Annotated in this window: 57 protein-coding genes (2 of these 57 running past the window's edge); 27 read left to right on the top strand and 30 right to left on the bottom strand. The window is 52.9% G+C overall.

All coding sequences use genetic code 11. The features are described from left to right. Positions 1-1,120, top strand: the 3' portion of a protein-coding gene (locus tag AKG35_RS10240; RefSeq protein ID WP_011131286.1) for a glycosyltransferase family 4 protein. Its footprint begins 149 nt before the window's first position; 1,120 of the gene's 1,269 nt are visible here — the last part of the coding sequence; the start codon falls outside the window, past its left edge; it ends in the stop codon at positions 1,118-1,120. On the opposite strand, the gene AKG35_RS13065 is transcribed toward AKG35_RS10240, so the two are convergent. From AKG35_RS13065 to AKG35_RS10230, 3 genes are all read right to left on the bottom strand, one after another. Next, complete coding sequence (locus tag AKG35_RS13065; RefSeq protein WP_157859879.1) at positions 1,117-1,335, bottom strand: hypothetical protein; 219 nt, start codon at positions 1,333-1,335, stop codon at positions 1,117-1,119. The two genes, AKG35_RS10240 and AKG35_RS13065, sit on opposite strands and share 4 nt — an antisense overlap. 425 nt (positions 1,336-1,760) lie before the next feature. After that, complete coding sequence (locus AKG35_RS10235; RefSeq protein WP_041384696.1) at positions 1,761-3,530, bottom strand: hypothetical protein; 1,770 nt, start codon at positions 3,528-3,530, stop codon at positions 1,761-1,763. Between the two features lie 35 nt (positions 3,531-3,565). Then, complete coding sequence (locus tag AKG35_RS10230) at positions 3,566-4,522, bottom strand: hypothetical protein (RefSeq protein ID WP_157859878.1); 957 nt, start codon at positions 4,520-4,522, stop codon at positions 3,566-3,568. A gap of 21 nt (positions 4,523-4,543) precedes the next feature. On the opposite strand from AKG35_RS10230, the gene AKG35_RS13060 reads away from it, so the two are divergent. From AKG35_RS13060 to AKG35_RS10210, 5 genes are all read left to right on the top strand, one after another. Beyond that, entirely contained in the window at positions 4,544-4,843 is a 300-nt protein-coding gene (locus tag AKG35_RS13060) for a hypothetical protein (protein ID WP_157859877.1), read from the top strand. Between the two features lie 18 nt (positions 4,844-4,861). Beyond that, the gene (locus AKG35_RS10225) at positions 4,862-7,270 is read left to right on the top strand and encodes a UvrD-helicase domain-containing protein (protein WP_011131283.1); all 2,409 of its coding nucleotides are present in this window, start codon (positions 4,862-4,864) and stop codon (positions 7,268-7,270) included. A gap of 201 nt (positions 7,271-7,471) precedes the next feature. Beyond that, positions 7,472-8,071: a sulfotransferase gene (locus AKG35_RS10220; protein WP_011131282.1), complete on the top strand. Its 600-nt coding sequence runs from the start codon at positions 7,472-7,474 to the stop codon at positions 8,069-8,071. A gap of 676 nt (positions 8,072-8,747) precedes the next feature. After that, the gene (locus AKG35_RS10215; protein ID WP_011131281.1) at positions 8,748-9,461 is read left to right on the top strand and encodes a glycosyltransferase; all 714 of its coding nucleotides are present in this window, start codon (positions 8,748-8,750) and stop codon (positions 9,459-9,461) included. Positions 9,462-9,466: 5 nt separating this feature from the next. Then, positions 9,467-10,282: a 3-deoxy-manno-octulosonate cytidylyltransferase family protein gene (locus AKG35_RS10210; protein ID WP_011131280.1), complete on the top strand. Its 816-nt coding sequence runs from the start codon at positions 9,467-9,469 to the stop codon at positions 10,280-10,282. A gap of 114 nt (positions 10,283-10,396) precedes the next feature. Here AKG35_RS10210 and AKG35_RS10205 read toward each other — a convergent pair whose 3' ends face one another. The 3 genes from AKG35_RS10205 to AKG35_RS10195 all read right to left on the bottom strand — a co-directional run bounded on the left by AKG35_RS10205 (position 10,397) and on the right by AKG35_RS10195 (position 12,787). Next, the gene (locus tag AKG35_RS10205) at positions 10,397-11,002 is read right to left on the bottom strand and encodes a sulfotransferase family protein (protein WP_011131279.1); all 606 of its coding nucleotides are present in this window, start codon (positions 11,000-11,002) and stop codon (positions 10,397-10,399) included. Between the two features lie 148 nt (positions 11,003-11,150). After that, on the bottom strand, positions 11,151-11,747 hold the full coding sequence (locus AKG35_RS10200; protein ID WP_011131278.1) for a KdsC family phosphatase: 597 nt from the start codon (positions 11,745-11,747) through the stop codon (positions 11,151-11,153). Beyond that, complete coding sequence (locus AKG35_RS10195) at positions 11,744-12,787, bottom strand: KpsF/GutQ family sugar-phosphate isomerase (protein WP_011131277.1); 1,044 nt, start codon at positions 12,785-12,787, stop codon at positions 11,744-11,746. Before AKG35_RS10195 ends, AKG35_RS10200 begins: the two co-directional genes overlap by 4 nt. Here AKG35_RS10195 and AKG35_RS10190 point away from each other — a divergent pair. After that, a complete protein-coding gene (locus tag AKG35_RS10190) occupies positions 12,786-14,045 on the top strand; it encodes a CCA tRNA nucleotidyltransferase (RefSeq protein WP_011131276.1) in 1,260 nt (419 codons plus the stop codon). The two genes, AKG35_RS10195 and AKG35_RS10190, sit on opposite strands and share 2 nt — an antisense overlap. 217 nt (positions 14,046-14,262) lie before the next feature. On the opposite strand, the gene selD is transcribed toward AKG35_RS10190, so the two are convergent. The 3 genes from selD to galE form a co-directional block, all read right to left on the bottom strand. Beyond that, positions 14,263-16,455, bottom strand: a complete 2,193-nt coding sequence (selD, locus tag AKG35_RS10185; protein WP_011131275.1) for a selenide, water dikinase SelD — start codon at positions 16,453-16,455, stop codon at positions 14,263-14,265. Positions 16,456-16,529: 74 nt separating this feature from the next. After that, a complete protein-coding gene (locus tag AKG35_RS10180; RefSeq protein ID WP_011131274.1) occupies positions 16,530-17,861 on the bottom strand; it encodes a sugar transferase in 1,332 nt (443 codons plus the stop codon). Positions 17,862-17,923: 62 nt separating this feature from the next. Further along, the gene (gene galE / locus AKG35_RS10175) at positions 17,924-18,970 is read right to left on the bottom strand and encodes a UDP-glucose 4-epimerase GalE (RefSeq protein ID WP_011131273.1); all 1,047 of its coding nucleotides are present in this window, start codon (positions 18,968-18,970) and stop codon (positions 17,924-17,926) included. 392 nt (positions 18,971-19,362) lie between these two features. Here galE and AKG35_RS13055 point away from each other — a divergent pair, with 392 nt between their 5' ends. Continuing rightward, entirely contained in the window at positions 19,363-19,539 is a 177-nt protein-coding gene (locus AKG35_RS13055; RefSeq protein ID WP_157859876.1) for a hypothetical protein, read from the top strand. Positions 19,540-19,605: 66 nt separating this feature from the next. Here AKG35_RS13055 and AKG35_RS13050 read toward each other — a convergent pair whose 3' ends face one another. Next, a complete protein-coding gene (locus tag AKG35_RS13050) occupies positions 19,606-19,800 on the bottom strand; it encodes a hypothetical protein (protein WP_157859875.1) in 195 nt (64 codons plus the stop codon). Positions 19,801-19,874: 74 nt separating this feature from the next. Here AKG35_RS13050 and hisS point away from each other — a divergent pair, with 74 nt between their 5' ends. From hisS to AKG35_RS10160, 3 genes are all read left to right on the top strand, one after another. Next, complete coding sequence (gene hisS, locus AKG35_RS10170) at positions 19,875-21,185, top strand: histidine--tRNA ligase (RefSeq protein ID WP_011131271.1); 1,311 nt, start codon at positions 19,875-19,877, stop codon at positions 21,183-21,185. Positions 21,186-21,288: 103 nt separating this feature from the next. Continuing rightward, positions 21,289-22,737 carry a nucleotide sugar dehydrogenase gene (locus AKG35_RS10165; RefSeq protein WP_011131270.1) on the top strand — a complete coding sequence of 483 codons (1,449 nt, stop codon included), beginning with the start codon at positions 21,289-21,291 and terminating at the stop codon, positions 22,735-22,737. Next, on the top strand, positions 22,734-23,756 hold the full coding sequence (locus AKG35_RS10160; protein WP_011131269.1) for an NAD-dependent epimerase: 1,023 nt from the start codon (positions 22,734-22,736) through the stop codon (positions 23,754-23,756). The genes AKG35_RS10165 and AKG35_RS10160 overlap by 4 nt, the downstream gene beginning before the upstream one ends. A 32-nt stretch (positions 23,757-23,788) precedes the next feature. Here the strand turns inward: AKG35_RS10160 and AKG35_RS10155 are convergent, their stop codons facing one another. Both AKG35_RS10155 and mtnA read right to left on the bottom strand, forming a co-directional pair. Then, positions 23,789-25,936, bottom strand: a complete 2,148-nt coding sequence (locus tag AKG35_RS10155) for a bifunctional aldolase/short-chain dehydrogenase (RefSeq protein WP_011131268.1) — start codon at positions 25,934-25,936, stop codon at positions 23,789-23,791. A gap of 728 nt (positions 25,937-26,664) precedes the next feature. After that, a complete protein-coding gene (gene mtnA / locus AKG35_RS10150) occupies positions 26,665-27,777 on the bottom strand; it encodes an S-methyl-5-thioribose-1-phosphate isomerase (RefSeq protein ID WP_011131267.1) in 1,113 nt (370 codons plus the stop codon). A 702-nt stretch (positions 27,778-28,479) separates the two neighbouring features. On the opposite strand from mtnA, the gene mtnP reads away from it, so the two are divergent. Further along, positions 28,480-29,394 (top strand): S-methyl-5'-thioadenosine phosphorylase, encoded by a 915-nt coding sequence (gene mtnP, locus AKG35_RS10145; protein ID WP_011131266.1) that lies wholly within the window; start codon positions 28,480-28,482, stop codon positions 29,392-29,394. Between the two features lie 90 nt (positions 29,395-29,484). On the opposite strand, the gene AKG35_RS12490 is transcribed toward mtnP, so the two are convergent. From AKG35_RS12490 to AKG35_RS10130, 6 genes are all read right to left on the bottom strand, one after another. Continuing rightward, a complete protein-coding gene (locus AKG35_RS12490; protein ID WP_011131265.1) occupies positions 29,485-29,682 on the bottom strand; it encodes a photosystem II reaction center protein J in 198 nt (65 codons plus the stop codon). Between the two features lie 12 nt (positions 29,683-29,694). Then, on the bottom strand, positions 29,695-29,814 hold the full coding sequence (locus AKG35_RS12485) for a photosystem II reaction center protein L (RefSeq protein ID WP_011131264.1): 120 nt from the start codon (positions 29,812-29,814) through the stop codon (positions 29,695-29,697). A 15-nt stretch (positions 29,815-29,829) separates the two neighbouring features. After that, on the bottom strand, positions 29,830-29,979 hold the full coding sequence (gene psbF, locus AKG35_RS12480; RefSeq protein ID WP_011131263.1) for a cytochrome b559 subunit beta: 150 nt from the start codon (positions 29,977-29,979) through the stop codon (positions 29,830-29,832). A gap of 3 nt (positions 29,980-29,982) precedes the next feature. Beyond that, positions 29,983-30,231 carry a cytochrome b559 subunit alpha gene (gene psbE / locus AKG35_RS10140; protein WP_011131262.1) on the bottom strand — a complete coding sequence of 83 codons (249 nt, stop codon included), beginning with the start codon at positions 30,229-30,231 and terminating at the stop codon, positions 29,983-29,985. 106 nt (positions 30,232-30,337) lie between these two features. Continuing rightward, the gene (locus AKG35_RS10135; RefSeq protein ID WP_011131261.1) at positions 30,338-31,345 is read right to left on the bottom strand and encodes a photosynthesis system II assembly factor Ycf48; all 1,008 of its coding nucleotides are present in this window, start codon (positions 31,343-31,345) and stop codon (positions 30,338-30,340) included. 12 nt (positions 31,346-31,357) lie between these two features. Then, a complete protein-coding gene (locus tag AKG35_RS10130) occupies positions 31,358-31,786 on the bottom strand; it encodes a rubredoxin (protein ID WP_011131260.1) in 429 nt (142 codons plus the stop codon). Between the two features lie 83 nt (positions 31,787-31,869). Here AKG35_RS10130 and AKG35_RS10125 point away from each other — a divergent pair, with 83 nt between their 5' ends. From AKG35_RS10125 to AKG35_RS10115, 3 genes are read left to right on the top strand one after another with little or no spacing between them, the layout of a single operon-like run. Next, on the top strand, positions 31,870-32,232 hold the full coding sequence (locus tag AKG35_RS10125; RefSeq protein WP_011131259.1) for an NAD(P)H-quinone oxidoreductase subunit 3: 363 nt from the start codon (positions 31,870-31,872) through the stop codon (positions 32,230-32,232). A gap of 4 nt (positions 32,233-32,236) precedes the next feature. Beyond that, on the top strand, positions 32,237-32,989 hold the full coding sequence (locus AKG35_RS10120) for an NADH dehydrogenase subunit K (RefSeq protein WP_011131258.1): 753 nt from the start codon (positions 32,237-32,239) through the stop codon (positions 32,987-32,989). Further along, a complete protein-coding gene (locus AKG35_RS10115) occupies positions 32,986-33,543 on the top strand; it encodes an NAD(P)H-quinone oxidoreductase subunit J (RefSeq protein ID WP_011131257.1) in 558 nt (185 codons plus the stop codon). Before AKG35_RS10120 ends, AKG35_RS10115 begins: the two co-directional genes overlap by 4 nt. Here the strand turns inward: AKG35_RS10115 and AKG35_RS10110 are convergent. Then, positions 33,537-34,859 (bottom strand): gluconeogenesis factor YvcK family protein, encoded by a 1,323-nt coding sequence (locus AKG35_RS10110; protein ID WP_011131256.1) that lies wholly within the window; start codon positions 34,857-34,859, stop codon positions 33,537-33,539. The genes AKG35_RS10115 and AKG35_RS10110 overlap by 7 nt on opposite strands. A gap of 239 nt (positions 34,860-35,098) precedes the next feature. Between AKG35_RS10110 and AKG35_RS10105 the strand changes: the two genes are divergently transcribed. After that, a complete protein-coding gene (locus AKG35_RS10105) occupies positions 35,099-35,842 on the top strand; it encodes an ABC transporter ATP-binding protein (RefSeq protein WP_011131255.1) in 744 nt (247 codons plus the stop codon). Then, the gene (locus AKG35_RS10100; protein ID WP_011131254.1) at positions 35,842-36,717 is read left to right on the top strand and encodes an MlaD family protein; all 876 of its coding nucleotides are present in this window, start codon (positions 35,842-35,844) and stop codon (positions 36,715-36,717) included. Before AKG35_RS10105 ends, AKG35_RS10100 begins: the two co-directional genes overlap by 1 nt. Positions 36,718-36,769: 52 nt before the next feature. Here AKG35_RS10100 and AKG35_RS10095 read toward each other — a convergent pair whose 3' ends face one another. Further along, positions 36,770-38,914 carry a putative cobaltochelatase gene (locus tag AKG35_RS10095; RefSeq protein ID WP_011131253.1) on the bottom strand — a complete coding sequence of 715 codons (2,145 nt, stop codon included), beginning with the start codon at positions 38,912-38,914 and terminating at the stop codon, positions 36,770-36,772. Between AKG35_RS10095 and folK the strand changes: the two genes are divergently transcribed. Both folK and AKG35_RS10085 read left to right on the top strand, forming a co-directional pair. Then, positions 38,850-39,545 (top strand): 2-amino-4-hydroxy-6-hydroxymethyldihydropteridine diphosphokinase, encoded by a 696-nt coding sequence (gene folK, locus AKG35_RS10090; protein WP_328284559.1) that lies wholly within the window; start codon positions 38,850-38,852, stop codon positions 39,543-39,545. The two genes, AKG35_RS10095 and folK, sit on opposite strands and share 65 nt — an antisense overlap. Positions 39,546-39,614: 69 nt before the next feature. Continuing rightward, positions 39,615-40,175, top strand: a complete 561-nt coding sequence (locus AKG35_RS10085) for an NUDIX hydrolase (RefSeq protein ID WP_041375232.1) — start codon at positions 39,615-39,617, stop codon at positions 40,173-40,175. A 102-nt stretch (positions 40,176-40,277) separates the two neighbouring features. Here AKG35_RS10085 and AKG35_RS10080 read toward each other — a convergent pair whose 3' ends face one another. After that, positions 40,278-41,504: a DegT/DnrJ/EryC1/StrS family aminotransferase gene (locus AKG35_RS10080; protein WP_011131250.1), complete on the bottom strand. Its 1,227-nt coding sequence runs from the start codon at positions 41,502-41,504 to the stop codon at positions 40,278-40,280. A gap of 54 nt (positions 41,505-41,558) precedes the next feature. Next, positions 41,559-42,179, bottom strand: coding sequence for a thioredoxin family protein (locus tag AKG35_RS10075; protein ID WP_236069592.1), 621 nt, complete (start codon positions 42,177-42,179; stop codon positions 41,559-41,561). A gap of 33 nt (positions 42,180-42,212) precedes the next feature. Here AKG35_RS10075 and AKG35_RS10070 point away from each other — a divergent pair, with 33 nt between their 5' ends. The 4 genes from AKG35_RS10070 to AKG35_RS10055 all read left to right on the top strand — a co-directional run bounded on the left by AKG35_RS10070 (position 42,213) and on the right by AKG35_RS10055 (position 45,905). Further along, complete coding sequence (locus AKG35_RS10070; RefSeq protein ID WP_052646194.1) at positions 42,213-42,776, top strand: hypothetical protein; 564 nt, start codon at positions 42,213-42,215, stop codon at positions 42,774-42,776. A gap of 99 nt (positions 42,777-42,875) precedes the next feature. Next, entirely contained in the window at positions 42,876-43,658 is a 783-nt protein-coding gene (fabI, locus tag AKG35_RS10065; RefSeq protein ID WP_011131247.1) for an enoyl-ACP reductase FabI, read from the top strand. Between the two features lie 27 nt (positions 43,659-43,685). Next, complete coding sequence (gene hisB, locus AKG35_RS10060) at positions 43,686-44,315, top strand: imidazoleglycerol-phosphate dehydratase HisB (protein WP_011131246.1); 630 nt, start codon at positions 43,686-43,688, stop codon at positions 44,313-44,315. 66 nt (positions 44,316-44,381) lie between these two features. Next, positions 44,382-45,905: a carotenoid oxygenase family protein gene (locus AKG35_RS10055; RefSeq protein WP_011131245.1), complete on the top strand. Its 1,524-nt coding sequence runs from the start codon at positions 44,382-44,384 to the stop codon at positions 45,903-45,905. An 88-nt stretch (positions 45,906-45,993) separates the two neighbouring features. Here the strand turns inward: AKG35_RS10055 and AKG35_RS10050 are convergent, their stop codons facing one another. From AKG35_RS10050 to AKG35_RS10035, 4 genes are read right to left on the bottom strand one after another with little or no spacing between them, the layout of a single operon-like run. Continuing rightward, positions 45,994-46,767: a calcium-binding protein gene (locus AKG35_RS10050; protein WP_011131244.1), complete on the bottom strand. Its 774-nt coding sequence runs from the start codon at positions 46,765-46,767 to the stop codon at positions 45,994-45,996. Between the two features lie 12 nt (positions 46,768-46,779). Further along, positions 46,780-47,097 (bottom strand): hypothetical protein, encoded by a 318-nt coding sequence (locus AKG35_RS13565; protein WP_041384691.1) that lies wholly within the window; start codon positions 47,095-47,097, stop codon positions 46,780-46,782. Between the two features lie 13 nt (positions 47,098-47,110). Continuing rightward, complete coding sequence (locus AKG35_RS10040) at positions 47,111-47,524, bottom strand: hypothetical protein (protein ID WP_011131243.1); 414 nt, start codon at positions 47,522-47,524, stop codon at positions 47,111-47,113. A 27-nt stretch (positions 47,525-47,551) separates the two neighbouring features. After that, positions 47,552-47,860, bottom strand: a complete 309-nt coding sequence (locus tag AKG35_RS10035) for a hypothetical protein (RefSeq protein ID WP_011131242.1) — start codon at positions 47,858-47,860, stop codon at positions 47,552-47,554. Positions 47,861-48,217: 357 nt separating this feature from the next. Here AKG35_RS10035 and AKG35_RS10030 point away from each other — a divergent pair, with 357 nt between their 5' ends. Next, the gene (locus AKG35_RS10030; protein WP_236069591.1) at positions 48,218-48,919 is read left to right on the top strand and encodes an SIMPL domain-containing protein; all 702 of its coding nucleotides are present in this window, start codon (positions 48,218-48,220) and stop codon (positions 48,917-48,919) included. A 52-nt stretch (positions 48,920-48,971) separates the two neighbouring features. Next, positions 48,972-50,186 (top strand): MFS transporter, encoded by a 1,215-nt coding sequence (locus tag AKG35_RS10025; RefSeq protein ID WP_011131240.1) that lies wholly within the window; start codon positions 48,972-48,974, stop codon positions 50,184-50,186. Between the two features lie 38 nt (positions 50,187-50,224). Here the strand turns inward: AKG35_RS10025 and rdgB are convergent, their stop codons facing one another. Continuing rightward, positions 50,225-50,836 carry an RdgB/HAM1 family non-canonical purine NTP pyrophosphatase gene (rdgB, locus tag AKG35_RS10020; protein WP_011131239.1) on the bottom strand — a complete coding sequence of 204 codons (612 nt, stop codon included), beginning with the start codon at positions 50,834-50,836 and terminating at the stop codon, positions 50,225-50,227. Beyond that, positions 50,833-52,296 carry a phosphoglucomutase/phosphomannomutase family protein gene (locus tag AKG35_RS10015; protein WP_011131238.1) on the bottom strand — a complete coding sequence of 488 codons (1,464 nt, stop codon included), beginning with the start codon at positions 52,294-52,296 and terminating at the stop codon, positions 50,833-50,835. The genes rdgB and AKG35_RS10015 overlap by 4 nt, the downstream gene beginning before the upstream one ends. Before the next feature lie 53 nt (positions 52,297-52,349). On the opposite strand from AKG35_RS10015, the gene AKG35_RS10010 reads away from it, so the two are divergent. Further along, on the top strand, positions 52,350-53,831 hold the full coding sequence (locus AKG35_RS10010; RefSeq protein ID WP_011131237.1) for a TM0106 family RecB-like putative nuclease: 1,482 nt from the start codon (positions 52,350-52,352) through the stop codon (positions 53,829-53,831). Positions 53,832-53,852: 21 nt separating this feature from the next. Here the strand turns inward: AKG35_RS10010 and AKG35_RS10005 are convergent, their stop codons facing one another. Next, positions 53,853-54,704, bottom strand: a complete 852-nt coding sequence (locus AKG35_RS10005) for a YgfZ/GcvT domain-containing protein (protein ID WP_011131236.1) — start codon at positions 54,702-54,704, stop codon at positions 53,853-53,855. Then, positions 54,701-55,291 carry an orotate phosphoribosyltransferase gene (pyrE, locus tag AKG35_RS10000; RefSeq protein WP_011131235.1) on the bottom strand — a complete coding sequence of 197 codons (591 nt, stop codon included), beginning with the start codon at positions 55,289-55,291 and terminating at the stop codon, positions 54,701-54,703. Before pyrE ends, AKG35_RS10005 begins: the two co-directional genes overlap by 4 nt. Here pyrE and AKG35_RS09995 point away from each other — a divergent pair. Next, positions 55,291-55,714 carry the 5' portion of a hypothetical protein gene (locus AKG35_RS09995; RefSeq protein WP_011131234.1) on the top strand. Its footprint extends 191 nt past the window's final position, so 424 of the gene's 615 nt are visible here — the first part of the coding sequence; it begins with the start codon at positions 55,291-55,293; its stop codon lies off the right edge, out of view. The genes pyrE and AKG35_RS09995 overlap by 1 nt on opposite strands.

The raw sequence follows: 55,714 nt of genomic DNA, 5'->3' as shown, positions 1-55,714 counted from the left end.
ACCCTTGTCGCATGCTGTTCCGGAGGGCTTGCGTTGGGTCGATCTTGGGCCTGCAGTTGCAGAAACCACGAGCAATCGCGCTCCCATAGCGCGCATCTGGCGGTTCTCATGCACCTGGGGTCGACGATCTCTGGCTTGGATCAGCCTCGTGATCGGATGGAAAGTCCTGAAGAGGTTGGTTCCAGGCCAGGCGCCTTTGTTTGTGCAGTGGTTGGTGTCCAGCGCTTCGGGCGTTCAGGCGACATTGTTGAGAGATCTCCTGTACGCGGGAAAGCCTGCCCGCGTGCTGTCTTTGCTCACTCGCACTAACTTGCTCTGCTGCCAGGCTATGTGGGCATTGCCCGGTCATCTTGTGGTATCGGAACGCAATGATCCGCGTCTCCAGAAGCAGTCGTTCCCATGGCTAAGGCTTCGGTCTTGGTTGTGGCAGAGAGCGGATGTCATTACAGCCAATACGATTGGGGTGCTTGAGGGGCTCCAGCACTGCCATCCAGCGATGGCTGATGACATGCGCTTGTTGCCGAATCCTTTGGTTGTGGATTCTCATCCGGGCAATCATTCGGATGAGCCAGCGTCGGGCACTTGTTTTTTGGCAGTTTGCCGCCTGGTGCCTCAGAAAGGCATTGATCTTTTGATTCAGGCCTATGCCCAACTGCCAGAACCACTTCGAGAGATGTGGCCATTGCTGATTGCTGGAGATGGTCCAGAGCGAGCCTCGCTTGAGACACTGGCTTCTTCGCTACTGCCAAGAGGTCAAGTGCGATTCATGGGGTTTCAGCGAAATCCTCAAGTTCTGTATCACAGAGATGCAGTCTTCGTGCTCTCTTCTCGTTTTGAGGGTATGCCCAACTCACTGCTTGAAGCGATGGGAAGTGGTCTTGCGGTGATCGTCAGCGATGCATCACCTGGTCCTTTGGAGGTGGTGGTACATGGCAAAAGCGGTTGGGTTGTTCCTACCGAGAAAGTCACTTTATTGGCAGAGGCCATGCAAGCCATGGCGGAGAATCCAGCTTTGCGCTGTCGGTTAGGTGACGCGGCTGCTGAGTTTATGGACGCCTATTCATGGGATACTCTCGATCCTATCTGGAGTGACATACTGTGTTTGGAAAAGCCAGGTTAGTAACGTTGCTGAATGCTTCGAATCTGCTCTTTAGCTGCTTTAGTTTTTTGCATTGAGTCAATTAAGAAAAGCCCCGAAGTTTTCCTATTTTGCTTTTGTTTGAAGTGATATGGCATTGCCATTTTTGGATTTGAAGTTGTTTTGATTGCCCCCTGGTGCAATAAAGTTTGCGAATGGGTTTTAATGCACCAAGTTTTTTCAAGTATTGAAGGCAATTAAAACTCCTTCGTTTCATTGTGAAATTGTCATGCAAGGCTTTGCTGGCTAGTATTTTTTGGTCTAGTTAGAAATGCTTTCTTTTCTAGTTTAAGCATATGAGGATGTAGCGTACTGTCAATTATCAAATCATTATTTTTGCTTTTTAGGAGACAAGTAATGGTTGTTGACGTCTTTCGAGTCGAATTGCTCAGTTACGTTGGCTTTGGCTTTTTGGCTATGTCTGGATCGTTGCATGCTGGGATATAAGTGGGGAAATAATAACGAAGAAAGCCTGTCGATTCTATTTGCTGTAGGGATTGCATGAAAAAATACAAAAGATCAAGGTGCAAGTAAATTGTTTATGAATAAGTTGTTGATGCTAAGTGCACTTTTTAAAGCCAATCTATGATTGAACATGAAGCAAGTGATTTAAATCAACCTTTTAGCGCTTTATATAAATTCTGCCGTTCTTGAGATTTTCTGCGTATTCGTAAATGGGCACAAATCCGTCAATATTGATGCCAAATTCTTTTATCCGGTGGCGACCAGTATCAAGGTCTAAGAAAAAATCACCTATTTGTGGTTGATGGAAGCCACCCTTGCCAACTCCGTCAACGATTAAATATTCTTTTGTATCTTCGTTGAGGTAAATAAGTCGATCATATTTCAATTGTTTTAAGTGACTGAATCGCCGGAACCATGATTTGGAGAAAATAACGTTCACTGGTTGGCCTGTTTCGCGTGCGGCGCGCAAGATTTCATCAGATTTTTTGTATGTTGCTGCCCATGAGCGCTGTGTCATGGTCATATCTTTGATGCGGTGATAAAAAGTGTTTGGAAACATATGCTCACCGTAAATAATTGCAACACTTAAAAATGTTCCTGCAAAACTTGTTTTGTTAGGACCAATTCTTTTCTCTAACCATGGCTTGATGCAGGATTGCCATGCAATGAGGATGTCGATGACAGCAACAAAATGCATTGGCAGTGCCATATAGTTGCTGGAGCGGTATCCAACAAAGTAATAAAGAGCGAATACATATGCAAGTGCTCCGAAATTTGCGCCGTCGACTGGATTTGGAGTCTCCTTTTTCTTGAGAATTTGAAAAGACCTAATCGCTGTATAGATGGAAAGAATGAAGAGGCGTAAATCTGGCACAAAACGTACAAATTTTAGTTCAGCGTCGTAGCGATCTCCGCCTACATATAAGCTAGGCAGGTAGCTTAAGTATGCAAAGCATATTATAAAGAATAGAGCCAGGCTCATAATTGCTAGTTCTGCTTTGTACGCTGAAATCCAACCTTTAAATGAAGTTTCGCTGGGCTTAGGCATGTTTGTTACTAGGCCTATATTGCCCAGCGCAAGCGTTACTGCTGCAGGTGAAAGAAATAAAAGTATTGCGGTGTCTTTGAAGAAAATTCCAATTAAGGCGCAGGCGATCGCGGCATTTCGTGATAGAATTTGCTTTTTAAGTTTATAATTTATGTAGGCATATAGGTGGCCAGCAAATAAAAGAGTCACAATACGCTCGCTGTAAATAAATTGAAAATAACTGTAGGCACTTGGGGCTATGAATATAAATAAAATTGCAAACATCGCGATTGCTTCGCGCCCTTGTTTATGCTTCACGGTGAGATCAGCAATTTTGGCACCAAGTATTACTGTGGCGATCATTTGTGCTACATTGAAAATCATCCAGATCTTTGGATATGGTGTTAACCAACTGAGAATTTGTAGGTCCTGGAAGGCCAAGGGGTAAAAGCGAAAATCGTTTCGAGACATAGTTTCTCGAAATAGATTCATTCGTAACGAGAAATTATCAAGCAGGTAGCCTGCCTGGATATCGTCAAACCAGCCGATGATTTCTTTATAAAACCAGCTGGCTTCGCTCACCATGAAAATGGCGCAAGCGGTGAAAATCACCGTGGCAAATGGGTGCTGAGATACTGCTTTCCATGCTCTTTGCCTCTTGAGTGGTTTGCCTCGCGACGAATGCGGATCTCTGGATGCTTTCTGACGTGTTTGATTCAGCAGCCAGGCCAGTATTGCTGCCAGAGCCAATAAGAAAAGAGCATGACTGACTATGTTGTAATTCAAGGTTATGGCTAGCCCTTCCTCTGATCGTGGATTGGGCCAGAGGTCGCGATTTGCTTCGACCCATTGGTGAGCGACAAATGCAAGGGTCAGCAGGGCAGCAAAAAAGCTTGCCATCCAGACAATTAATGGATGTTTTGACTTTGACATTTCTATTTAACAGTTGTTTCGGAATCGGTTCGGACCAGGCTCATTGAAAGTGCAAGGCCGGTCAGTGCGGCTCCTACAAAGCTTCCTAGATAAGCGGGCGTTGTCAAATTGCAGAGTAAGACTGTCAACAGGCTTCCCATCCCTGCCTCGGACCAGGAGCAGTGCAGTCGGCATGGGTGTGTGATCGACTTCCTGTCCTCCGTGCGTTGACTCAAAAGACTGCGGATTAAAAGAGTTAGTAATAGTCCTATGGCAAGTAGACCCAATAGACCATGCTGTCCGATTAATTGGATTAGGCCGCTGTCTGCAGATTGATTGTTGCAGGCATTAACCATGTTTTCCAGGTTGTATCCAATGCCATGGACGATCTTTCCATTCCCTGCAAAAATAGAATTTTGAAGCCAGCATTGCCAGAAGCTCAGTCTGAGTTTTTCGCTGGCCATTCCTACTCCTATATCAGGCTGAATTGCAGTGGCCCAAATAGCGGCGGCGATCAACCCAGCCGTGGCTGAAGTAATCCATGTTTGTATGCGTCGAGCTGAGCGATTTGGAATGTAATCCTTGATGCAAATGGCGAATGCTGCCATGGCTGCGATTAGGGGCACTCCAGCTGCCATGCGTGAGCCTGTCTGTAGGCAAAGTCCATAACCGCTGATGCACCCCAGGGTATGAATTACCTTTGCGATTGGCTGACGATCTCTCCTTAAACCGTAAAAACAGAGAATTGTGGTGAGTGCAATAACGGATGCCAATGCATTTACTCTTCCAAATCCTAGTTCGAAAATTTGATTATTGACTGCGGTAAGCCAATTGTCGCTACTTCCAGCTGGGTATCCCGAAGAAGCAATCCAGATCAATTTTGTATTGATAAATAAGGCCGAGCAGCTGATCCAGCGCAGAAGGCGTGTCCAGTCGTCAATGAGATAAGTAGCTCCGACGCTAAGAGCGGCGACGATCAAGATGTAAAAGGAAGCACCTGGATGGTCGTCAAGCCGGATGATTGTTCTTGCCTGAAAAAAAACAAGGCTCGAGATCACAATCTGAAAGAGGTTCTGTTGTCGCCAATTCCTTTGATTCCGATCATGAAATATTTGTATGCAGCATCGAAGGCCGATCCAGGCGGTCAGCAGGCCCAGCGTCCATGCGTGGTGACTTCGTTCAAGTCCGAGAAAAAGACTGGCGGCGAAAAGAGCATCAACCGGCCTTGTTTCATGTGCGAACCGGATCAGGCGGTTGCGGTGCATTCCTTCCCTGTTTTGGTAATACCGAATTTAAGGTGAGCCCAAATCGGATGTTTGATGAGTTTCCTGGCTGGCCTCAATGACGCTCAGCGAAGGGCGGTGGATCATCACGAGGGCCCGTTGTTGTTGGTGGCCGGTGCGGGCAGCGGCAAAACGCGAGCTCTGACCCATCGCATCGCCCATCTCATCGGCGAACACGGAGCCGATCCGTCTCAGATCCTTGCGGTGACTTTCACCAACAAGGCGGCCCGGGAGATGAAGGAGCGTCTTGAGCTGTTGCTGGCTCAGCGTCTTGCGCAGAGTCAGTTTGGGCAGCCCTGGAGCACCCTGCCACCTGTGGAGCAGCGTCAGCTGCGCACCCGCATCTACCGCGAGGTGACCAAGGAGCTGTGGATCGGCACCTTCCATGCCCTGTTCGCGCGAATGTTGCGTTACGACATAGACAAGTTCAAAGACAAGGAGGGACTCACCTGGACGAAGCAGTTCTCGATTTACGACGAGGCCGATGCCCAGAGTTTGGTTAAGGAGATTGTGACTCAGGAGCTACAGCTCGATCCCAAGCGCTTTGAGCCTAAGAAGGTGCGCTGGGCGATTAGTAACGCCAAAAATCAAGGCTGGTTTCCTGATCAATTGGCAGCACAGGTCGATGGTCAGCGAGGCAAGCTCACGGTTGAGACGTATCGGCGTTATCGCAAGGCATTAGCGGCGAACAACGCTCTTGATTTTGACGACCTGCTGTTGTTGCCCGTCCAGTTACTTCAGCAGAACGAGCAGATACGACGTTATTGGCACAATCGTTTTCGACATGTGTTGGTTGATGAATACCAAGACACCAATCGCACTCAGTACGAGTTGATCAAGTTGTTGGTTACCGATGGTCGTGAACCTGAAACCTTTGAGGATTGGCAGGGCCGTTCAGTTTTTGTGGTCGGCGATGCAGATCAAAGCATCTACAGCTTCCGTGCGGCTGACTTCACGATCTTAATGGGCTTTCAGGACGACTTTGGCGACAAAGCATCAGACGATTCCACTCGCACCATGGTGAAGTTGGAGGAGAATTATCGCTCTACCTCAACAATTCTGGAGGCAGCTAATGCCTTGATCGCTAACAATACAGAGCGGATTGACAAGGTATTGCGAGCTACCCGTGGCGAGGGGGAGTTGATCACCCTTACTCGCTGTGACGATGAGATCGCAGAAGCTGAAGCTGTAGTGCATCGAATGCGCATGCTGGAAGCTGCTCATCCAGAATTTCGCTGGGGAGATGTGGCAGTGTTGTACCGCACCAATGCCCAGTCAAGGGCGATTGAGGAGTCGTTGGTGCGTTGGCGTATTCCTTACATTGTCGTGGGCGGATTACGTTTTTATGACAGGCGTGAAATCAAGGATGTTTTGGCCTATTTACGCTTATTGGTCAACCCCGCCGATACGGTGAGCCTGCTCAGAGTCATCAATGTGCCCAAGCGAGGCATTGGCAAGACCACCTTGCAGAGACTTGCTGATGCTGCCAATCAACTTGGGATTCCTTTGTGGGATGTGGTGAGTGATGCCGAAGCAGTGCGCTCACTAGGAGGCAGATCGGCGAAGGGGTTGTTGCAGTTCTGTGAATTGATCAATGACTTGCAATGCTCGAGTCAAGATCAGATTCCTTCGGAGATGATTCAGCAGGTGATGGAGAAGAGTGGCTATATCAGTGAGCTGATAACTGAAGCTACCGATGAGGCAGAGGAGAGGCGACGCAATTTGCAAGAACTTGTGAATGCTGCTTTGCAATACCAGGAAGAAAATGAAGAGAGCAATCTTGAGGGCTTTTTAGCCTCCGCTGCGTTGGCCAGCGATGCTGATAGCAAGGATACGGCTGCTGATCGGGTGACGTTAATGACCTTGCATAGCAGTAAGGGACTGGAGTTTCCCTTGGTCTTTCTGGTTGGTATGGAGCAGGGGCTTTTCCCTAGCTATCGCTCCCTTGATGATCAATCCTCTTTGGAGGAAGAACGACGCCTTTGCTATGTGGGGATGACACGTGCCAAAGAACGTTTGTTTTTGTCTCATGCCAGTGAGCGAAGACTTTGGGGTGGCATGCGACAGCCTGCTGTTCCCTCACTATTTCTTGCTGAGTTGCCCGAGGGTTTGGTGCAGGGTGATCTCCCTCAAATTGGTGGTGTGGCATTACGGCGTGAGCGACGGCTTGACCGTTTGACGCGGGTTGATCGCGCTGACAATCAAAGGATCAAAGTCGGTGGTGTGAGCGGAGCCCCTAGCAATGCAGTGCGGCGGCGGCAGGCTGGGCCTGCTCCAGGCAAGGCATGGGTCGTGGGCGACCGGGTCGTTCATTCCAGCTTTGGCGAAGGGGAGATTACCCATACCTTCGGCAGTGGCGAAAAAGTGTCGATTGCTGTCAAGTTTGCTGGTATGGGGCCAAAGATTCTTGATCCACGTTTGGCCCCGATTGAGCCTTTGGATTAGGCCATGAGGACATGGCATATAAAAACTGCTCTTGATCCGAGGCCTGGGCCATAGCTGCACCACCATTCTCGATTTGGCATTGGGGAGCCACCCACGCATGATCGGACTAGGAGAGGCTCTATGCATTTTGCGGACTCCTTCACCAGGTGAAGAGCAACGTGGTCCTGCTCGTCTTAGGGCTGAATTCCGTCATCAGCGTTTGTGTACTTGTGGCAGAACCGCGTGGAGCTGTCCGGTTTGGGGGCCTTTCTCGAATGGTTACCTGCACACGACCATTTCCCCCTTGTTGAAAAGTTGCAGCAGCTGCTTGCTGAAGTTGACCATCATGTCAAGCAGCAGGGGGATGCAATTGAGTGGATGGTGAAGTCCTATCAGGACGAAATGGTGTTGCCGTTTGTTGATGATCCGGCCCTTGAAATTCGTATTCTTTATCTCACCCGAGATGTACGTAGCTGGGCCCATTCCCGCTCCAGGGATGGTCGTCTCAAGAAGCATTGGCTACCTGGCCTGAAGCCGCTGCTGCGCTGGTGTCGGGTGAATGCTCGTCAGGACCGATTGCTGCAGGCCAGCGGTCGCCCGGTGTTTCGGCTCGGTTACGAGCAGTTGGCGCTTGACCCTGAGAGGAGTGTGCGGCGGCTCTGTGCCTGGCTGGAAATCCCTTTCGATGAGCAAAGGCTCCAGCCAACGCAACATTCCACGAGTCACATCCTTGCGGGCAACCAGATGAGTTTTGATGCCAACCGTGGGGCATCGATCCGTTGCAAGGGTGCTTGGATGGGGCACTCGTCGAGTTTGGTTTAGCTGGCCTTGCTGTTGCCATGGGTGAGGCAATTAAATCAGAGACTTGTGTATTCAAAAGATCATTAGTTGAATAACTAGAGTGGATCGATATGAAGATTCGAGCAAAATGAGCTGTTGGTTTTGTATTAATGATGTCGATAAATACTTCTGTTCTTGAGTTCAGGTTTAAATTGGTAGATTTGTCTGTATGGGCCCAAGTCGACATTGTACTTCTCGATTTTTTACTTGTGTCGATATCGAGGAAAAATCCCCTGACCTTGGAGAGTAGTGTTGGCCTTGGTTGATGCCTGAAATGATCGTATGAGTGCGATTGTCGACGTCGAACAGGACAATGCGATCATGATGTATTTGTGTCAGGTAGTGAGAGTGTTTAAATCAGGACTTTGAGAAAATGATATTAACCGGCTTCCCTTTTTTTCTAGTTTTTAGAGCGATGTGTTTCATTGCATCGTACGTGCCATACAAGAAGCGTTGCCATTCTCGAATGGAAGAAATGACTTTTAGATGCGCTTCCTTCTGCTCGCTGGTTGGGCTTCATTGTTTTTGTCACCATGCTCAAGTCATAGCCCTACGACGTTGAATTTTGTTGCGCCTGATTCGGCTTGGGTTTCTGCACCATTGAGTTGGTAAGATGAGAAAGGTCTACGCTCATTTTCATGAGCGAAACATTTGAGTCATGACCAAGCCGATACCGATTTATATCGGTTACGACCCGCGTGAAAGAGCTGCGACCAATGTTTTGATCGACAGCCTTTACCAGCACAGCTCGATGCCGCTGGCAATAACCCCTTTGGTCACTCCTCAGCTGGAAGGCCAGGGCTTGTTTCGGCGGGAGCGCGATCCGAAGCAAAGCACGGCATTTTCCTTCACGAGGTTTCTTGTGCCGAAGCTCATGGGTTATCAAGACTGGGCGATTTTTATGGACTGCGACATGCTCTGCCGTGGTGATATCGCGGAGCTATGGGCCCAGCGCGATGAACAGATGGCCGTGATGTGCGTTAAGCATGAGCATGAGCCAGGAGAAACGAAGAAATTCTTGGGTGAGGTTCAGAGCCCCTACCCGAAAAAGAACTGGAGCTCGCTAATGATGCTGAATTGCAGTCGTTGCACCGCTCTAACCGTCGATTATGTGAGTACGGCCACGGGGCTTGATTTGCATCGTTTCCACTGGCTTGCTGGTGATCATGAGATTGGAGCCATTGAGGGTGGGCTTTGGAACCACTTGGTTGGTGTTCAGGAGGATCCTGAGCTTTCAGTTGGGCAGTCACGACCCCAGTTACTGCATTGGACTTTGGGTGGACCATGGTTCCGCGAACAGCGCACGATGGGTGGTGCCTTGGCGGCTGAATGGTTTAGTGCTCGTGATGATGCGATGAAGCTATGGGATTAATGCCGATGGGAGTTCAACGCAGTGTCGTGGCCGTGCCTGCAAGGCTTGAATCATCGCGATTGCCCAATAAGGTTCTGGCAGATATCGGCGGGATGCCAATGCTGCAGCGTGTTCTTGAGCGCTGCAGTCAGGCTCATGGGCCAAATGCAGTTGTCCTTTGCACGGATAGTGATCGATTGAAAGAGATGGCGGAAGACTGGGGTTTCTCGGTGTTGATGACTTCGGCTTCATGCAATTCAGGTAGCGAAAGGATTGCTTCGGTTGCCGATCATTTGGTTGCCATGGCCTGGGATGAGCAAGCTGATGGTTGGGATCAGCAGCAGCAGCAACAGCGGTTGGCTATGACTGCAGTGATCAATGTGCAAGGAGATCAGCCGTTCTTGGACCCTGCGGTGGTGACGACAATGGCGATGGAGTTCGAGCAGAGAGAGATTGTTCCAGCTGTGATAACTCCGGTTTACCGACTCAAGCCCGAGACCATTCATAACCCCAATGTGGTTAAGACCTTATTGGCTATTGACGGCCGAGCACTTTATTTTTCTCGCTCGGCGATTCCGCATGTGCGCGATGTGGACCCTTTGGATTGGCATCGCCATGCCACCTACTGGGGGCATGTGGGGATGTATGGCTTTCGAGGAGATGTGTTGGCCTGCTGGTCAGGTATGCCGCCTTCGCCTTTGGAAGCTCTTGAACGTCTAGAGCAATTGCGATTGATTGAAGCTGGTCATACGATTTCTACCTTTGCAGTTGAGGGGACATCCCTTTCAGTGGATACGGTTGAGCAGTTGGAAGAAGCAAGGGAATGTGCCTTGAAATCTTGACATTGAAGTCAGGGTGAATGGCATTTATTGCTCTCTGCTCCAAGTTGCAGATGTTGACCATATTGATTCAATATTGACATTCGGCAATTGATTTTTGACTGCGTAGCAGATAGGCTATTGCCACAGCCCTAGCTGCTCTATAATATCTTCTGGTATGAGAGTATTTGTAGCACTTACATTGATCTTTTGTCCCAAGCGTGGCTCTTTGTAGTTAATGTCTAGGAATTTGCATAGGTTCGCGTAAGTTTTCTGTGTGAACAATGTTTCGTAGAAGCTGATGAAGCAGTTTTCGTGACCAAAGGCTTCGTCTAGGGCGCCCAAAGTCTGTGCGTAATTACTGCGAATCGAGACTCGTTTTGGCAGTTTGTTAACAAGAGACCGAAGGGCTTCTATCTCTTGCGATGGGTCTTTTTGTCCGCGTTTACGCAGTTTCATGCGTTGGCTGGAAATCACTTGTTCAATGGGGTCACGCATCAGAAAAACCGGTCGAACAGGAATCCCACGTTGCGTAAATTCACGTTTGATTGTCATCAGGGTATTGGCGCTTAGGCATGAATAGGAGGGGGTAATGTCTCCGGTTAGGTTGATATGAGGTTGTCTGAGCAGATTGTAAAAGTAGTCGTAATAGCGCCCAGTATCCTTAAAGAAGCGTTTGCGACGCCAAGTGCGTGGCTTGAGCCATGAACCTTGTTGTTGTCTGTAGCGGACTAGCTTTTGCACAGTGAATGCATCGTGGATGTGATCTTCCTTGCAGAAGCCAAAATTTGCATCGGCTCTGTTATGTAGCTGTAGATGGAGTCACGACGTGCCGGCTTTTTGCGCGCCAACCCCGAGAAGGAAGACCCCTTGTTGTGTCGTCGAGTTTGTTTTAGTCATTGCGCTCCTTCCAGCCTTTCTTGCGCAGTTGATGCCATTGACCACGGGCTTTTAGTAGGCGTTCTGCGAGTTCTCGCACGGCACCATGCCCCCCACGGCGCTGGAGTACGGCATCGGCTTGAGATCGGAGGGGACGACAGGCATCCGCAGGGGCTAGCAAAAGCTTGACCAGAGGGCGCACGATGAGGTCATTGAGGTCATCGCCGACAAATGCGGTGTTTAATTGCGACAGGTTGAGCTGTTGCTGCAGTTCTGCGAGTGCGGCGGTTTTGTCTTTGATGCCAACGAAACAGTGCTGAATGCCGAGCTGCTTGGCGCGCGCCTCGGTCGCTCCTCCTTTGCCACCACTCAGCAAGGCTAGTGTCAGGCCTTCTTGTTGGAGCAGTCGTAGTCCCAGTCCATCGCGCACATCAAATCGCTTTTGCAGTTCGCCGTGAGCATCAAGCCATAGCCCACCATCGGTAAGGACTCCATCAACATCCATCACCAGTAGATCGATGGAAGCTAATGCCTTCCACTGCAGTCGCCATTGCAGCTCTCGGTTCCAGTAACGGGGGTGGGTTCGAGAGATCAGGGTAGTGCCGCTCATGTCAGCCCTGCTTGAATCAGATCATGAAGCCGTAGTAGTCCGAGCAACAGATTGCCTGAGCTGTCAGGGCCTACGACGGGCAGTACTGAGATGGGTTTGCGACGGTTGCATTCCATTTGTTTGATCGCTTCGACTGCGAGCAGATCAGCGTCCACGGTGATTGGATCGGCTGTCATCAGTTCTGCAGCACTGAGGCTGGCCCAATTCTCGGCACTGTGATCACGCAGGGCGCGGCGTAGATCACCATCGGTAATGAGGCCCAGCAGCAGTCCGGCGGTGGAGGGGTCTTCCACCCAGCCACTACCAATACCATCTTGGGTCAGCTTGCAGATCACTTCTTGCAGACTGGTGTTGGGTTGTAGTGGCTGGACCTTTTCAACTGGCACCATTAGGTCCGAAGCGGTGAGGGTGAGCTGTTTGCCGAGCGAACCGGCTGGGTGGTTGAACGCGAAGTCTGCAGGTGAGATGTTGCGACGTTCCATCCATATCGCAGCAAGGGCATCACCGATCGCCATGGCCACCGCTGTGCTGGCGGTGGGGGCAAGATTCAACGGACACACTTCTCGATCAACACTTGCTTCAAGCACCACGTCACTACCGCGTGCAAGCGATGAGTCGGGCTTCCCAACCAGAGCGATGCGAGCGGTGCCACGTCGTTTGAGGTGGGGAAGCACTTCTAACAGTTCAGCAGTCTCACCGCTGTTGGAGAGCAGTAGGCAGACGTCCTCTTGGGCGACCACTCCCAGATCGCCATGCATTGCATCGAGGGGGTTTAGGTAAAGGGCCATTAGGCCGATAGAGGAAAAGGTGGCAGCGATTTTGCGTGCAACAATGCCGCTTTTGCCTACGCCGGTGATCACCAATTTGGCGCGTTGATCACTACAGCGTTCAAGCAAGACCAATGCCTTTTCTACTTGGCTGCTGCTCAGTCGTTCGGCAGCGACGGCGATGGCGGCAGCCTCTTCCTGCAGGCAGCGGGTGAGGGCAGACAAACTGTAAGTTCGTGATGATGCGGTAATTCTCCTGCATACCACCGCCATGGAGAGTCTGGTGAAGCCAGAGCCTGGATTCGATGGACCAGGTTTGCCAATGGGTTTGTTGGCGGTACTGCAGCAAGTTGCGTCAGAGGTTGGGATTAAACGACTTGCCTTGGTGGGTGGTGCGGTTCGAGATGGCCTGTTGCATCGGGTTCATTTTGATCCCTGGCGAGGTTTGCCTGATCTTGATCTGGTGGTGGAGGGTTCAGCGGTGGTTTTAGCTAAGGCGCTTCGCCGTCATTTAGGGCCAGAGCAGTTGCCGCAGCTGCGTGTGCATGGGGCTTACGGAACGGTGGAACTTGTGGTTGATGGGGTCTTGCTTGATTTAGCCACTGCTCGGCAAGAAACCTATGCATCTCCTGGACAAAACCCGCAGGTCACGGAGGGTCATCTCGAAGAAGACTTAGCCCGAAGGGACTTCACGGTGAATGCCATGGCTTTGGAGTTGCCAGGGATGACCTTGTTGGATCCCCATGATGGCTGGGCGGCTTTAGCCATGCGACAGCTGGTTTTTTTACATTCAAACAGTGTCGCGGATGATCCGACGCGAGTCGTGCGAGGGGCCCGTTATGCGGCCCGGCTTGGTTTTGTTTTGGCGCCTGAGGCTCTTGCTCAGGTGCGCTCCACTCTTCAATCCTGGCCTTGGGCGTGGCATCCTGGCGAAGCGCCGAAGCTGGCACCGCCAGCTCTTTCCACGCGCTTGCGGATGGAGCTGGAGTTGTTATTGGAAAGGGAGCCTTGGCAGAAGGCAGTGGCTCATTTGCAGGACTGGGGAGCTCTGGTGTTACTTGATGAGGGCCTTCAGGCTGATCAAAACTGGCATCGTCGAATGCGCTGGGCCTGGCGTTTGGAGCTGCCGTTGCTGACAGCATTGGTGGCCGGAGCTGCGGATCCTCTGGCTATGGCAGAACGCTTGCAGTTGCCACAATTGCAGCAAAGGTTGTTGGCTGAAGCGGCCGAATTGCAGATTTTGTTGGCTTCGCTAGAGGTCGCTGAGAGTTTGTCGACGTGGTCACCCGCTCGCTGGTGCGAAACCCTGGAGGGCAATGGTTGGCAGCCAGAGGCGGTTGCTCTTTGCGTTTGCTTGGGTGTACCGATGTGGCGACCCTTGCTGCGTTGGTGGGGGCGTTGGCGGCAGGTGAAGTCTCCTGTATCGGCACAGGCTTTGATTGATCAGGGCTGGCGACCAGGTCCGGCTTTGGGGGCCGAATTACAGCGGCTCAGGCTGGAGCTGATCGATCAGCAGGTGGCGTTGAGGTGATGTTGTTCTGGTGGCGCTTTGGGCTGGGAGTAGTGGTCCTGACCAATCAATGCGTTGTCGGCTTAAGCCCCCCTGTTCAAGAGAGCTGAACAAGGTGGGTATACATGTCGGGAGGATGGCCCACAGATTGATTACAAGCGTGTGTTGCGTTGCACGTTGAGGACTTTCACTGTCGGTGACTCTCATTATCCAACTTCACTTGAATGAGCAGCAACCACTACATCGGCTGAACCTGACCGATGCGTTGCCAAGGCCCATCCCTTAGAAGTTCTGAGGCGATCTTGGTTGAACAGGCCAGGAGTAATGGGCCACAGGTTTGTGGATCCACCATGAGTTCGAGCAGTGCCTGGTGGTGTTCACTGCCTGGTGTTACATCGTTCAGTGCGATTTCGATCGGCGCGGCTTCGCCATTGATGCTTGGATTGAGCAAGTGCCAGTTGCGGCGATTGGCTGGGGCCAGGGTGCTCGAATAGCCAGCTTTGAGTAGCAGTAGAGCACCCTGCAGGGAGGGAATGGCGGCGGCTTCGAGGATGAGACGTAGAGGTTGTAGCCCTGCTCTATGGCGTTGGTGATTGCTTGCACTAAGCATTTCTCCGAGATGGCCCAGTAGTCCGAAGCCGGTGATGTCGGTACATGCATGAATGGTTTGCATTCCTTTATGCCTTTCTTCAAGGCTGCGCAGCGCTGCCAGGAGGTTGTGCTGGCTGATTGTCATCTGCGCAAGTGCAGCGTCGAGATCCTCTGGGTGAGCTTTTCCTGCCATGGCTGCAGCAAAGATCACTCCGCTGCCTATGGGGCGGCTGAGCAGGAGGACATCTCCCGATTGCAGCTTACCTTTGCTCCAAGGCACACGTCCAGAAGCCACCTTGCCGTTAACGCTAAGGGTGAGCTGGATCCCAAGATTGATTGGTTTGGGCGGAATGCTGCGGGCTTCGAGGGTATGCCCTCCAATTAATTTGGCGCCTTGCGGTTCGAGGGTTGATTGGATTCCTTTGAGCGTTTGGACCAACAACTCTTGTTGAAGTTCAGAGGACACCTTGGGCAGAGTGATGACAGCCTGTGCAGAGATCACATGCGCACCACTGGCCCAAAGATCTGAGCAGGCATGCAGTGTGGTTAAGCGACCATTAAGCCAGGGGTCGCTGATCAGTGCAGGGAAACCATCGACACTTTGCAGCAAGCTGTCGCCTGATGATGTGCTGGCAATCAAGGCAGCGTCCTCAGGTTGTTGCCCAAGAGCTCCTAGGCCTGCCTGCTTTAGGGCATCGTTTAACGGCTTCTCAGCCAATTTGGCTGCGCAACCTCGGCAAGCCATGCTCTCCTGTCGCTTGAGAACTCCGCTCATGCTTGGGAGTTCGTTAAAGCTGCCCATGAAGCGCCGATCGATAGCTTCTTTCCAGTACCAAAGCCAGGGATGGGGCCCGATGATCAGGTCGCCCCAAAAAGCCCAGGCGGTGAACCTCCCTGAGGTCAGCTGACTTCCCAGTATTTGCAAGGCAAGCTGTTGTGGCTGCCATGGACGGGTGGGTTGTCTACGGCTGAGTCGCTCTAGGTTTTGGGCAAGGGGCTTTGCGGCTTGCACGGCCCATACCCCTGCGGCTGGCCGCTGGGCCTTATCAATCACCGCACAGTCGCCGACGGCGAAGCAGTGGGGATGGTTGATGACTTGAAGTGTCTTAGTGGTGCGAACACGTCCAAAGGGATCCACGGGAAAGCCACTGGTAGCAAGCCAAGCGGGGGCTTGGCTGCCAGTGCAGAGCAGGGCGGGGCCACTCAAAGGGGTTCCGCTTGGTACTACTACGATTGCGGCCCTGGAGAGGGCTTGTTTTAGAGCTGGTCTGGGTTGCCCATGATGCGCCTGCAGATTTAAAGGGCGCTTGGGCCAGCGTTGACGAAGGGCGAGCGCCACTTCTACTCCCGCCAGGCCAGCCCCGATCACCGTCAGGGGCGTGGAATCATTGAGCAACCTCTGACTGTCTTGCTGTTCAAGCCATGCCAGGGCAGGCTCCAAAGGCTTGATTGGCATTGCCAGTGCCGCCTGGCTTCGTTCAAGGTAAGGGTCCTTGTTGAAGGTTTCGGCGCCCACATCGAAACTAATTCGTTGGAAATGTATGGGGGGACGCTTGGCGAGGAGCAGGCGATTGTGGTGGGTTTCCACTGCTGTGATTTCGGCAATGATGAGTGCTACGCCAGCTCGGTCGGTGAGGCGACGGAGGTCGATTGCGATTTCACTGTGTCTGTAATGACCGGCTATGAGACCAGGCACCATGCCGGAGTAGAGGGTGGTGCTGTGGCGGTTGATCAGGGTGATCAGTCCTGCAGGTCGGAGTTGGGGACGCATGGCCCAGCGACGCAGTATCAGGGCATGGCTATGTCCCCCCCCGGCCAGAACGAGGTGATCAGCCGTCATGGTTTATCAGCGCAGCATGGAGTTGAGGCTTGGCATTGCGTTGGCAGTTGACCGTATTGCCTGTGGCGAGATGTTCAACGACCACCCACCTTGAGCACCGTTTTAATTGTGCGTAGCAGGATCATGAGATCTAGCCAGCTACTGAAGTATTTGAGGTAATAGAGGTCGTAAGAGAGTTTGAGCTCTGAATCCTCCACACTTGCTGCATAGGGTGCGCATACCTGGGCCCAGCCGCTTAATCCCGGGCGCATCCAGTGGCGCTTGCGGTAGTGGGGAATGCTTTCTTCCAGTTCATGCTCTATTTCAGGACGTTCAGGTCGCGGTCCAATCAGGCTCATGTCACCACGCAGCACGTTGATGAGCTGAGGGAGTTCATCGAGGCGCGAGCGCCGCAGCCAGTTGCCTATTCGGGTGATGCGTGGGTCGCCCGGAATTGTCCAGCTGATGGGTGCATCAGGTGGTACCACTTTCATCGTGCGGAGCTTCAGAACCATGAATGGCTTGCCTAACCAGCCGCTGCGTTCCTGGATGTAAAAGATCGGACCGCGATCTTCTAACCAGATCAGTAGGGCCGCTGGCAGCAGCAATAGCGGTGTTGTCACCGCCAATAGCAGCATTGCCAATACCACATCTGCTACTCGCTTGAGTTGGCGTTGAGGGCTGAACAACATGCTCCAGGGAATTTCGGCATAGCTCAGCCAGGCTTCGGGCAGCAGCTTTGGAGGCAGTCGTTCGAGTTGTCGCTCTGCAAGGGCAAGAGGTGTTGTCAGGTTGCATTCGCGGGGGTCGCGTTGCTCCAATCTTTCCAGTAATTTTTTGTAATCAGCGTGCTGCCTCAGGTTGGGTGATACAGCTATTACTAATGGCCCTTGTTGTTTTGCTACCTCTGCAGCAGGTAGCCATTTCGGCATGAGTCGTGTGGGTGTTTTTCGCCAGGCTTGAAGGGTTTGATCTGCTTCCGTTTTGGAGGATAGAAGGATCAGCTTGGGCTCTTCAGCCTGAAGTCTCCCCTTGCGCAGACTGACTCGCACCAGGAGTGACCACAGTGTTGTTGGTAGCAGCCATGACATCTGGGTGCTGCGGTGCACCAGCCAGATGTCTAGTGGTGGATTGATCACCCAGCGCAGGATCGCCACCAGCATCAATGTGGTCAGTAGGCAAAGCCCAAGGCGTTGGATCAGTGTCCAGCGGGGCAGACGGTGCCAGTTCAGCAGGGTGTATGTGCCCAATAGCCAGCCCAGTAGTAAATAGGCCGTGATTGTTGTCACCATCCAGCCAAGCTGTCCCGTTAGCGGTTGTGACCAGATGCTTGATAATCCAGCCAGGATTCCCACTAGGCCAATCAGATCTAGGCCTACACAAGTCAGTAAGTTGCGGCGAGGATTGCGCCAGGACAAGGGCATCACAGCGACTTGGTGACCCTAGGTCTGGCCTGGCTATGTGTTGGTCTTGGTGAATAACAATGGTTTCATTGTTGTTTCTGGCTGTAGCCCTGTGGATTGGCCTTCTGCCAATTCCAACTGTCGCGGCACATGTCTGACAGGCTGCGCTGCGTGTACCATCCCAACCGCTCGGCGGCCAGTCTTGGATCTGCGACGCTACATGCGGCATCTCCAGCGCGGCGCTGGTTAATGCTGTATGGAACGGGTTGGCCGCTTGCCTTTTCAAAGGCCTGCACGACTTCCAACACCGAGTGGCCTTTGCCACTGCCGAGATTAAGAGTGAGGAGTTGCGGTTCCTCTCGTTGCAGGACCTCCAGTGCAGCTCGGTGTCCCTCAGCTAAGTCCATCACATGGATGTAGTCGCGCACACCACTCCCATCGGGTGTAGGCCAATCGGCTCCAAATACTTGGAGTTCTGCTCGCCGGCCTACTGCTACTTGGCTCACAAAAGGGAAAAGGTTGTTGGGTATTCCCTTGGGATCTTCGCCGATGCAGCCGCTGGAGTGGGCTCCAACTGGATTGAAATAGCGCAATCGGGCAATGCGCCAACCAGGTTCGCTGCAGGCCAGGTCATCTAGTAACTGCTCCACCGCTGCCTTGCTTTGACCATATGGATTGATCGGTTGCACCCTAGTCGTTTCAGGGATTGGGATTTGCTCGGGATAGCCATAGAGCGTTGCACTACTGCTGAAAACAATCGTGCGGCAGTTATGTCGTTGCATGGCTTCCAGTAGGCAGCGGCTGCCAGCCACATTCACATCCCAGTATTTCAGTGGCAACTGAACTGATTCATGAACTGCCTTGAGCCCCGCGAAGTGCACCACAGCTGCAATGCCGTTTTCCATTGAGTTGAAAGCGCGATCTAGATCGTTGCTATTGCGGATATCGCCCTCCAATACGAGCATTCGCTCTTGAGCGGCCACTCCAGCAAGTTCGGCTACCCTTTTTGAGGCAATAGCTGAGCTATTGGAAAAGTTGTCGAGTATCACCAGCCTGTGGCCGGCTTCCAAAAGCACCAGGCAGGTGTGACTGCCAATGAACCCGGCACCACCCGTGATCAACAACTCGGCCATCGCAAATTAAATGACTTAGGCAGTCAGGCTAGGAGCTGTAACTGTTCCATTTCATAAGACTCTTGAAATGATCAGTTGATCAGATGAGCCATTGCAGAGTCTGCAGGGCATCGTCGACCCCCTTTCGTTGTGACAGTGAGCTGTCCATCAATGTTCAGAACCTTAGTCGTCAAGGCAGCAGCTCAACCCTGAACTCCATCCAAGACTTCGAAGGCTTCGGGACCTCGCTGAAGTCATGACCTGAAACTTGGCTGAGCTGGTGTGCGAGCGAATCAATCCTTCTCTATCGATGAATGAACAAACTCTTGCCTAGCGATGCTCAATTGCAGCGCCGGTCAGATATTGATTTGGTATTTCCACATTTCGTTGGCAGCATCAAATAAACCAGATTGATGGCTTCGAGCCACCATCGCCTACTTCCGAGAGCTTTTCTACTCGTGATCAGCTATTTGCGCATCAATCGTTTGCCTCTGGGATTGAGCCTCATTCAATTGCTTGTTGGCGTGGTAATTCTCTGGTGCTTTTTTAGGCCCACATTGGTACCGCAATGGCCAGGACTCCGCCAGTGATGAATACAGCAGCAGAGGCCACCACCATCAGTCAGTTGTTGAGATCAGTTAACGCATCATTGTCTATCAGGATTCTTCTTGTGAGCGGTACTTTCCATAGGAGTCCTGCTCAGGGCTTTTTGGGCGTAAGGGGCTCAAGGTGGTGCCATTCCCTGTTGATTTCAAGGCTTGCTGGGCTTGGGCAGATCGCTTGTGGCTTGATCCGTTGTGGTGGTTGCCAGCGACCGGCATCCTCGCCAATAGGTCAGGGGCATTGCGCAACTTGTTTGGTTGCCTCGTTTATTGAGCTTGGTGATCACTGGCCCGGCAGACTGCCTACTGGTTGTTGGTGAAGAGTGACTCAGCTGCAGAGCCTGCGAGGAATGGTGGATCTATTACCGGAACAGACGAGGTGCTGGCAGGCGGTAGAAAGCGTTGCGCGAGATCACTTCCGCAGAGCAGGATTGCAGGAAATTCGTACGCCTCTTTTGGAAGTGACTGAACTCTTCGCACGTGGCATTGGTGAAGCTACGGATGTTGTTGGAAAGGAGATGTATACCTTTGTTGATCGGGGTGATCGATCCTGCACCCTTCGGCCGGAGGGAACCGCTTCTGTTGTGCGTGCTGCTCTACAGCACGGCTTGTTGAGTCAGGGGCCACAGCGTTTTTGGTATGGCGGTCCAATGTTTCGCTATGAGCGACCTCAGGCTGGTCGGCAACGACAGTTTTACCAGATTGGTGTGGAGTATCTCGGGGTTGGCAGTCCTCGTAGTGATGCTGAGGTCATTGCATTGGCCTGGGCACTTCTGGTCGACTTGGGCGTGCAAGGTCTTGTTCTGGAGATCAATAGCCTCGGCACCCTTCAGGATCGACAGAAGTATCGAGAGGAGCTTGTGGCGTGGCTAGAAGCCCGCAGTGAAGAGCTTGATGACGATTCACGCAAGCGTTTGTATACCAACCCACTGCGTATCCTTGATAGTAAACACCCTGCAATAAAGGAATTGTTGCAGGATGCTCCCACGCTTTTTGAGGCGCTCAGCGTGGAGAGTAAGGCCCGCTTTGAGGAGGTTCAGGTCGACTTGGAGGCTCTCCAGATCCCTTTCCAACTCAATCCTCGTCTTGTGCGCGGCCTTGACTACTACGGCCATACCGCTTTTGAGATCACTAGCGATCAGCTTGGGGCCCAGGCCACAGTCTGTGGAGGAGGACGATATGACGGGTTGGTTGAGCAGTTAGGGGGGGCGCCCACTCCCGCTTTTGGTTGGGCTTTTGGTATGGAGCGGTTGATGCTTTTGCTGGAGGCTGCGGCGAGTATTAATCCAAGTGGATCAGCTGCTCGCTTAAGGGCTTCCACGAGGCCGGATCTTTATGTGGTGAATCGGGGAGAGCAGGCGGAACGAGTCGCCCTGGTCATTGCCCATCAGCTACGGGCTGCGGGGCTCGTGGTGGAGCTGGATAGTTCTGGAGCTGCCTTTAATAAGCAGTTCAAGCGTGCCGGTCGCAGTAGGGCTACCTGGGCCTTGGTGATTGGTGATGATGAGGCCGAGCGGGGCGAGGGACGCCTTAAGTATTTGCAGGAGGCAAAAACTCAAGCCAATCCGACTCCTATCGATAAACTCCATCGACTCGACGATGTCACTGGTCTTGTTTGTTTGGTTCGAGAATGACTTCGTATAACTTTCTTCCCAGGCGGAGGTTCCACTTAATTTTTTGCCATGACTGAGCAGGTCTCTCCCCTCATCTTTTGTTGAACTCGCTGTTTACAACGCTATGGCTGCCTTTCCGATCCGCAACATCTGTTGCATTGGTGCGGGTTATGTAGGCGGTCCGACTATGGCGGTGATTGCCGATCGCTGTCCACAGATACAGGTGACCGTGGTGGACCTCAATGAGGCCCGCATTGAAGCTTGGAATGACCTTGATCTCAGCAAACTGCCTGTGTATGAGCCTGGGTTGGATGCGGTGGTCGAGCGGGCTCGCGGGCGCAATCTCACTTTCTCTACGCATGTGGACGCTGCGATTGCTGCTGCTGACATGGTGTTCATTTCGGTGAATACACCAACCAAAACAAAAGGGCTGGGGGCGGGTCAGGCCAGTGATCTGCGTTGGGTGGAAGCTTGCGCTCGTCAGGTTGCTCAATCTGCGCAGGGTCACACGATTGTGGTTGAGAAGAGCACGCTGCCAGTGCGAACCGCTGAAGTTGTGCGTTCGATTCTTGAGGCAGCTCAGCGGCAGGCGGTTGATGGAGAGCTACCGATCAGTTTTTCTGTGTTGTCCAACCCGGAGTTCCTTGCCGAGGGCACGGCGATTCGTGATTTGGAGTCGCCGGACCGTGTGTTGATCGGTGGTGAAAACCCCGTTGCCATTCAGTCTTTGGCAGAGATTTATGGCCATTGGGTGCCAGTTGAGAAAATTCTGCTTACAAATCTTTGGAGCAGTGAGCTCTCCAAGCTCACCGCCAATGCGTTTCTTGCTCAGCGCATCAGTTCCATTAACTCAGTGGCGGCTCTTTGCGAACGCACTGGTGCGGATGTGCGTGAGGTGGCGCGCGCTATTGGAAGCGATACTCGCATTGGCTCCAAGTTCCTTCAAGCTGGGCCTGGGTTTGGTGGGAGTTGTTTTCAGAAAGACATCCTCAATCTGGTTTATCTTTGTCGTCATTTTGGTTTGCCGGATGTGGCGGACTATTGGGAAAATGTGGTAGCTCTCAATACTTGGCAGCAGCACCGCATTTCTCGTTTGGTGGTTCAAAAGCTTTTTGGAACGGTTACAGGTAAGCGGCTGGCACTGCTCGGCTTTGCTTTTAAGGCAGACACCAACGACACTCGAGAAGCGCCGGCGATTCGTATTGCACATGATCTGCTGGAGGAGGGTGCTCAGCTGGCTATTTATGATCCGAAGGTGGATCCGCAACAGATTGCGTTTGATTTGCAGCTGTCGGCTAGTTCCCCGCCAGATGTCCAGGCAGGCCCTACCCGTGCCGCCCTTAGCGGTGAAGGAACCTGGTGGTCCGGCACTAGCGTTGCCGATACAGTCGCTGGTGCTGATGCTGCGCTGATCCTGACTGAGTGGCATGAGTTTAGACAGCTTGATTGGGTCACCTTGGCCCCTTTGATGCGTCAACCTGCCTGGGTGTTTGATGCTCGCGCTGTTGTCGATCCAGAAGTTGTGAAATCGTCAGGTTTGATGCTTTGGCGAGTTGGAGATGGTGCTGTATGAGTCGATGCGTTGTTGTTACCGGTGCTGCAGGATTCATTGGTGCTGCCCTCGTTCAGAGGCTGTTAGCCCAGGGTGACCGTGTCATTGGCATTGACAACCTGAATGACTACTACGATCCGTCTTTGAAGCGGGCACGACTTGCTCAGGTTGAAGCGGCTTCCCTTAAAGCGTCTTGGACTTTTTATCCAATAGCCTTGGAAGATGGTGCAGCTATAGAGGAACTGTTTAAGGCTGAGAAGCCTGAGGTGGTCGTTAATTTGGCGGCTCAGGCAGGGGTTCGCTACTCATTGGAGAATCCGGCGGCCTACATTCAGGCCAATTTGGTGGGCTTCGGTCATATCCTTGAGGGATGTCGGCATCATGGAGTGCAGCACTTGGTGTATGCCTCCAGTAGCTCGGTATATGGTGGCAATCGCAACTTGCCTTTTCACGAGCAACAGCCTGTGAATCACCCGGTGAGTCTCTATGCAGCCACCAAGAAGGCCAACGAATTGATGGCTCACACCTATAGCCATTTGTATGGCTTGCCTGCTACAGGATTGCGCTTTTTTACTGTGTACGGACCTTGGGGCCGCCCGGACATGGCTCCGATGCTCTTCGCCAAGGCGATTCTTGCCGGCGAGCCCATCAAGGTGTTCAATTACGGCAAGATGCAGCGTGATTTCACTTATATCGACGATATCGTTGAAGGGCTACTTCGGTGTTGCGACAAGCCTGCTACCGCAAATTTAGGCTTCGATCCGCGGAACCCTGATCCAGCCACCGCTGCTGTGCCCCACCGTCTTTTCAATATTGGTAATAGCCAGCCCATTGAGTTGATGCATTTTATTGAGTTCTTGGAGAACTCTCTCGGGAGGGAAGCGGTGAAGGACTTCCAGCCGATGCAACCTGGTGATGTGATGGCCACCGCTGCTGATACATCTGCTCTTGAGGCCTGGGTGGATTTTCGGCCGTCGACCCCAATCGCAGAGGGGGTGGAGTGCTTTTCTCAGTGGTATCGAAGCTTTTATGAGGTTTGATCGATAGCTTGATATGCATGTGCATGTAGGCGTCAACGCACCATCGCCGCAACATTTCCGCCGTCTACTGTCAGTAATGCACCAGTGGTTCGCGGCATTAAGGCTAATGCTACGAAAGCATTTGCCACATCACTTGCTCGGACTTCTGCACCGAGCAAGTTCCCACCCATGTAGTTGGCTTCGCTGATGCCGCGCGCTTCCGCTCGTTCTCGAATCATTGCTTGATCGAGCAGGCCGGACCGAATCCGATCTGCATTGATGGCGTTACAGCGAATGCTTGAGGGCCCTTCTTCCAGGGCGTATTGCTTCATAAGTGCCAGCAATGCAGCTTTTGCAATTCCGTAAGCTCCAAAACCAGGGCCTGGGTTTAGCGCTTGCTTGCTGACATTGAAGAGCAGCTGTCCGCCTAAAGATTTGCTGGTTTCTGTCGTTCTATTGCCCTGGGCTCGAAACAGGCGAACTGCAGCTTGTGCAACGTGCTGGTGAGCAAATAGGTTGAGCTCGAAGCTTGCTCGCAACTTGGATTCTGGAAGAGTGGCAATGTCTCCGCTCCAAGCCGCCCCAGCATTGGATACCACGATGTCTAAACCCCCGAAGCAAGCTGCAATTGTCGTGAATGCATCATGGACCTCAGACGCATTGGTGAGGTCGCACTTCAGTCCGAGAGCGCTTGAGCCACATTCTTTGGCAGTCGTTGTTGCGGCTTCACCATTCTTGTCAAGTACGACAACTTGTGCACCTTGCTTGGCGAAGGCAAGGGCGATCGCTGCACCAATTCCACCACCACCACCAGTGACCAAGACAACATGGCGTGCCAGTGGTGCTTCTTTGCCCTTGCCGAGCTTTGCTTGTTCGAGACTCCAGTACTCCATCTCGAAGGTATCTGCCTCGTTGACTGGTTGAAAACGTCCCACTGATTCAGCTGCCATCAGTGTGGCGGCCCAGGCTTCACCAATATCTGCGGTGACATTGGCTTCGGCGGTTGAACGTCCTAGGCCAACGAGGCCAAGTTCAGGGATTGCGATCAGCCTTGGTAGTGGATCGAGGTGTTGTTTATGGCTTCCAACGCGAGCATTCTGACGCTCGAAGTAATCCTGATATGAGTTGATGTATTTCTCTAATGCCAGTTTTGCTGAGTGGAGCCATTCCTCCAGCACGTGGCAGGATTCAATCGCTTCATCTCCTTGGAGTTGTGGAGGCTTTTTGAGAATGAGAGGCCAGGGTTTGGTTCGGATCACGTGGTCGGGGGTCGCGACTCCACGGCGAGACCAGTCTTGGAGGTGAATGTCATTTACTAGTTGGAGTGCCAGTGGGGTTGAGCGCAACTCCATAAGCCAACGTTGGGGGGCGTTATGCACAGCTGCGGATTGAGCCAGGGCACCACGTAAAAGTGGGAGCAGAATCGCAGCGATGTTTTTTTTAGGAGCTGGATTGGTTGGTGGTGGTAGGCAAAGCGTTGGGGTTTCCCCAAGACGCTCTTCCGCCTTACGCACCAAGTTGATCATTCGCTCGTAGCTTTGTTGTGCTGTGGGTCCAAACGAAAATAAGCCGTGCTTGAGAAGCACCATCCCTTCAAGTTCAACTCCCGCTTGAGCTGCTTCTACTTCTGCTTGCTCGTAGGCTTTGATGGCGGCTAAGGCTAGTTGAAAGCCAGGCATGACATAGGGAACAATCGCGACACGTCGACCGTAGAGTTCACGGCAGATCTGTTGGGCATCTGGTTGATCTGCTAGGGCTAAAACAGCTACTGCGTGGGTGTGATCGACGAATTTGCTTGGTAAGAACGCGTGTAGGAGTGCTTCAACCGAAGGGTTGGGTGACGATGGATCGATCAGGTTGCTGCGTTGAGCTGCAACCATGTCTTCGTCGCTAAGTGCAGATAGATCTCTTAAGGCCTGCAGGTTCTCCAATCGCACAGCAGGATGGCCGGCCGGCTCGATGGTTGATAGGTCCCAGCCCGAGCCCTTCACGCACAACACTGGTATGTGATCGCCAAACAATCCTATGCAGCTGGTTTTAACCGAGGTGTTGCCTCCTCCATGCAGCACCAGCTGGGGATCTGAGCCGAGCAGACGGGCTGTGTAAGTGCGGAGAGCCAGGTCTTCAGAGACGTCCTGCGCGGCGTAAGACTTGATGGCAGCTTGTGCCTCGGCATCCGACCAGCGGTTTTGGCACGTCATTGATTGGTGCGTATCGACGGGAACGTTACTTCAGTCGCGCTGAAGTTCCTCTGCTTTCTCCTTTGCTGATGTTTAAGGCTCAAAGCTTTATTAGGCAGTTCGTTGAGATGTTGTCATGCCAAGAATTATAATTCCCTGGCATGAAGTGTTGACTGAAGAGATTCTCAGCCAGCTGGCTGAATTTTTACTGATTGGTTATTGTGCACATGCTGTTTCGTCTGGGCTTTGTAGATGAAAAAGATGTTGATATAAAAGTTCTGAAGCCTAGGATGCTTAGTCTTTTAAATGATTGTGGAGCCATATATAGCAGAGTATAATGTTGGCTATTCCTGTCTAGTCGAGCAGCCTTCTGTTGATTGTTTTCGAGCTCTAGATCTAATGAACTATTTTAGATCTGGTGTTGGAAAGATGTAAAGCTGAGGAATGAAAGTTTGCTATGTGCATTACCATGTCTTTTGCAGAGCATTTAATCTCGATGAAGATGTGCTTCTTTTGCATAGATTCCAGTCAATCCTTAGGGAGTGGCAATGTAAGGATTTTCCTTGTGTTTGAGTGTGTAAGTTGAGTCGAGCTTAGTGATTTCAATTCATCTCATGTTTAGCATCTATGGATAGTGAGGATTGAGTGCTGCTGTGAAGATTTTTCTATGATTAAAGACTACCTTGAGTTTGACTAACTATTTATCAATCTTTCCGTAGTGATATTTTTGCATTCATTGGCTTTGATTTTTAATCATCGCAGTAAAGCTCCATGAGGCCCGTCTCGCTTGCTGCCGCGACTCCGCGTTCGGTGATTAGGGCCGTTACGAGGCGCGCAGGGGTTACATCAAAAGCAGGGTTGAATCCTTCGCTTTGATTGGGAGTGAGTTGCACGGTGGTGAGTTGGTTGTTGCTAGAAGCGTTGTTGTTTCGTCCTTGGATGTGGGTCACTTCCATCGCCGAGCGGGTTTCGATAGGGATTTCTGCGACCCCATCCGAGATTGACCAGTCGATTGTTGAGGCGGGTAGGGCCACATAAAAGGGCACGCCGTTGTCTAGAGCCGCTAAGGCCTTGAGATAGGTGCCGATTTTGTTGCACACGTCACCGCTACGTGTGGTTCGGTCGCTACCTACGACGACTGCGTCAACATATCCTTGCTGCATAAGGTGCCCACCCGCGTTATCCACGATCACGGTATGGGGTACGCCTTCACGACCTAGTTCGTAGGCAGTGAGGCTTGCGCCCTGGTTGCGGGGGCGTGTCTCGTCAACCCATACATGAATGTTTAGGCCAGCCCGGTGGGCCTTGTAAATCGGTGCCAGCGCGGTCCCCCAATCAACGGTGGCTAGCCAGCCAGCATTACAGTGGGTGAGCACTTGTATGGGCTCTTTTTGCCGCACGCTTGGTCTGCCTGCAGCTAGCTTTTGGATGATTGCTAAGCCATGGTTGCCGATGGCCTCACACATGGCCACGTCCTCCTCGGCAATGAGGGCAGACTCGGCTCTGGCGGCCTCTGCCCGCTTAGCTGGTTGAAGCGGTTTTACTTTGTCTCGGATTCGTTTGAGGGCCCAGCGCAGATTGACTGCTGTTGGCCGGGTGGCATTGAGTTGCTTAAAGGCCGCTTCTAGGGCGTTATCGCTGGGGTCTTCTTGTAGGGCCAGCATTAATCCATAGGCTCCGGTAACTCCGATCAATGGAGCCCCACGCACTATCATGGTGCTAATTGCGGTTGCGGCCTCTTGGCAGTTGCTGAGCTTGAGGGTGCTGAACTTGTGGGGCAGTTGGGTTTGATCGATCACGCCGACTGAATGCCCATCTTTTTCAAGCCAGATGGTGCGCCAGGCTGTGCCATCAATGTTCATGACATTTCACCATTTAGATGATCCTGGGCAGTGTTGATCGAGTCGATGTTATGCCTAGGCAGATCCTGATTTCTAAAGCGGTCAGGTTGCATGGCTAATTCATCCTGGTGCAATTGCCCATTGTGATATTTGGCTACTAATACATTGAGCCTTGCTGCGAGCAAGGCTTCTGCATTGAAGTCATGGTTGAAGATTAGGTCAAGTATGGCTTATTGAGTATTGCTAGGACCAGTAACCTTTTGGGCTGAATGAAAGCATTAGGCCTGGTCTAACCTTTGCCTGGGTTAGTGCCTCTTGTATTTATAAGTGAACTCTTTTTTAATTAGCCTTACAAGATAAACCTCGCCTTCAGGTTCTAAAATGCTTTTTAAGCCAGTTAAGATTTGCTCTTGTTCAACCCAATGCAGTGGATCAAGGTGGCTCTTTAGATGATTGCCCGCTTGAACCATTTAATTGTTATTTCACGTGTTGTGCATGCATCTTGATCGTAAACACTTTGTAAGTCATCTCAGGGATTGATGGATTCTTTCTGCTGGAGGCCTTGGCTAGTTAATTTTTTGAAGGTTGAATAAATATTTGCTAATTAAACTCATGACTTGATGTGATACTTCGGCTATCAGTTATATATATGAAGCCCTTGAATGCTATAAGTATTGATCGAGTTATTGACGGGCTATGCTATTTAAAGCTGAAAGACGTTAATTGAATCGCCTCACAACTTCTCCTCTCGAAGGCGCTCGTTTAGGAGTTTTGGGAGGCAGTGGTCTCTATGCCATCGAAGGCCTTGAGAACATTCAAGAATTGGAGATTGATACTCCCTTTGGAAAGCCTTCGGACTCTTTTCGACTCGGCACCCTTGACGGTATGGAGGTGGTGTTTCTTGCTCGCCATGGGCGTAATCACACTTTTTTGCCTACGGAAGTTCCCTATCGAGCGAATATTTGGGCGATGCGTTCGCTTGGTGTGCGTTGGATCCTTTCGCCTTCAGCAGTTGGTTCATTGCAGGAACAGGTGCGCCCCTTAGACATGGTGGTACCTGATCAATTCATTGATCGGACTCATCAGCGACCACTGACTTTTTTTGGAGATGGGGCGGTGGCTCATGTGGCAATGGCTGATCCTTTTTGCCTCACGCTTTCTCGCTTATTAGCTGATGTTGGCGAAAGCCTGATGCCGGATGGACGCCAATTGCATCGTAGTGGTACCTATCTGGCGATGGAAGGTCCGGCCTTTTCCACTCGAGCTGAATCGAAGTTGTATAGGAGTTGGGGCTGCATGGTGATCGGAATGACCAATCACACTGAGGCTCGCCTGGCTCGGGAAGCAGAGATTGCCTATGCTTCTTTATCAATGGTGACTGATTACGATTGTTGGCATGGTCACCATGACAGCGTGACTGTAGAGATGGTGCTTGCAAATCTGAGGGCCAATGCACAATTGGCCACAAAGATCGTTCGGGAAACAGCCAAAATGGTTGCAGATATTCGTCCCGTCAGCACAGCTCACAATGCTTTGGAAGATGCTTTGCTAACCGCCAAAAAACATGTAACTGACAAAACCCGCCGCAAACTTGACCTCTTTACAAGGCCTTATTGGGGCGAGTTTGGCGGTAGTTGATGGTCAGTTTTTGTTTTTTAGAAGATCTAACTCTGCATGTAAGTCCCCACCCTGCTAGGTAGGGTTTACATACAGAATCTTGAATCTAAATTAAGCGGAACCGACTCCAGTGAAGGAGCCGAAGAAGAAGAGACCTAGGACTGAGAGGACAGCCATGCCACCAACTGTGGCCACTAACCATAGGGGTAGGGACCCTTCTGTCCACCGGCGTTCCCATGAAACGGCTGGACTGCCGTCAGGAAGACGGTCAGGTATGCGTCCGTCAGGGCCTTTAAGTTTCGTACTCATGCTTCAGATCCCTTAGTTGAAGAAGTAGCTGGTAAATAGCACGGCGGTTACAAAAACCAGCAAAAGCCCTAGGTAAAGGCTAGTGCGGTTCAGTTCTGCCGGCAGGTTGTTCGGGTTTGGGTTTTGCTCCATGGTTTGGGAGTGGGATCAGCGACGGATGAGCTGCATGGCGGTTATGGCGCCAAGAAAAAACACTGTGGGTACACCCAAGACGTGTACAGCGAGCCAACGCACCGTGAAAATCGGATAGACACGGACGTTAAGCGCTTGAAGAGGTGCAGAAGAAGATTGAGCCATGGCTTATTGCAGGCGCAGGTCGAGTTGGGATTTGGCTTCGTAGCGTTGGCTAACGACAGGAGCCTTGCTTTCGCTTGCCTGGAAATAGGCATCAGGGCGAGGTGTGCCGAATGTGTCATAGGCAAGGCCCGTGGACACAAACAGGTAGCCGGCGAGGAAGATCGACGGCAGGGTAACAGCGTGGATCACCCAGTAGCGGATGCTAGTGACGATCTCGAAAAAAGGGCGTTCCCCGGTGGAGCCAGCAGCCATGGCCTCAGGCGTATCAGCTTTTAGATCCTATAAGGCTGAGCCTCAACACTGCGTCTGGTGAACGGCATGGTTACAGAGCGTTGCTCATTTGGCTGTAGGTCAAGCCTTAGCCCACCCAGCGCAGAAGGTGGCCTCGTTCCCCAAGAACAAACCCTTTGGCTTGGCTTTCAGAGCTGGTGTCGAACAGGATCCTGATCAAGTTCGAGGGCTGTGTGTCGCCCATGGGATCGATCTGCCAGCTTTTTCCGTCATCCAGAGTCTTAATAAGAGTTCCGTTGCCGCCCGCTGCCCAGATGCCTCCGTTGGGATCCCAGGACAGATCTAGGTAGTTGTAGCCATTGGTGATTGGAATCATCGCTTTTCCCCAGCTGTCGACGTTTCCGGGTTGATCGTTCAAGCGGATCTCGGCCCCCCTGGCCACCATCCATAGTTCACCGTTGGGTTGATAACCCAGGCTCTGCACCCGCTTGCTGCTGACCCTCTCATGGTTTTGCCAAACATCCTGGCCTAGATCCAAGGTGGAGAAGAAATTGCCCAGACTGCTCACGCTCACGTAATTGCCAGCTGCACTGCGCCTGAGGTCGCGCACTGCACCGGCCGCTTCACTCACAGTTGCTTTCCAGGTGGTGCCACCATCGCTTGTGCGATAGATGGCACCTGCGTTGGTGGCAAGCTCAGCATTATTGGGACCTAGGTTGGTAATCAAATATGGATCCCCTGGGAGTTTGTTTTCAAGCTTCAGGCGTGACCAGTTCTTGCCTGCGTCAGTGCTGTGCATCACCAGCCCTGGCTGCCCAGCGATCCAACCCTCATTGCCGTTGAAATCGATACTGATGAGCCGGAAGTTTTCATCTTCTTCAAGATCCAAGCTGCGCTTCTTCCAGCTGACACCCCCATCATTTGATTCCATGATTAAGCGGTTGGTACCAACAACGAAGCCGTGGTTGGCGTCAGAGAAACTTATGTCCAGTGGATTTGACTCAGTGTTCAACTCCAAGGGTTGCCATGGGCTGGTGCTGGCGACCGGAAGCCGGCTGGTGACGCACCCACTGAGGCCGAACCCGATGGCCGCAATCAGTAGAAGGTTGAAAAGGTTTGAGAACAGGCGGCTCATGGCAGGGATGCGTTAACGCAGTGAGTAGAGGGAGAGGAAGAAGGCGAAGGCCAGTGCCAGGCCTCCAAAGATCAGGACATTCTTTTGCCCGGGTGTTAAGCGGTTGACGCCGATGCCGTAGTTGAGGTTTTGGTCAAAGCCGCTAGGTGCACTGCGAGGACCGATGTTTTTGAAGGCGTCGATGCGGGCACGGCATACGGGGCAACGAAAGTTGGTTGGATCGAGATCCTTGAAAGCTGTTCCGGAAGTGATGCCAAGCTTCTTGACTCCTTCTTCTGGGTCATAGACGTAACCGCAACTGCGGCACTCAAAGCGATGGGTGAGCTGATCGGTGTCGGACTCTGCTGAGGCGATGGTGTCTATGGCCATACAATCAACGTCAGTTTGAGCAACTGATTCGGCTTCTGTCGAGTCTTCGGCAGGTGTGGTTTTGTCGCTCACAGCTGCACTGTCAGATGGGATAACTCTATCGGCGTTAGCCCATGGCAGTGAATGCCAGACTGAGAAGCAAGTCGTACTTGTCCATGTTTGCGCTGCCGGGTTATGACGCTTTTCTCGGCTTTCTGCTGATCTCAGCAGCAGTACCGATCTTGGCGCTTGTCACCAACAAGCTTTTGGCGCCTCGCAGTCGCACCGGCGAGCGGGAGCTGACCTATGAATCAGGGATGGAGCCCATTGGTGGTGCCTGGATTCAGTTCAACATTCGCTACTACATGTTCGCTTTAGTTTTCGTCATCTTTGATGTGGAAACCGTTTTCCTTTATCCCTGGGCTGTGGCATTTCATCGCTTAGGTCTATTGGCTTTCATCGAAGCCCTTATTTTTATTGCCATCCTTCTTGTTGCACTGGCTTATGCCTGGCGCAAGGGTGCCCTCGAGTGGAGTTGATTTCATGTCAGTGACCCCCTCCATCGATGCCGTACGTGACTTGCGTGCAGCGAGTTGTGGCCCCGTAGGCGCTCCCAGTGTGACCAGTGACTTGAGTGAGAACATCATTCTCACAAGCCTGGACGATCTTCACAATTGGGCTCGGCTTAGCAGTCTCTGGCCGTTGCTGTATGGCACCGCGTGTTGCTTTATCGAGTTCGCGGCTCTGATTGGATCAAGGTTTGATTTTGACCGTTTTGGCTTGGTGCCCCGAAGCTCTCCGCGGCAGGCTGATCTCCTGATCGTTGCGGGCACGGTGACCATGAAGATGGCTCCAGCCCTGGTAAGGCTTTATGAGCAGATGCCTGAGCCTAAATACGTGATTGCTATGGGTGCATGCACGATCACTGGTGGCATGTTCAGTGCTGACTCCACTACCGCTGTGCGTGGAGTAGACAAGCTCATCCCCGTAGATCTCTATCTCCCAGGGTGCCCACCTCGCCCTGAAGCAATTTTTGATGCGGTGATCAAGTTACGCAAAAAAGTGGGTGATGAATCGGTTGCTGAGCGGATCAAGATTGCCCAGACCCACCGCTACTTCACAGTGCCCCATCATATGAAGCGAGTTGAGCCAATTGTCACCGGGGCCTACTTGAGTGCTGATACCCAGAAAGCTGCCTTGAAGCCTGGTGCTGGGCTACCAATGGCTGCGGAGTTGAACACCCCTGAAATTGATGTCAGCCCAGCTTCTCAGTCTTCATCAACCTACGAGTCATGAGCGAGACCCCTTCCACGCCCCCGGTGCCGGCGGGTCCGGAACCGGGACCTGTAAGCCGCTGGCTCAACCAGCAGGGTTTTGAGCATCAGTTGCTTGATCCTGATCATCTTGGTGTGGAGGTGATTGGTGTGGAGTCGATGTTCCTGCAGGTGATCGTTGCAGCTCTCAAGGCTGATGGTTTTGATTATCTTCAATGCCAGGGTGGCTATGACGAAGGCCCTGGCCAGCAGCTGGTCTGCTTCTACCATCTCGTTGCCATGGCTGAAATGGTTGCAAAGATGGGGGTGGGAGATTCGTCGTCGGAAGCGGCCAAGGTACGTGAGGTACGCCTCAAGGTGTTTTTATCCCGTGAAGACATACCTTCGCTCCCATCGATCTACGGCTTGTTTCGCGGAGCTGACTGGCAGGAGCGGGAAACCTTTGACATGTTCGGCATCAACTTTGAGGGACATCCCCATCCGAAAAGATTGCTAATGCCTGAAGACTGGAAGGGCTGGCCACTGCGGAAAGATTATGTGCAGCCAGACTTTTATGAGATGCAGGATGCTTATTGAGCACTCTTTTTATACTTTCGATAGAAGCGCATCACCGCTAGGGCAAGGCTGCGTGGGTCATGGCGCAGTGTTGCGCGAGGCCTTTTCCCTTGCAATGGAGCTTGCATCAACTCATAGCCCTTGGCGATGAGTGCTTGAGCATCACAGTTGACCGGTTCAGCGCCTCGTGCTTGATAGTGCTTCACCAATTGGGATTCTCCTAGGTCATCCTGGGCCAAAACGGCATTGAATAGTTTCTGGCTGATGCCCAGGCTGGCGAGTTGGGCTTCGATTGCTCTTAGGTGACCAACAACATCCAGGCCATCTGTTTCGCCGGGTTGAGTCATTAAGTTGCAGATGTAAAGCTTCGGTGCTCGGCTCTGCTGGATGGTTCGAACTAAGGCCGGTACAAGCAAATTGGGTAATAGGGATGTGTAGAGGCTGCCAGGTCCTAGAAGAATCAGGTCTGCATTAGAGATTGCCTCTAGCGCGCGGGGCAGGGCTGGTGGTTGTGCGGGCAAGCAGCCAAGCCTCACGATTGGACTTGGGGCCTTGCCGATCGCTGATTCCCCTTCAATGCGCTGGCCGTTTTCCAGTTCCGCCCAGAGCTGTACATCTGCATTGGTCGCGGGAACGACCTGACCCTGAACTGCGAGGACTCGACTAGACGCTGTGATGGCTGTCTCTAGATTGCCCGTGATGGCTGATAGTGCAGAGAGAAAGAGATTGCCGAAGCTGTGGCCCTCTAGGCCACTACCTGCTGAGAAACGATATTGAAACAGTCGTGTGAGCAGGGGTTCTTCTGTTGAGAGTGCAGCCAGGCAGTTGCGAATGTCGCCTGGGGGCTGAACACCAAGTTCGCGACGCAGGACTCCGCTACTGCCGCCATCGTCAGCCACTGTGACGATCGCTGTGATGTTGCTGCTGTAGCGCTTCAGGCCACTGAGCAGAGTGGAGAGGCCTGTTCCACCTCCGATGGCGACGATGTTAGGGCCGCGGTTGAGTTTGCTTTTGGCACGAAGGGCGTCGACGAGCACGGTGTCCTTGTCGGGCGCTAGTGCTTGTTGGATCGAACCAAAGCTGCGGCTTTGTCCCCATAGCACTAGGGCGGCTCCGATTAAGACCACTAAAGGACCTGTAATGCTGCGTGGCAGCACAGTTGTGATTGTTCCCAGTAGCCAGACGAGGGTCTCGATGATCCAGTAGATGGGCTTGAGGTCCGCCCAGATGGCTGCTCCTAGAAGTGCCATAAGAAGGCCCAGGCCCGAAGTGAGCAGCCAGCGCTTGACGACCAGTCCAGGTAGGAGCCAACTCACTGCTCTGCGAGAACGGATCATTAGACCCCTTTCGCTAGCAGCCTTTATCCCTTTGATACTGGCGCGGCGCTGATGAGAGCGGCGCTGAGTAAAGCGGTGTTTGGGCGAGGTCACATGCGCGGGGACAAACCGGCCATAGGTCTTTAACGCAACTGTACGAAAGCTTTCCTTCTTCGACATCCCGGGCACAATGACTCGGTCCCCAGCACAGGGTATTTGTGTCAAACGCCACCCCCGTGGTCGAGATGTGTGATCTCACCATGCAGTGGGGAAAATGGCCAGTGCTTGATCAGGTCAACTTGGTCATGCAGCCTGGGGAACGCTTGGCGGTCGTGGGGCCCTCTGGTGCTGGTAAGTCCACGGTGTTGCGGTTGCTGGCAGGTTTGGAGTTGCCTACCAGCGGAGAGCTTCGTCTCTTTGGTGAGCAGCAGGCTTATTTGCGTCTTGATCAGGAGCAACCCCCTGATGTGCGCCTTGTTTTTCAAAACCCAGCGTTGCTTGCCTCCCTCACGGTTGAGGAGAACGTGGGGTTTTTGTTGATGCGGGGAGGGCGCATTAAGCAGAAGGAGATTCGTGAGCGAGCCATGGCTTGTCTAGAAGCTGTAGGGCTTTACGATGTGGCTGATCTACTTCCAGGCCAGCTCAGTGGTGGCATGCAGAAACGAGTAAGTTTTGCTAGGGCCCTGATCGATGATCCTGATCGGGAGAGCGCAGCGATGCCGCTATTGCTTTATGACGAGCCAACTGCTGGCCTTGATCCTGTGGCGTGCACACGAATTGAAGATTTAATTGTTAAGACCACCACAGTGGCCAAAGGTTGTTCGGTAGTGGTGAGCCATGTACGCAGCACGATTGAACGTTCTGCAGAAAGGGTGGTGATGCTTTATGGAGGCAAGTTTCACTGGGCTGGCTCTATAGAAGACTTCGGTAAGACGGATAATCCTTATGTTGACCAGTTCCGTACCGGTAGTCTTCGCGGGCCAATGCAACCTGAAGAGCATTGATGTCTATGCGACGTAGCGTTCGTGATGCGATTGTCGGATTCTCCATCGTTGGAGCCGTGGTTGCCTTTGCAGGAACTTTGCTCTGGTTAAGGGGTGTGCGTCTTGGCGCCAAGGTTTGGAGCATCAAGGTGAACTTCCCCGATGCAACCGGTCTTGCTGAACGTTCCCCCGTGACTTATCGCGGCATCTTGGTGGGCACTGTCGTCAAAATCGATGTGACTTCCCAATCTGTGCGGGCCACCCTCGAAATCAATAAGGGTGATCTGCGCCTTTCCAAGCCGGTTGTCGCCAAGGTGGCCTCTAGTTCATTGCTTGGGGGTGATTCTCAGGTGGCGTTGGTGAGTCTTGGCCAGCCGTTGTCTGCTAATGCTCCCCTGCCTGGATCAATGGATTGTTCTGGCAGCAAGGTGTTGTGTAACGGGGCAACGATTGTGGGTGAGCCTCCGGTGAGTATCTCTTCAGTGACAGAGACACTTGAGCGCATTCTGCAAGAGGTAGAGAAGCAGAAGTTGGTCACGTATTTGGTTGATTCCACCAAGCAGATTGAGAGCACCGCCGAAGATGTCTCCAAATTAATGAGTCAGCTCAAGGATGAGGTGGCTCGAGCTGAACCGATGATTACCAATCTCAATCTGGCAACCGGCCATATCAACAATGTGGTTGAAGCATTCGATAACCCGAAAACAGTTAATGATCTCAAGCAGACTGTGAGTTACGCTCGCTCGCTTACTAAAAAGTTTGATGCAGTGGGTGGAGATGTGGAAAAGCTTACGAATGATCCGCAATTCATGAATTCTTTGCGTAGCGTTACGATTGGCCTTGGTGAGTTTTTTAATGAGCTTTACCCGGCCCAAACTAGTGGTAATAGACCTTGAAGTATTAAGCTCTTTAGAGCCTATATGCGTGATCAATTAATAGGCCTAAGTATTATTTAACCTGGTCTATTGCTTCCATTGCGATGGCGGCAATCGCTTGATCAGTTGCCTTTGGCAGTTGGACGTATTTGCCGGCGGCAGCTTCTGCTAGGTCCTTGCCCATACCACTGCCGATGAACTTACGCTCGGTATCGATGACTAGCAATTTGATCCCCAGACTGCGGTAGCGGCTCGCGACATCAAGTAATTCCTGCTTTAGATCCGGTGGATCTTCTCCTTCAAGTTGTGGCTGACCTAGTGAGGTCCCTAAAGGCACATTGCCGCGTCCATCCGTGATGGCAACAACGACAACTTGGGCGAGATCTCCTTTAGACAATGCGTTAGCACCCACACGAGCAGCCTGGGTAAGACCATGGGCGAGAGGAGAGCCGCCGCCGCAGGGCATCACTTCTAGCCTTCTTTTTGCTGCAGTAATCGATTTGGTTGGAGGCAGTAAAACCTCCGCTTGTTCTCCTCGGAATGGGATGAGTGAAACCTCATCTCGGTTCTCATAGGCCTCGGTGAGTAAGCGAATGACTGCTCCCTTGGCGCCCTGCATGCGATTTAGAGCCATCGAACCGCTTGCATCAACAAGGAAAATGACGAGTGAACCAGCCTTGCGTTGCAGCAACTTGGCTCTCAGATCTCCTTCTTCGACAATCACTGTGCGATCCGGCTGTCTGGATCGCCGAGCTTTTTGATATGGGGCCGCAGCTCTTAATGTCGCGTCGACGGCGATACGTCGAACAGGGCCACGAGGGATGATGGGCCTGACGTAGCGGCCACGGCTGTCACTGAGGACTGCCGAACGGTTCCCACTGTTTCCACTTTTTGACTTGGCTGCAGAAAACAGCAAAAGGTCTGGATCGATTGCAATTGCTTCTGGATCAAGCATGAATTCTTCTGGAACCGGTGGTGATGTCTGCTCTTCAGGGGTGTCTTCGTCATCCTCTTCATCCTCATCTTCTTCAGAAGTGTCTTCTTGCGATTGATCTGGTGGTGGCGGTGCTTGCTGTTGCTCTGGCGGGGGGGGCTCCATTTGCTCTTCTTGAGGCGGCAATTGCAATGCACGCGGTGCAATCACCAGCCGCACGGCGACTTGGAGGTCGTCTGCTTCAACCTGGTCTCGGCCGCTGAGAGCCGCGTGGGCCCGTGCCACGCGTACTGCATAAAGCTCAGAGCGATGCCCTTCCACGCCTCCACGAATGGCTTCATTGACCAGATATTCGATCTGTGCGTGGCTGATTTGTACATCGGGCAGCCATTGACGAGCCAGTAGCAGCTGAGTTGCTAGTGCTTCGGTCTCCTGGGCCCACTTTGCAGCGAAGCTGACACTGCATTGGCCATGGGCCAGTACTGCCTCGGTGATCTCAACACGTTGCTCGTTGCTGATCAGCTGGTCGGCGGAGAGAGCGATGGCGAAACGGTCCAATAGGTGGTCGCGCATTGCCCCTTCTTCAGGGTTGTAAGTAGCAATCAGTAGTGGACGGCAGGGATGGCTGAGGCTGAGGCCTTCTCGCTCTACTCGGTTTTCGCCGGCTCCCACTGCCGCCAGCATGAGGTTGACGATACCGTCATCCAACAGATTGAGCTCATCGAGATAGAGCACTCCCCGATGGGCTTCTGCTAGTAGTCCAGGTTGGAAGACAGGGGTTCCACTGGTTAGGGAGGCCGTGACGTCTACAGCGCCAACAAGTCTGTCTTCAGTAATGCCAATTGGAACTTGCACAAAGGGTGCTGGGATCACACGGCTCGGCAGTGGCTCCTTTGAGTTCTCCTCATCGGTGGCGCCCTGTTTCGTGATCAGGCGTTGGCTGGCTTCGTCCCATTCCTCAGGGAGCTTTGGATCCAGATTGAGACCAATGGGGCGATGAATTTGTGAAGTCTGCTGATCTTTGCTAAGGGCTTCCAGATCGAGCACATCGATTGGCGGTAGCAGTGCATGCAGTCCCCGTGCCAAGACCGATTTGCCAGTGCCGCGGCCGCCGGCGATCACCACCCCACCCAGTTCTGGATCAACCGCTGCTAGGAGCAGTGAAAGCTTGAGCGTTCCATGGCCTGTAATTGCGGCAAGAGGAAAAGCACGAGTGGCCATGTCCTGGCCTGCTCGATCTCTGGACCTTGTGTTGGCAGTTGCGGCCGATCCGCTTGCAACCATGGAGTCCCCCCGGCTCGATGACGTGTGCGCCAGTCTCGCTGATCAACTCGGAGTTTCTACTGCTTATTCTGCTCCAAGCACGTTAGCTGTGGCACTAGGAGCCAATTTGGCTAGTGCTTTTGGACCTCCGCGTGCCACCTTGAGGGCAGTGCGCCCTGAGTTAGAGCAGACCATCCATGAGTGGCTCTCAACATCGCTTGGAGAGGCATCGGGCGAAAGGGTGAATCCTGCAGGTTTGCGTTGCCGTTGGTCGCCATTATTTGAGACCGACCCCGTTGGCGGTCCACCCGAGCAGCCTGTCTACATCAATGCGGTAGTTGTGGTGGATGGGCCGCGGCTTGCTTTGTTGCAGCCTTGTGAAGCGGCTGCGCTGTCCTTGTTAGCCAGACTGCTGGCCCTGGAGAAGCGCTTCGGACGAGATCGCCAGGCAGAGTTGATGCGCTGGGAATCGCGCTCACTGGATCTTGATTTGCTTGCCTGGGGCGCACTACAGGTTCAGCACGAGGCCCTAATCCTTCCTCACCCCCGTCTGATTGAACGAAGTTTTGTCGTGGTGCCACTTGCAGCGGCCCTAACGGGAGTGGCTCAGGTGCCGCGCCGTATTCCCCCTGATTTGGGCTGGCTTGAATAGGGGTGGCGCAATTCAAGTCCTTGTCTGGTCATCAGCCACCATGCTGGGAGTTCTTTGTTTGTGGTCAACATGGTGCCTCTTCCGCCCCCTGAGCCATCTTTGCTGTTGGAAACCACAGCAGCGTTAGAGGCAAGAAAGATTCGTTTTGAGATCAACCGTTTTGAGCTGCCGATTGGGGTACAGGGTCTCTTTGGTCTGATTCGCCATCCTGGTGCTTCCTTAGCGGTGCCAATCACTGCCGATGGCAGGGTTGTGGTGCTTCGTCAGTACCGCTTTGCGGTAGCCCGCCGCATCCTGGAATTTCCTGCTGGCACGCTTGAGGATGGGGAAGATCCCCAGGCTTCGATGGAGCGGGAACTGGCAGAGGAGGCTGGCTACAGCGCAGCTCGCTGGGATTCTTTGGGGCAGATGCTGCCTTGTCCTGGCTACTCCGATGAAGTCATACACCTTTTTCTGGCCCGAGACCTTAAAGCCCTGAGCGAATCTCCTGCTGGTGATGAAGACGAGGATCTTGAGGTGCTGCATATGACCCCAGCTGAATTCGATGCTTGCTTAGCTAGTGGTGATGAAGCTCTGGATGGCAAGAGCATTACCGCTTGGTATCGGGCGCGTCAGTTGTTGGGTCTCTAAAGATCACTATCCCGCTGGTTGTTCTGGTATTACTGCGAAGCAGTATTTATCTATGGAGGTTGTGCCTAATAACAAGCAATAGCAGGTATTAAATAAGGCTTTTTAAGCAACCTTGCTCATGTGAGTTGTGGTTGCTGGACTCAGCAGCTTCTGCAACATAGAGACAACCTGTTGCTGCTGCTCTTCGCGCAATTCTGGGAAGATCGGCAAGCTCAGCACTTGACTGCAAAGCTGTTCAGTGACCGGCAGGCTGCCTGGGCCTTGGCTTAGGCCTTCATAGGCCGGTTGGAGATGGATCGGGATTGGGTAGTAAATGATGGTGTTAATGCCATGTTCTAAAAGACTTTGTTTGAGCCAATCACGGCAACTGCTATCCGGCAGGGTATTGCTGCCATTGTTTTTTGACGGTTTGCCAAGGCTCTCAGAGTTGCTTTGGTTCATTGGGCAGCTCGTTACCCGCACCACGAATTGGTTCCATGCATGTTGCAGATGGCTTGCTTTTGTTTGATCTGGAAGCTCGAGGCAAGGAAGGTTTGTGAGCAACGTTTGATAACGGGTCGCGATGGCTTGTCGCTTTTCAACCCAGCAAGAAAGCCTTGGTAGTTTCACGTTTAAAACGGCGGCTTGCAGGGCATCCAGTCGGCTGTTGTAGCCAAGTTCTGTATGCAAATATCGACGCGGCATTCCGTGAACAGCGAGTTCTCGCATTCGCTGAGCAAGCTTTGCGTCATGTGTGCTGACGGCTCCACCATCGCCAGCGCCGCCAAGGTTTTTGGTGGGAAAGAAGCTGAAGCAGCCCACATCGCCCCAACTGCCTACGGACCGTCCGTTCCACGCTGCACCACTGGCTTGGGCACAATCTTCGATCACTTTCAGCCCATGTTTGTTGGCGATGGCCATCAGCTGCTCCATGTTGACGGGGCGGCCGAAAAGGTGAACTGGTAAAAGAGCACGGGTGTCTGGGGTTATTGCTGCTTCGATTTGTTCCAGGTTGATGAGATAAGTGTCCGCTTCGACGTCCACGAAGACAGGTGTGGCGCCTACCGAACTGATTGCCTCGGCAGTGGCAAAAAAGCTGAAAGAACAGCTGATCACCTCATCTCCTGCTCCGATATCCAGTGCCCTCAGGGCCAGGACCAAAGCATCGGTGCCGCTGTTGCAACCAACGACAAAAGGCACGCCAAGGGAGTTAGCAAAGGCTTGTTCAAAAGATTCAATTTCGGTGCCGCCGATGTATTGGCCACTGCGCAGCACGCGCAAGACCGCCTCATCAAGGTCAGGCCCCAGTTCGGCTAGCTGTTGAGTAAGGCTAAAAGGGGGCACCTGCATGAGAAGCACCTTAAGCCGAGCCGAAGACGGTTTAGCAGCTTTTGAAGTGGCAGATCAGCCGAACCAGGGGGGCTCTTGTCCTGGGTGCCACTTGATGTTGCAGCCGATTGAGGCCTGCTGGTGGGGAGAGACATCCTGCCCGTTCAAAACGGCATCTAAGGCAGCACGTAGGTCCGATCCAGTCACAGGTGCATCGTTCCCAGGGCGGCTGTTATCCAGTTGGCCGCGGTAGCAGAGTCGCTGCAGTCCTTGTGGAGAGGGGGTAAATAGGAAGAAGTCTGGGGTGCAGGCGGCTTGTAGGGCCTTGGCGAGGCTTTGGTCAGTATCCAGTAGATAAGGGAACCGCCAGCCTTGTTGCTTTGCCTGAGCCGCGAGCTGCTCAGGACCGTCTTGGGGATGAGTGATCAGACTGTTGCTGGCGATAGCCAGAAGCTGCACGGAATCTCCGTAGTCCTGATCAAGATGGGTCAGTTCTTTTTCAATGTGTTTCACGAAAGGGCAGTGGGCGCAGAGCGTCATCAGCAGGAGGGGCTTGGTTGGCAGGTTGCTTGTTTTGATTGTGTTCAGGGCGCCAAGCCCGCCATCGATCTCAAGATTGGTGCCGGGTACCACCTTCAATTCAAACGCCGGTAAGGGGGTCCCGAGAGGCAGCATCGTGGAGGGAGTGAGGGCCATGTTGGGAAAGCAGCCCTTCAATGCTGGTTCAGGATGACTTTGCATGGCTGCATCAATGCCGTGAAGCAAGTCAATGCAAAAGGTAAGACCTTCCTGTTAGTGGCTTTGGCCGTAGTGCTTAACGGCTGTATGACGTCGTCTTCCAAGCCCAGCTGGGCTATTTATCCCTTGCAGCGGCATCAAGCTCATGACGGCCTGGCGGTGGTGAGTGAGCCTGATGGCTATGGCGTGCATCTCTTTCTCGAAACGGACACCAGTGATCCAGGGATCTGTACGCCCCGTTGGTTGCCAGACCCTGCAAGGCTTTTCAATGGCAATGGCAATGCCCCATTCAGCTCAGGGCTTGCGTCTCGTAAGGAATTTTTCGTGGTAGTGGCCCGCGGGGATGTCCGCCGTGCCTTGAAGCGTGAGCTGAAGGCTCTTTGTGTTGATCGGGCACCTAGGGCGAGATGGCGTTGGCAGGAGCCGCCCCGCGCTGCTGATCAGGTGAAGCCTTTGAGATTGCCTGCGTTGGAGGAAGAAGACCTGCTCAGGGATCCAGAAGAAGAGAGGAAGCTTCAGGAGGAGTTGTTAAACGGCAACTGGTCTGGAAGCTGATCGAATAGAACTCTTGGCGACCTTATTCGGGGCATCCAGTGAAACTCGGCGTGGCATGGGAGAGAATCGCTGCCAATGTTCCCTAGTGCGTTCGCTCTGATGCTTCTCGATCTAAGCGGTAAGAAGATCCTCGTCACAGGTATCGCCAACAACCGTTCCATTGCCTGGGGCATCGCTCAACAGTTGAAAGCCGCCGGCGCTGAGCTGGGAATCACCTATTTGGCGGATGAAAGGGGCCGTTCGGAAGGCAAGGTGCGCGATCTCACTGCTCCTCTAGAACCCAGTTTGTTTTTGCCTTTGAATGTGCAGGACAGCAATCAGATCGAGGAGGTGTTTGCTGTGATTGCCCAGCAGTGGGGCCAGTTGGATGGTTTGGTCCATTGTCTTGCCTTTGCAGGCAAGGAGGAATTGGTGGGTGATTACAGCGCCACCTCGGCCGAGGGATTCGCACGCGCCTTGGAGATCAGTGCCTACTCGCTGGCCCCGCTTTGTCATCACGCCAAGCCTTTGTTTAGTGATGGTGCAGGGGTTGTGACGTTGACCTATCTCGGTGCAGATCGTGCCATTCCGAATTACAACGTGATGGGTGTTGCAAAGGCTGCTCTGGAGGCTTCAGTGCGTTATCTCTCTGCAGAACTTGGCCCTGATAAGCAGGTGCGTGTGAACGCGATCAGTGCTGGCCCAATTCGCACCTTGGCTAGTTCTGCGATCGGCGGCATCCTCGAGATGATTCATAACGTTGAAGAAAAGGCTCCCTTGCGTCGCACTGTGACCCAGATCGAAGTGGGCAATACAGCCGCGTTCTTGCTGAGCGATCTTTCCAGTGGTATCTCCGGTCAGACGCTTTATGTGGATGCTGGTTACTGCATTAACGGAATGTGATTTGACTGGCAGCATGACTTCATTTGGATGGGCATCATGACGTCGCTAAGACAGGGGGATGTTCATCGCGTCACCGCTGAAACCGACGTGCTTGTTCGTGTTGGGCTTGATGGCTGTGGTCAGTGCAACGTTTCTACGGGGGTCGCCTTCCTCGATCACATGCTTCACCAGCTTTCCAGCCATGGCCTGCTGGATTTAGAGATCACCGCGACTGGTGACACCCACATCGATGACCATCACACCAATGAGGATGTGGGTATTGCTGTTGGTCAGGCCCTATCTCAGGCACTTGGAGATCGACGTGGCATCCACCGCTTCGGTCATTTTGTGGCACCACTTGATGAGGCGTTGGTTCAGGTCGTTCTGGATTGCTCCGGTAGGCCTCATCTCAGTTATGGCCTGCAAATTCCCGCTGAGCGCATTGGTAGCTACGACAGCGAGTTGGTGAAGGAGTTCTTCGTGGCAGTTGTGAACAACAGCGGCCTGACCCTGCATATTCGCCAGTTGGCAGGCACCAATTCCCACCACATCGTTGAAGCCTGTTTCAAGGCCTTTGCCAGAGCTTTGCGCATGGCAATTGAAATCGACCCGCGAAGGGCCGGTGCAGTACCTAGCAGCAAGGGTGTGCTGGAGCAGGCTGGCGGGCAGAAGAGCTGAATGCTTGGGGAGTGGGGATTTCCTCGCTCGCGGCTGTAAGCCCTTTTGCGTAAGGATTAGTCAATCTTGATCAGCCTTGCAGTGAGCACAGTGAGCGATAGCCCTTCAACAGTGTCCGCGACCTCAATAGATGTACCCGGCGGGTTTGATCGGGATGACTGGGCAAGTGGTTATTGCAATGTTGAGCAAGAGCTCAATGCTGTGTCTTTACGTCCCCTGAGGGGACAGATTCCAGCTGAACTGCAAGGCAGCCACTATCGCAATGGTCCAGGCAGGTTTGAACGCGATGGGCAATGGGTGCATCACCCCTTTGATGGTGACGGCATGATCACTGCTGTGCGATTCAGCGATAGCAAGGCCACGCTGAGTAATCGCTTTGTGCGAACGAAATATTGGCAGGAAGAGGAAAAGGCCGGTCGCTTCCTCTATCGGGGGGTGTTTGGCACGCAGAAGCGTGGTGGGGTGAAGGCGAATGCTTTTGACGTGCGTTTCAAGAACATTGCCAATACCCAAGTGGTTCAACTTGGCGATCAGTTACTGGCTCTTTGGGAGGCGGCTGGCCCGCACGCGCTTGACCCTGTCAGCCTGGAAACTCATGGGCTTTCGAGTCTCAATGGGGTGCTGAAGCCTGGAGAGGCTTTTAGCGCTCATCCCCGCTTCGATCCTGGCCACCATGGCGATCCTCGTATGGTCACCTTTGGTGTGAACACAGGGCCGACTAGCAAGATCCGGCTGATGGAGTTTGCCACTCAGGGCCCAGATGCGGGACGCCTCATCAGTGATCGCACAGACAGTTTTAAGGGTTTTGCTTTTCTGCATGACTTCGCGATTACTCCCAACTGGACGCTTTTTTTGCAGAATGCGATCAACTTCAATCCGTTGCCGTTTGTGCTGGGTCAGAAGGGTGCGGCGCAATGTTTAACGTCTAAGCCTGGAGGCCAGGCAAAGTTTTGGTTGATTCCTCGTGATTGCGGCACTTTTGCTGGGCAGCCGCCGCGCATCTTTGATGCTCCCGATGGTTTTGTTTTTCACCATCTCAATGCTTGGGAGGAGGGGGATGAGTTGGTGTTGGAGAGCATTTACTACAGCGATTACCCCTCGATTGATCCCGGCGAGGACTTCCTCTCGATGGACTTTGACTTTTTTCCTGAGGGTCGATTAGAGCAGTGCCGCATCAATCTTTTGGGGAAAGGAATTGAAACCAAGCGCTTTAGTGAGCGTTGTTGTGAATTTGCGATGGTCAATCCACGCCGAGAAGGGTTGTCGGCTCGTTATGCATGGATGGCTGTGGCAGAGCGTGAAACCGGCTATGCCCCCCTACAGGCGATCAAAAAACTGGATTTGAGCAATGGTGATCAATGCTTATGGAGTGCAGCGCCGCGTGGATTTGTCAGTGAGCCATTGATGGTGCCACGCCCTGGCAGTGAAGCTGAGGATGATGGTTGGCTGTTGGTTTTTGTATGGAATGGAGAGCGTCGTGCCAGTCAGTTGTTGATTTTGAATGCAAACGATTTAAGCGAGCAGGCAGTGCTTGAGATGCCTATAACCATTCCATACGGATTACATGGCAGTTGGGTTGCTGCTGATTGATTGATTGAGTTTAGGGTGTTGATTGGCGAACAAATTCCAAGCTTATTTGGAATTTGTTCGCTCTGAGCTTCAGGATTTGGTTGGTTGACTAGATAAAGTCAATCACATCAGCGGCGAGAAACTCACCCTTATCAACATCCTTCAAGGTGGTGTGAATGCCATCTGCTGTGATCAATAGATCATCACCAACTTGCTTAAAGGAAAGGTCCACTCCATCTGCTACAGAGATGCGATCGTTTTCAGCGAGTGAAAAGGCGATGATCACATCATTACCACGACTCAGCCTGTAGGTATCAGCGCCTCGATCACCTTTGAGAATGTCATCACCGAAACCACCATATAGCCGATCATCGCCATTTCCTCCAGTAACTTGATTATCTCCACCGCCTCCTAGCAAAACATCATCACCACTACCACCAAAGATCACTTCATCTGCAGAGGTTCCAGTTAAGGAATCATCAGCAGCAGAACCAATGATTCTTGGCTCACGCAAGCTCTCAGGAAGAACACCAGAGACTGATTCCGTATACAGCTCAATATCATTGCCATCACCACCTTTGTAGGTAATGAAGAGCTCAAGGATGCCACTGTTATCACTTTCAAAACTCCCGACTGAATCTCCCTCATTGAGACCATCATATTGACCATCGAGATCTCCATCAACTCTAGTAATTACAAATGAATCACCAGCAGAAAGCTGGAAATAATTGATCGCTAAGACACGTAAATCCCCGGCAAGTTCTAGATCGCCAGTAATCTCAATCCGATCGAATTCTGCAAATTTCCACCATCCACCGGCTGTACCTCCTAGTTCTATTTCTGTAGAGCCACCTTTCTTGTAATAGTTGCCATCAACCAACATTCTAGCTGCGGCTTAGGAATTTCCAGGTTTGAGAGTTCCATAGTCTTGCCAACTGCCTAGAATTTTGTCGGAGCCTTGATTTGTTCCATTATTACTAAAGCCTCTTTCGCCTAAATCATTGTTGGCATTATTGATAATCCCGTCGTTGTTGATCGTGCTGAAAGTGTTGTTGACGACCGCGGAATTAGTGTTGATGTTCAGCGTGCCGATGTTGTTCAGCGTGCTGCTGTCGTAGTTATCAAGACTGCTGTTGTTGATATTTAACTTGCCTGCGTTATTCAGCGTGCTGCTGTCATAGTTGCATAACTTGCCATCATCGTAGACGTTCAACTCACCACTCTTATTATTCAGAACCGGTCTTTATCGTACTGCTGCCGTAGCTGTACAACTTGCCACCGTTATTTATATTCAGCTTGCCGGCATACACTTTGAGACCCCCAAAATCATCATCTTCGCCTGGCGGCGTGTCACCACACTTGTTGTTTACCGTACCGCCATTGTTGTCTAGCGTGCCTCCCCCTTCGTCACCGATGATCTGCAGGAAACTGAGGTTATTCAACGTACTGCTCGCGTCGATATCGAGCCTGGAGCGAGCCTTTATGCACAGCCAGGCGTTGTTGTTCAGCGTACCGCTGTCATAGAGATATATCTTGCCACCATCAACTGAACCCGATGCTTCTGGGAAGTGAGGTGCATAAGTGCAAAAGAGGACGCCTTGGTTGTTTATTGTTCCGCCCTTGTTTTCCAGCGTGCCCAAGTTATAAAAAGCAAAAGTTTGGGTGTTTTACAACACGTTATTGTTTATCAGCATTCCGAAGTTCATCAAAGAACTCATGTTATGCACTATGCCGTCGTTATAAATCGTGCCCGAATTTTTCATTTCGCCGCCACTCTCCCCTACGCGAACATTAAGTAGTGCCATGATATTTATTGCGCCGCTGTTGTACAGGGCGCTGCTTTTGTCGTTATTCAGCAAGCCGTTGTAGCCGATTGTCAGCGTGCCGCTGTTCTTTATCGTGCCACCGTCGATATTGTTCAGCTCACTCTTTTGTCCTTTCTCGGGCGATTGCACCGTCAGCAGACCGTTACTCACCAGCGTGCCAAGATTTTGATAGATTTCCTCGTTATAATCGCCATCTCCTACAGTATATATAGAGCCTTCTGGATTTGGATTTGGAAAGATCTGATTAGCCAGTAATGTGAAGTTTGGATTGATTGATGATAGGGCAATATTCTATAGGCACCGCAAAGCATTGCGGCTTTGTGTTGACTTGTGACCATTGCTATTCAATTGATCAATTTTGTTGGAGAAAGTAAAAGGGAATCCATTGCTCTCCAGTCATGTTTGGTTGTGAATTGGCGCCTTTGCTATGTAATTCATTCACACTTTGATGGCTCAAGGGCGCTAGATCTAAATTAGAGATCTGAATCTCAAATGTTTTCAGCTTCGATGCGGTTGTTGTGCTCTCCTTTGATGTTTGGCTTGCTTGTTGGCTCTAGTGGATTGATGGGCTTAGCAAGCTCGCCTGCTCATGCTGGTGAGCTTCGATGTGATGGCACTTTGCTGCAGCTCAGTGTTCGTGAAAGTGGAGTGCTGCGTTCAGATCGCTTTCGTTTTTCCTTGCAAGTTGAAGCCGAGGGGAAAACTTCATCGGCAGCCATGGATCAGCTCAATCAGCGCTTAGCCACAGTTCGCAGTCGCGTGCGGCCACTCAGCCTGGGCGATCTAAAGATTCCTGCTCCACGCAGTTATGCCATGGATGGCAATAGCGGCAAACCACTCTTGCAGCGTGCTTTTACCAGCGTCAGTGGTGAGGTGGGCCGATCCAATTACGACGCGTTGATTCAGATCGCAGGCAGGTTGCCTGGCGTTGATTTGCAAGGCATGTCTTCACGTGCTGATCTTGCTAGCGAACAGCAATTGAAGAATCAGTTGTTGCGTAGGGCTCTAAAGCAGGGCAAGCATCAGGCTGAAACCACCTCTGATGCACTTGGCCTCAAGCAGGTGAGATTGCTACGCATTGATCAGCGTGCTGGGAGGGCGATACGCCCGCTCAGTTTTTCAAAAGCAGCAAGCTCAAGCTTCAATCCCGACGAAGCACCGCAGCCGCGCCAGTCGCTCACGCTGAATCTCGATTACTGCTTGTCTTGAAGACAAACAGATTCGCAGCCAATACATTTTCCTGGATGTCTTCAATGACTTGATGCGCGATCGCTTGCTTTGGATCCTCAGCCTGCTCTTCGTGGCCTGGATGGTTTGGTCTGAAACGAGCTTTCAATATTTCGATCAATCGCTCGCTGATGAGCTTGCTCTCTCCTCTGCTGATGTTGCCGTTGTGGGGGGAGCCTTCCTGCTGCCCTATGGCCTCGTTCAGATTCCTGTCGGTTGGGTGTTGGATCGTGGCCGTGCCGAACGTTGGCTGTTACTCGGCGCCATCACGGCTACTGCACTGACTTTGGCCTTCGCTCGAGCTGAAACCCTTGATGGCTTGATCATCAGCCGCGCTGGCATGGGTCTTGCTTGTGCTGTTGCCTTCCCGGCCTCAGGGCTGCTTGCGAGGCGAACCCTGCCGCCGCAGCGTTTTGCCTTGGCGATGGGTGCTACCGACAGCCTGCTTGGTTTTGGCGCCGCCTTGGCTGCCTTGATGCCTGTCTTGATCCATTTGGGCTCCTGGCGGCAGCAGGTGACGTTGCAGATCATGGTGCTGGCTTTGCTGGTGGCAACACCGTTAGTTGTCGTGGTTGTTGCCAGCTCGCAGCAGAGTCGTGCAAAGCCAAGCCAATCGATCCGCGAACGCCAAGTTGCTGATCATTCAGGGCGCTGGAGTGCCGATGCCATCAAGAAGGTTGTTCATGCGGCCTTGATTTATGCCTGGGGTGCTGGAACTCTTTTTGGCTTTTGTCAATATGGCTTGCTGTCCGAGGTTGAGGGGTGGAGCGGTTCCCTCAAGGTGGGCGTGGGCATGGTTCTTTCCCTCTTTACATCCGTAGGAATGCTTGGGGCAGGTTGGCTTGGCAGTCATCAGTCCAGGCGTGCTCCCATCTTGTTGGCGGGCAGCTGCAGCGCCGCCGCCGCTCTGCTGGTCTTGGTGGCGACCAACCCTCAATCCGTCATCGTTTTGATTTTGGCTGGAGCCATTCTTGGTCTGGGCCTTGGTACGAGTGTTTTGGCTTTTCCTCTTGCAGAAGCTGAAGCTCCTCCAGCTCAAACGGCTCTTGTTGTCGCTTTTGTGAATACAGCAGGCACGTTGATGGGAGCGTTGATGATCATGCTCTCTGGGGTATTGCTGCAGGTATCGACCCCTGGCAATACAACTCTGGTGGTGTTGACCTACGGCAGCCTTGCTTTGTTGGGGATCATTTTGGCTGCCTTGCTTCAGATCAACACCATCAAGCGATCTGCTCAATTCCTTAGTTGAGAGTGGATTGATTGTTTAGCGATTCGGTGGTCTCGCGTTTAGGGCTTGTTTTGTTTGTGGAGCAGTTCTTGCAGGGCTGGATCTAACAGGGCAAAGGCGCAACCTCTGTGGCTCCATTGGCGTTTTTGCTCAATAGTCATCTCTGCAAAGGTTGTGCCGGTTGCGTCGACTTCGAAGATCGGGTCATAGCCGAAGCCCTTTTCTCCTCGAGCTGCGTGGGTGATTAAACCTTCGCAGCGGCCTTCGACCTCCAGTAAAACTTCATTCGTCTCAGATGCGATGCAAAGAGCAGCGCTGAAGTGAGCGCGGCGATCATCGATCCCTTTGAGTTCTTGTAGTAGGCGCTCAATCCTTAGGGCATCACTCGCGGCATAGCGGGCTGAATACACCCCAGGGGCGCCTGCCAGTGCCTCTACGCTGAGTCCGGAGTCGTCTGCGAGGGCCCATTGCCCCGTGGCTTGAGCAACTGTCAAGGCCTTGATGCGTGCATTTTCTGCAAAGGTCTGGCCTGTTTCTTCCACGGCAAGATCTTTGGGTTGGGCTTGCACGCTGAGCGGCAGGTGAGCCAGCAACTGACGGAACTCGCGAATTTTGCCAGCATTGCCGCTAGCGATCACCAGCACCCGCTCTGTCAATTCATTGCTGCTCATGTTCGTTCTGCGAGCTGCTTTGCCCAGTTCAGAGCTGCTTTGACGTCTGTCTCGCTGGGAGCTTCGCAGTAGATCCTGAGCAGGGGTTCGGTGCCGGAGAAACGCAGCATCAACCAGTGGCTAGGTCCAAGTCGAAATTTCACGCCATCTGTACGGATCACGGTCTGAACGGGTTGATCAGCAACTGTGGCTGGAGGGGTTTGCTCAAGCAGAGTTTCTAGTCGTTGTCGCGAGTCCATGTCAGCAAGGCGTAGATCGAAGCGTTCGTAAAAACTGCTCCCCCTACAACGCTCTTGCAGGGCTTTCATGCGTGCGCCGAGGGGCTGCCCTCCCTCCACAAGTGCTTCCAGTACAAGCAGGGCTGCAAAGAGGGCATCCCTTTCAGGTAGGTGCATTCCGAAGCCCACCCCTCCTGATTCCTCACCTCCCACCAGCACATCGCCGCTGAGCATTTCAGCGGCGATGTATTTGAAACCAACCGGTAGTTCCAGCACCTCCCGGCCTAGATCCTCAGCAACTAGACGCATCAGGTCAGAGCCACTCACGGTTTTTACAACCTTGCCTGGCAGTTGTTTGGCTCGGGCGAGGTGGTCAATCAGGAGGGGCATCAGCAGCTGGGTGCTGCAGAAGTTGCCAGCTTCATCTATGGCTGCAATGCGGTCGCCATCGCCATCGAACACAAGACCCACGGCGGGTTGTCCGGTAGCGCTGGAGGCCTGCACAGCTGCGATCAGCTGGCTCAGATATGGGGCGAGGGGTTCGGGCGGGTTGCCGCCGAACAACGGGTCGCGCTGGGCGCGAATTTCTTGAACCAAGCCCTGGTTGTGCGGGTCCAGTAGCTCGGCAATGCAACCCGCTGCTGAACCGTGCATCGGATCGATGATGACCTTGAGCCCCATCTTCTGCAGGCCCTTGATCAGAGACGTTAAATCGAGCTTCTCTCGCAATCCTTTGAGATGCTGTCCACGCCCATCAAATCGCTTGGTAATCCCATTGATGGGTACTGAGATCCCTCCGGCAGCAAGTCGCTGTTCCACCGCTGCGGTGAAAGTGTCTTCCACTGAGCCGCCAAAGGCCCCCTTGATTTTTAGCCCTAACCATTCCGGCGGATTGTGACTGGCTGTCACCACTAAGGCGCCAATGGCCTGATGTTGAACGACTGCCCAGCTGCAGGCAGGTGTCGGCACAGGCGTTTCGGTGAGTAAGGGCTCCAGCTCACAGCCGCGCACGGCGGCAGCAATGGCCTCTGCCATTTCCGGAGCTAGAAAGCGGCGGTCGTAGCCGATGATCACTGAGCGGCTTTTGAGTTCTGTGGGTGCGCGATAGGCCAGCTCCTGTGCAGCAGCAGCAGCAACGGTTAACAACCTTTCGACTGTGATATCTACGCCGATGACCCCGCGCCAACCGTCGGTACCGAAGTGGATGGGGGCCGCGGCCAGCGGCAGGGGGGCCGATGCCATAAATGATCAACTAATGGACTGGATCTAGCAGGCAGCCACCGTAACGTCGGCTGATGGGTGCCACCCCTCTCGCTGCCAACGTTCTGACTGATCGCTTGCTGCGTAGTTGGCTGCGCTGTCGTCGTAGGGCTTGGTTAGACCTTTATGGCGATGGAGAGCAACGGCTCTGGACTGCTCACCGCACTCTGCAACTTGATGATCAGCAGCGCAACTTTGTTGCTTTGTTGCCGCGCAAACCATGCAGGGGTCTAGACGGTTGCAGTCAAGGCTGCCCAGGGGTTGTGGGGCTGAGGCTTAAGGGGGTTGGTCCTGCGGGGCAGTTATTGGAGGCCCATCCGCCATTGCTGCAGAGGGTCGAGGGGCAAAGTCGTTGGGGGGCATTTGCTTACCGACCGGTGCTTGCACGTCAGGGTCGACGCTTGACCAGAGAGCATCGCTTGGCTTTGGCCCTTGCTGGTCGTTTATTGGCACCGCTGCAGTCGGCTCCCGTGCCTGAAGGCTTGGCTTTGGCCGGAGCTGGTCGCAGTCTTCACATGGAACGAGTTTCATTGCTGGGCGGGCTGCAGCGGCAGCTTGATGATGTCCTGGTCAAGTTGGCCGCAGACCTCGAGCTGAGTGAGCCTCCGCCTTTGGTTGCTGATCGGCGTAAGTGCAAGTTGTGTTCCTGGCGAGGTGTTTGCAATGCCGTGGCTTCTGTAGAGGGACATCTCAGTGAGGTGAGCGGTATCGGGACTCGTCGACGGCAGATGCTTCAGGAACTGGGGATCCTTGGTTTGCAGGATTTAGCGGCAGCCGATCCGAATGAGCTCGGAAGTCGTTTGCAACATTTCGGTGAGCAGCACGGGGAAGTGGCTTGTGAGCTTGTCGCTCAGGCCCGGGCTCAGCGGGATGGTCGTTATGAGCGCTTGGACTCCGCATCAGCTTTACCGGAACTGGCCACTGCCCCTGGCGTGTTGTTGTACGACATCGAATCTGATCCAGATGCTCGCGATGATTTTCTGCATGGTTTTGTCCGGCTGGGCCGCAGGCCAGATGGCAGTTGGGATTTAGAGGGCGCGCAGTATCACCCCTTTTTGGTGCTTTATGAGCACGGCGAGGCACGTTGCTGGCAGCGGTTGCAACGCATGCTGAAGAGTTATCCCGACTGGCCAGTGATGCATTACGGCGAAACGGAGTCTCTAGCTCTTCGCCGTATGGCTAAGCGGCAGGGAGTTGACGCGGCTGAGTTGAGTGCACTGAGCAAGCGCATGATTGATGTGCACGATCGGGTGCGGCGTTCTTGGCGATTGCCTTTAAACAGCTATGGGTTGAAGTGCGTGGCGAGTTGGCTGGGATTTTGTTGGCGTCAGGTGGGTGTCGATGGGGCTCGAGCTCTGCTTTGGTGGCGCCAGTGGCGTGGTTCAGGTCTTCAAGATCGCGGCAGTTCCTATTCCCTGCGTTGGATCTTTGATTACAACCACGATGATTGTCTCGCCACTTGGGCCGTGGCGGCATGGCTGTTAAAGCAAGACGAGCTGTTAAAGCAAGACGAGTAGCTGGGCATCGTCAAGCCATGTTCAGTCATTCATGGGTGGAGTCACAAATCCCGTAGGAATGGAGAGGCGCACTCTTGTTGAGTCTTCCGCCAGGCATAGTTCAGCCTCTGTTAGCGACTTGCGGCGCACCAAGGCCAAGCCATGGCTGCCTGTTGAGGCTTGGTCTTGCATCACTGAAGTAATGACCCCTGCTCGATTGTTGACACCTGCCTCTGGCTCAAGATTGATTAGTTTTTGGCCTACGGCAATCGGGCGGTTGGCTTGCCAGTAGCGCAGTTGTTGTTTGATACCACCGCTGTTGGCCAGCTTGGCCAAGGTTTCCTGCCCCAAGTAACAACCCTTACTGAGACTCACCCATGCGGTTAGTCCCAGTTCAAACGGGTTTGTATCGCCATTGATTTCACCAGGTTCAAGGGGCAGGCCTTGCTTGAGTCGCCAGCTTTCAATTTGATCTGCACTGGCCTGCTGCATAGCAGCCCATTGCTTTGGCAGTGGTTCGTCTGGCAGCAGCCAGGTCACCTCAGGAGTTTGCTCCTGTTTGAGTTGGGCCAGTATCTGCAGGCGTCGAATTGGCTTGCTCGGCTTCAGTCGAACCTGGTCTGCAGGGAAGATCACCTGTTCAAATCCCGTCGCGACGGCGTTGTGATCGCCGGCGAGAACAAGCACATCTGCACCTCTTTCATCCAGACGAATCTCCAACAGCGCCCGCACCCTTCCTGTGGCGGTGAGCCAGCAGCAGCGCAGCAGGGAGCCTGTTTCGGCAGCCAGCAGATCGGCACTGGTCTGGCCGTGAAGAAAGTCTCGACTACCAGAACCCTCCAGCCTCAATAGGGGTTTAAGGGCGTCCCATCGTTGCTTGCTCGAGCTGCTCATGTCTCTGTCTCCAGCTGTCTGGCCCGCTCAGCGACCTGATTGAGCTGGTACAAACTGACAAGCTCTAACTCAGCAGCATTCAAGGCTTCTTCACCACCTTCTTGTCGATCGACGATCGTGACGACGCGTGTCACCAGATAGCCCGTCTCACGCAGCTGTTGCACGGCTTTGAGTGACGATCCGCCTGTGGTGACAACGTCTTCCAAAACGGTGATGCGTGCACCGCTGGGAGGTAGTGGACCTTCAAGCCAAGCAGCGGTGCCATGGCCTTTGGCTTGCTTTCTCACGATTAGCGCATTGAGAGTGCGTTCCGCTTGTGCTGCTGCCATCGCTACTGCACTCACCAAGGGATCGGCGCCGAGGGTGAGGCCAGCGACACAAACAGCATCGGGCTCTACATATTTGAGTAAGGCCAGGCCGAGCAACGCCAGGCCAGATCCACTGAGGCTGACTGGCTTGCAGTTCACGTAGTGGTTGCTTTGGCGACCAGAGGCCAGGGTGAAGTCTCCATGGCGGTAGGCCTCTCGCGCTAGCCGGTTGAGCAGCTCATTGCGGCAGGCCTCCGCCGATGGGGGAAGAGGGCTCATTGGGCTGGTGCGTTAAGGATTCATTGCCTAGTTTGCGCGTAGCCGTGTTTTTTGCAGTTATGGCTTGGGTGTCCTTCCATAAGCTAAGGATGCTTGGTTTGGCCCTGGTGACACCATTGGCAGTCACTGGATGGGGTGGCGGTTTGGCCTGGGCGAGGCCTGTGGTTTGCACCACGACTCTTGAAGCACCGGATGCCAACCAGTCGTCGAAGGGCCCTGTGGAGGTGAGCCAATGTGGACCGCTGGAATCCACTGGTGCCTTAATCGAACGTCGTTTTTACAGTTGGACAGCTCCCTATGTCCGGGGTGTGGATGTGCTTCATCAGCTCACGGATATGCTCGGCATCGCTGTGGCCGGTCAAGAGGGCAATCGCTTGATGGGATTTGGTTTCCCTGATCAGACGATCATCTGGGATGGTTCTG

It is taken from the genome of Prochlorococcus marinus str. MIT 9313 (assembly GCF_000011485.1).
GTDB lineage: Bacteria > Cyanobacteriota > Cyanobacteriia > PCC-6307 > Cyanobiaceae > Prochlorococcus > Prochlorococcus marinus_D.
The sequence above is the reverse complement of the archived record's forward strand: the minus strand, read 5'-3'. Positions and strand labels throughout refer to the sequence as shown.

Excerpts from the sequence above, each read along its gene's own strand:
- AKG35_RS10200 (WP_011131278.1), bottom strand. The coding sequence starts at position 11,747 with ATGAGCGGCACTACCCTGATCTCTCGAACCCACCCCCGTTACTGGAAC.
- AKG35_RS10165 (WP_011131270.1), top strand. The coding sequence starts at position 21,289 with ATGGCTGCCTTTCCGATCCGCAACATCTGTTGCATTGGTGCGGGTTAT.
- galE (WP_011131273.1), bottom strand. The coding sequence starts at position 18,970 with ATGGCCGAGTTGTTGATCACGGGTGGTGCCGGGTTCATTGGCAGTCAC.
- folK (WP_328284559.1), top strand. The coding sequence starts at position 38,850 with ATGTCCTGGCCTGCTCGATCTCTGGACCTTGTGTTGGCAGTTGCGGCC.
- selD (WP_011131275.1), bottom strand. The coding sequence starts at position 16,455 with ATGACGGCTGATCACCTCGTTCTGGCCGGGGGGGGACATAGCCATGCC.
- AKG35_RS10005 (WP_011131236.1), bottom strand. The coding sequence starts at position 54,704 with ATGAGCAGCTCGAGCAAGCAACGATGGGACGCCCTTAAACCCCTATTG.
- AKG35_RS10085 (WP_041375232.1), top strand. The coding sequence starts at position 39,615 with ATGGTGCCTCTTCCGCCCCCTGAGCCATCTTTGCTGTTGGAAACCACA.
- AKG35_RS10135 (WP_011131261.1), bottom strand. The coding sequence starts at position 31,345 with ATGAGCCGCCTGTTCTCAAACCTTTTCAACCTTCTACTGATTGCGGCC.
- AKG35_RS10110 (WP_011131256.1), bottom strand. The coding sequence starts at position 34,859 with ATGATCCGTTCTCGCAGAGCAGTGAGTTGGCTCCTACCTGGACTGGTC.
- AKG35_RS10025 (WP_011131240.1), top strand. The coding sequence starts at position 48,972 with ATGCGCGATCGCTTGCTTTGGATCCTCAGCCTGCTCTTCGTGGCCTGG.
- rdgB (WP_011131239.1), bottom strand. The coding sequence starts at position 50,836 with ATGAGCAGCAATGAATTGACAGAGCGGGTGCTGGTGATCGCTAGCGGC.
- AKG35_RS10115 (WP_011131257.1), top strand. The coding sequence starts at position 32,986 with ATGAGCGAGACCCCTTCCACGCCCCCGGTGCCGGCGGGTCCGGAACCG.
- AKG35_RS10075 (WP_236069592.1), bottom strand. The coding sequence starts at position 42,179 with ATGGCCCTCACTCCCTCCACGATGCTGCCTCTCGGGACCCCCTTACCG.
- AKG35_RS10070 (WP_052646194.1), top strand. The coding sequence starts at position 42,213 with ATGACTTTGCATGGCTGCATCAATGCCGTGAAGCAAGTCAATGCAAAA.
- AKG35_RS12485 (WP_011131264.1), bottom strand. The coding sequence starts at position 29,814 with ATGGAGCAAAACCCAAACCCGAACAACCTGCCGGCAGAACTGAACCGC.
- mtnA (WP_011131267.1), bottom strand. The coding sequence starts at position 27,777 with ATGAACATTGATGGCACAGCCTGGCGCACCATCTGGCTTGAAAAAGAT.
- AKG35_RS10195 (WP_011131277.1), bottom strand. The coding sequence starts at position 12,787 with ATGGCGGTGGTATGCAGGAGAATTACCGCATCATCACGAACTTACAGT.
- AKG35_RS10210 (WP_011131280.1), top strand. The coding sequence starts at position 9,467 with ATGGGAGTTCAACGCAGTGTCGTGGCCGTGCCTGCAAGGCTTGAATCA.
- AKG35_RS10225 (WP_011131283.1), top strand. The coding sequence starts at position 4,862 with ATGAGTTTCCTGGCTGGCCTCAATGACGCTCAGCGAAGGGCGGTGGAT.
- AKG35_RS10100 (WP_011131254.1), top strand. The coding sequence starts at position 35,842 with ATGTCTATGCGACGTAGCGTTCGTGATGCGATTGTCGGATTCTCCATC.
- AKG35_RS10015 (WP_011131238.1), bottom strand. The coding sequence starts at position 52,296 with ATGGCATCGGCCCCCCTGCCGCTGGCCGCGGCCCCCATCCACTTCGGT.
- AKG35_RS10235 (WP_041384696.1), bottom strand. The coding sequence starts at position 3,530 with ATGGCAAGCTTTTTTGCTGCCCTGCTGACCCTTGCATTTGTCGCTCAC.
- psbE (WP_011131262.1), bottom strand. The coding sequence starts at position 30,231 with ATGGCTGCTGGCTCCACCGGGGAACGCCCTTTTTTCGAGATCGTCACT.
- AKG35_RS10125 (WP_011131259.1), top strand. The coding sequence starts at position 31,870 with ATGTTTGCGCTGCCGGGTTATGACGCTTTTCTCGGCTTTCTGCTGATC.
- hisB (WP_011131246.1), top strand. The coding sequence starts at position 43,686 with ATGGGCATCATGACGTCGCTAAGACAGGGGGATGTTCATCGCGTCACC.
- AKG35_RS10095 (WP_011131253.1), bottom strand. The coding sequence starts at position 38,914 with ATGGTTGCAAGCGGATCGGCCGCAACTGCCAACACAAGGTCCAGAGAT.
- AKG35_RS10105 (WP_011131255.1), top strand. The coding sequence starts at position 35,099 with ATGCAGTGGGGAAAATGGCCAGTGCTTGATCAGGTCAACTTGGTCATG.
- AKG35_RS10215 (WP_011131281.1), top strand. The coding sequence starts at position 8,748 with ATGACCAAGCCGATACCGATTTATATCGGTTACGACCCGCGTGAAAGA.
- AKG35_RS13055 (WP_157859876.1), top strand. The coding sequence starts at position 19,363 with ATGGCTTCGAGCCACCATCGCCTACTTCCGAGAGCTTTTCTACTCGTG.
- fabI (WP_011131247.1), top strand. The coding sequence starts at position 42,876 with ATGCTTCTCGATCTAAGCGGTAAGAAGATCCTCGTCACAGGTATCGCC.
- pyrE (WP_011131235.1), bottom strand. The coding sequence starts at position 55,291 with ATGAGCCCTCTTCCCCCATCGGCGGAGGCCTGCCGCAATGAGCTGCTC.
- AKG35_RS10010 (WP_011131237.1), top strand. The coding sequence starts at position 52,350 with ATGGGTGCCACCCCTCTCGCTGCCAACGTTCTGACTGATCGCTTGCTG.
- AKG35_RS10120 (WP_011131258.1), top strand. The coding sequence starts at position 32,237 with ATGTCAGTGACCCCCTCCATCGATGCCGTACGTGACTTGCGTGCAGCG.
- psbF (WP_011131263.1), bottom strand. The coding sequence starts at position 29,979 with ATGGCTCAATCTTCTTCTGCACCTCTTCAAGCGCTTAACGTCCGTGTC.
- AKG35_RS10160 (WP_011131269.1), top strand. The coding sequence starts at position 22,734 with ATGAGTCGATGCGTTGTTGTTACCGGTGCTGCAGGATTCATTGGTGCT.
- AKG35_RS10050 (WP_011131244.1), bottom strand. The coding sequence starts at position 46,767 with ATGTTGGTTGATGGCAACTATTACAAGAAAGGTGGCTCTACAGAAATA.
- AKG35_RS10190 (WP_011131276.1), top strand. The coding sequence starts at position 12,786 with ATGGAGAGTCTGGTGAAGCCAGAGCCTGGATTCGATGGACCAGGTTTG.
- AKG35_RS12490 (WP_011131265.1), bottom strand. The coding sequence starts at position 29,682 with ATGAGTACGAAACTTAAAGGCCCTGACGGACGCATACCTGACCGTCTT.
- AKG35_RS10155 (WP_011131268.1), bottom strand. The coding sequence starts at position 25,936 with ATGACGTGCCAAAACCGCTGGTCGGATGCCGAGGCACAAGCTGCCATC.
- AKG35_RS10030 (WP_236069591.1), top strand. The coding sequence starts at position 48,218 with ATGCGGTTGTTGTGCTCTCCTTTGATGTTTGGCTTGCTTGTTGGCTCT.
- AKG35_RS10080 (WP_011131250.1), bottom strand. The coding sequence starts at position 41,504 with ATGCAGGTGCCCCCTTTTAGCCTTACTCAACAGCTAGCCGAACTGGGG.
- AKG35_RS13060 (WP_157859877.1), top strand. The coding sequence starts at position 4,544 with ATGGTCGTCAAGCCGGATGATTGTTCTTGCCTGAAAAAAAACAAGGCT.